The sequence below is a fragment of the Falsiroseomonas ponticola genome, from assembly GCF_016805305.1.
GTDB lineage: Bacteria > Pseudomonadota > Alphaproteobacteria > Acetobacterales > Acetobacteraceae > Falsiroseomonas > Falsiroseomonas ponticola.
Window position 1 is genome coordinate 54,886 of the sequence record NZ_JAERQN010000009.1, and the last position, 55,662, is coordinate 110,547.

53 protein-coding genes, 3 tRNA genes and 1 riboswitch (2 of these 57 cut by a window edge) are annotated in these 55,662 nt (G+C 71.8%); of the genes, 35 read left to right on the forward strand and 21 right to left on the reverse strand.

Features of this window, described 5'->3' with window-relative positions:
- A protein-coding gene (locus JJI54_RS22780; RefSeq protein WP_203075449.1) for a calcium-binding protein crosses the window boundary here: on the forward strand, positions 1-929 show its final stretch. It extends 1,144 nt beyond the left edge of the window; 929 of the gene's 2,073 nt are visible here — the last part of the coding sequence; the start codon falls outside the window, past its left edge; it ends in the stop codon at positions 927-929.
- 410 nt (positions 930-1,339) lie between these two features.
- Here JJI54_RS22780 and JJI54_RS22785 read toward each other — a convergent pair whose 3' ends face one another.
- A complete protein-coding gene (locus JJI54_RS22785; protein WP_203075452.1) occupies positions 1,340-2,968 on the reverse strand; it encodes a methyl-accepting chemotaxis protein in 1,629 nt (542 codons plus the stop codon).
- Positions 2,969-3,196: 228 nt separating this feature from the next.
- Here JJI54_RS22785 and JJI54_RS22790 point away from each other — a divergent pair, with 228 nt between their 5' ends.
- Positions 3,197-4,663 carry a methyl-accepting chemotaxis protein gene (locus tag JJI54_RS22790; protein WP_203075455.1) on the forward strand — a complete coding sequence of 489 codons (1,467 nt, stop codon included), beginning with the start codon at positions 3,197-3,199 and terminating at the stop codon, positions 4,661-4,663.
- Here JJI54_RS22790 and JJI54_RS22795 read toward each other — a convergent pair.
- Entirely contained in the window at positions 4,656-5,465 is an 810-nt protein-coding gene (locus tag JJI54_RS22795) for a helix-turn-helix domain-containing protein (RefSeq protein ID WP_203075458.1), read from the reverse strand. The two genes, JJI54_RS22790 and JJI54_RS22795, sit on opposite strands and share 8 nt — an antisense overlap.
- A gap of 111 nt (positions 5,466-5,576) precedes the next feature.
- On the opposite strand from JJI54_RS22795, the gene JJI54_RS22800 reads away from it, so the two are divergent.
- The 5 genes from JJI54_RS22800 to JJI54_RS22820 all read left to right on the forward strand — a co-directional run bounded on the left by JJI54_RS22800 (position 5,577) and on the right by JJI54_RS22820 (position 8,773).
- Positions 5,577-5,984, forward strand: coding sequence for a hypothetical protein (locus tag JJI54_RS22800; protein WP_203075461.1), 408 nt, complete (start codon positions 5,577-5,579; stop codon positions 5,982-5,984).
- On the forward strand, positions 5,981-6,823 hold the full coding sequence (locus JJI54_RS22805) for an alpha/beta fold hydrolase (protein ID WP_203075464.1): 843 nt from the start codon (positions 5,981-5,983) through the stop codon (positions 6,821-6,823). Before JJI54_RS22800 ends, JJI54_RS22805 begins: the two co-directional genes overlap by 4 nt.
- Positions 6,824-6,888: 65 nt before the next feature.
- Entirely contained in the window at positions 6,889-7,641 is a 753-nt protein-coding gene (locus JJI54_RS22810) for a hypothetical protein (RefSeq protein WP_203075466.1), read from the forward strand.
- Complete coding sequence (locus JJI54_RS22815; protein WP_203075468.1) at positions 7,638-8,204, forward strand: hypothetical protein; 567 nt, start codon at positions 7,638-7,640, stop codon at positions 8,202-8,204. The genes JJI54_RS22810 and JJI54_RS22815 overlap by 4 nt, the downstream gene beginning before the upstream one ends.
- Positions 8,201-8,773, forward strand: coding sequence for a hypothetical protein (locus tag JJI54_RS22820; protein ID WP_203075470.1), 573 nt, complete (start codon positions 8,201-8,203; stop codon positions 8,771-8,773). The genes JJI54_RS22815 and JJI54_RS22820 overlap by 4 nt, the downstream gene beginning before the upstream one ends.
- Before the next feature lie 9 nt (positions 8,774-8,782).
- Here JJI54_RS22820 and JJI54_RS22825 read toward each other — a convergent pair whose 3' ends face one another.
- The 6 genes from JJI54_RS22825 to JJI54_RS22850 are packed head-to-tail and all read right to left on the reverse strand — an operon-like array spanning position 8,783 to position 14,281.
- Complete coding sequence (locus JJI54_RS22825) at positions 8,783-10,429, reverse strand: NTP transferase domain-containing protein (protein ID WP_203075472.1); 1,647 nt, start codon at positions 10,427-10,429, stop codon at positions 8,783-8,785.
- Positions 10,426-11,124 (reverse strand): XdhC family protein, encoded by a 699-nt coding sequence (locus tag JJI54_RS22830; RefSeq protein WP_203075474.1) that lies wholly within the window; start codon positions 11,122-11,124, stop codon positions 10,426-10,428. Before JJI54_RS22830 ends, JJI54_RS22825 begins: the two co-directional genes overlap by 4 nt.
- Positions 11,121-11,450 (reverse strand): XdhC family protein, encoded by a 330-nt coding sequence (locus tag JJI54_RS22835; protein ID WP_203075476.1) that lies wholly within the window; start codon positions 11,448-11,450, stop codon positions 11,121-11,123. The genes JJI54_RS22830 and JJI54_RS22835 overlap by 4 nt, the downstream gene beginning before the upstream one ends.
- The gene (locus JJI54_RS22840) at positions 11,447-12,670 is read right to left on the reverse strand and encodes a vWA domain-containing protein (RefSeq protein WP_226382023.1); all 1,224 of its coding nucleotides are present in this window, start codon (positions 12,668-12,670) and stop codon (positions 11,447-11,449) included. The genes JJI54_RS22835 and JJI54_RS22840 overlap by 4 nt, the downstream gene beginning before the upstream one ends.
- A gap of 19 nt (positions 12,671-12,689) precedes the next feature.
- Positions 12,690-13,586, reverse strand: coding sequence for an AAA family ATPase (locus JJI54_RS22845; RefSeq protein ID WP_456305611.1), 897 nt, complete (start codon positions 13,584-13,586; stop codon positions 12,690-12,692).
- Between the two features lie 2 nt (positions 13,587-13,588).
- On the reverse strand, positions 13,589-14,281 hold the full coding sequence (locus JJI54_RS22850) for an SRPBCC family protein (protein WP_226382024.1): 693 nt from the start codon (positions 14,279-14,281) through the stop codon (positions 13,589-13,591).
- A gap of 161 nt (positions 14,282-14,442) precedes the next feature.
- On the opposite strand from JJI54_RS22850, the gene JJI54_RS22855 reads away from it, so the two are divergent.
- From JJI54_RS22855 to JJI54_RS22870, 4 genes are all read left to right on the forward strand, one after another.
- Complete coding sequence (locus JJI54_RS22855) at positions 14,443-15,852, forward strand: sodium:proton antiporter (protein ID WP_226382025.1); 1,410 nt, start codon at positions 14,443-14,445, stop codon at positions 15,850-15,852.
- 93 nt (positions 15,853-15,945) lie between these two features.
- Positions 15,946-16,920 (forward strand): Bug family tripartite tricarboxylate transporter substrate binding protein, encoded by a 975-nt coding sequence (locus JJI54_RS22860; RefSeq protein WP_203075480.1) that lies wholly within the window; start codon positions 15,946-15,948, stop codon positions 16,918-16,920.
- A 12-nt stretch (positions 16,921-16,932) separates the two neighbouring features.
- A complete protein-coding gene (locus JJI54_RS22865) occupies positions 16,933-17,526 on the forward strand; it encodes a pyridoxamine 5'-phosphate oxidase family protein (RefSeq protein ID WP_203075482.1) in 594 nt (197 codons plus the stop codon).
- Positions 17,527-17,539: 13 nt separating this feature from the next.
- Positions 17,540-17,992, forward strand: a complete 453-nt coding sequence (locus JJI54_RS22870) for a nucleoside deaminase (protein ID WP_203075484.1) — start codon at positions 17,540-17,542, stop codon at positions 17,990-17,992.
- Between the two features lie 6 nt (positions 17,993-17,998).
- Here the strand turns inward: JJI54_RS22870 and JJI54_RS22875 are convergent, their stop codons facing one another.
- Positions 17,999-18,361 carry a MarR family winged helix-turn-helix transcriptional regulator gene (locus tag JJI54_RS22875; RefSeq protein WP_203075487.1) on the reverse strand — a complete coding sequence of 121 codons (363 nt, stop codon included), beginning with the start codon at positions 18,359-18,361 and terminating at the stop codon, positions 17,999-18,001.
- Between the two features lie 136 nt (positions 18,362-18,497).
- Here JJI54_RS22875 and JJI54_RS22880 point away from each other — a divergent pair, with 136 nt between their 5' ends.
- Together JJI54_RS22880 and prpB are read left to right on the forward strand one after the other, a co-directional pair.
- A complete protein-coding gene (locus JJI54_RS22880) occupies positions 18,498-18,932 on the forward strand; it encodes a cupin domain-containing protein (RefSeq protein WP_203075490.1) in 435 nt (144 codons plus the stop codon).
- A gap of 362 nt (positions 18,933-19,294) precedes the next feature.
- Positions 19,295-20,218 carry a methylisocitrate lyase gene (gene prpB, locus JJI54_RS22885; protein ID WP_203075493.1) on the forward strand — a complete coding sequence of 308 codons (924 nt, stop codon included), beginning with the start codon at positions 19,295-19,297 and terminating at the stop codon, positions 20,216-20,218.
- 70 nt (positions 20,219-20,288) lie between these two features.
- Here prpB and JJI54_RS22890 read toward each other — a convergent pair whose 3' ends face one another.
- From JJI54_RS22890 to JJI54_RS22915, 6 genes are all read right to left on the reverse strand, one after another.
- Entirely contained in the window at positions 20,289-21,263 is a 975-nt protein-coding gene (locus JJI54_RS22890) for a Bug family tripartite tricarboxylate transporter substrate binding protein (RefSeq protein ID WP_203075496.1), read from the reverse strand.
- Between the two features lie 265 nt (positions 21,264-21,528).
- A complete protein-coding gene (locus JJI54_RS22895) occupies positions 21,529-22,443 on the reverse strand; it encodes an alpha/beta fold hydrolase (protein ID WP_203075499.1) in 915 nt (304 codons plus the stop codon).
- Positions 22,444-22,452: 9 nt separating this feature from the next.
- Positions 22,453-22,929, reverse strand: a complete 477-nt coding sequence (locus tag JJI54_RS22900) for a YaiI/YqxD family protein (RefSeq protein ID WP_203075502.1) — start codon at positions 22,927-22,929, stop codon at positions 22,453-22,455.
- Positions 22,926-23,891 carry an ABC transporter substrate-binding protein gene (locus JJI54_RS22905; protein ID WP_203075505.1) on the reverse strand — a complete coding sequence of 322 codons (966 nt, stop codon included), beginning with the start codon at positions 23,889-23,891 and terminating at the stop codon, positions 22,926-22,928. Before JJI54_RS22905 ends, JJI54_RS22900 begins: the two co-directional genes overlap by 4 nt.
- Positions 23,888-24,652: an ABC transporter permease gene (locus JJI54_RS22910; protein ID WP_203075886.1), complete on the reverse strand. Its 765-nt coding sequence runs from the start codon at positions 24,650-24,652 to the stop codon at positions 23,888-23,890. The genes JJI54_RS22905 and JJI54_RS22910 overlap by 4 nt, the downstream gene beginning before the upstream one ends.
- Positions 24,652-25,380: an ABC transporter ATP-binding protein gene (locus JJI54_RS22915; protein ID WP_404817629.1), complete on the reverse strand. Its 729-nt coding sequence runs from the start codon at positions 25,378-25,380 to the stop codon at positions 24,652-24,654. Before JJI54_RS22915 ends, JJI54_RS22910 begins: the two co-directional genes overlap by 1 nt.
- A riboswitch (TPP riboswitch) is annotated at positions 25,376-25,479 on the reverse strand. Its footprint overlaps the gene before it by 5 nt.
- Before the next feature lie 74 nt (positions 25,480-25,553).
- Between JJI54_RS22915 and JJI54_RS22920 the strand changes: the two genes are divergently transcribed.
- The 3 genes from JJI54_RS22920 to JJI54_RS22930 are packed head-to-tail and all read left to right on the forward strand — an operon-like array spanning position 25,554 to position 28,122.
- Entirely contained in the window at positions 25,554-26,465 is a 912-nt protein-coding gene (locus JJI54_RS22920) for an alpha/beta hydrolase (protein WP_203075508.1), read from the forward strand.
- 20 nt (positions 26,466-26,485) lie between these two features.
- The gene (locus tag JJI54_RS22925; protein WP_203075511.1) at positions 26,486-27,637 is read left to right on the forward strand and encodes an acetoin utilization protein AcuC; all 1,152 of its coding nucleotides are present in this window, start codon (positions 26,486-26,488) and stop codon (positions 27,635-27,637) included.
- Positions 27,634-28,122: a DUF192 domain-containing protein gene (locus tag JJI54_RS22930; protein WP_203075513.1), complete on the forward strand. Its 489-nt coding sequence runs from the start codon at positions 27,634-27,636 to the stop codon at positions 28,120-28,122. Before JJI54_RS22925 ends, JJI54_RS22930 begins: the two co-directional genes overlap by 4 nt.
- 1 nt (position 28,123) lies before the next feature.
- Here JJI54_RS22930 and JJI54_RS22935 read toward each other — a convergent pair whose 3' ends face one another.
- Entirely contained in the window at positions 28,124-28,732 is a 609-nt protein-coding gene (locus tag JJI54_RS22935; RefSeq protein ID WP_203075516.1) for a hypothetical protein, read from the reverse strand.
- A gap of 192 nt (positions 28,733-28,924) precedes the next feature.
- Between JJI54_RS22935 and JJI54_RS22940 the strand changes: the two genes are divergently transcribed.
- From JJI54_RS22940 to JJI54_RS22955, 4 genes are read left to right on the forward strand one after another with little or no spacing between them, the layout of a single operon-like run.
- Positions 28,925-29,824: a TauD/TfdA dioxygenase family protein gene (locus JJI54_RS22940; protein WP_203075519.1), complete on the forward strand. Its 900-nt coding sequence runs from the start codon at positions 28,925-28,927 to the stop codon at positions 29,822-29,824.
- Positions 29,824-30,609: a fumarylacetoacetate hydrolase family protein gene (locus JJI54_RS22945; protein ID WP_203075522.1), complete on the forward strand. Its 786-nt coding sequence runs from the start codon at positions 29,824-29,826 to the stop codon at positions 30,607-30,609. Before JJI54_RS22940 ends, JJI54_RS22945 begins: the two co-directional genes overlap by 1 nt.
- Positions 30,610-30,611: 2 nt before the next feature.
- The gene (locus JJI54_RS22950; RefSeq protein ID WP_203075525.1) at positions 30,612-31,694 is read left to right on the forward strand and encodes an Ldh family oxidoreductase; all 1,083 of its coding nucleotides are present in this window, start codon (positions 30,612-30,614) and stop codon (positions 31,692-31,694) included.
- A 29-nt stretch (positions 31,695-31,723) separates the two neighbouring features.
- Entirely contained in the window at positions 31,724-33,286 is a 1,563-nt protein-coding gene (locus JJI54_RS22955; protein WP_203075528.1) for an ABC transporter substrate-binding protein, read from the forward strand.
- Here the strand turns inward: JJI54_RS22955 and JJI54_RS22960 are convergent.
- Complete coding sequence (locus JJI54_RS22960) at positions 33,283-34,128, reverse strand: serine hydrolase (RefSeq protein ID WP_203075531.1); 846 nt, start codon at positions 34,126-34,128, stop codon at positions 33,283-33,285. The two genes, JJI54_RS22955 and JJI54_RS22960, sit on opposite strands and share 4 nt — an antisense overlap.
- A gap of 171 nt (positions 34,129-34,299) precedes the next feature.
- On the opposite strand from JJI54_RS22960, the gene JJI54_RS22965 reads away from it, so the two are divergent.
- From JJI54_RS22965 to JJI54_RS22975, 3 genes are all read left to right on the forward strand, one after another.
- Positions 34,300-34,373 (forward strand) — tRNA-Pro (locus JJI54_RS22965).
- Between the two features lie 87 nt (positions 34,374-34,460).
- The gene (locus tag JJI54_RS22970) at positions 34,461-34,787 is read left to right on the forward strand and encodes an ETC complex I subunit (protein WP_203075534.1); all 327 of its coding nucleotides are present in this window, start codon (positions 34,461-34,463) and stop codon (positions 34,785-34,787) included.
- 21 nt (positions 34,788-34,808) lie between these two features.
- Positions 34,809-34,882, forward strand: a tRNA-Arg gene (locus tag JJI54_RS22975).
- Between the two features lie 3 nt (positions 34,883-34,885).
- Here the strand turns inward: JJI54_RS22975 and JJI54_RS22980 are convergent.
- On the reverse strand, positions 34,886-35,752 hold the full coding sequence (locus tag JJI54_RS22980; protein WP_203075537.1) for a LysR family transcriptional regulator: 867 nt from the start codon (positions 35,750-35,752) through the stop codon (positions 34,886-34,888).
- Between the two features lie 102 nt (positions 35,753-35,854).
- Here JJI54_RS22980 and JJI54_RS22985 point away from each other — a divergent pair, with 102 nt between their 5' ends.
- Both JJI54_RS22985 and JJI54_RS22990 read left to right on the forward strand, forming a co-directional pair.
- Positions 35,855-37,417, forward strand: coding sequence for an NADH-quinone oxidoreductase subunit L (locus JJI54_RS22985; RefSeq protein WP_203075540.1), 1,563 nt, complete (start codon positions 35,855-35,857; stop codon positions 37,415-37,417).
- A 14-nt stretch (positions 37,418-37,431) separates the two neighbouring features.
- On the forward strand, positions 37,432-40,011 hold the full coding sequence (locus JJI54_RS22990) for a YbcC family protein (protein WP_203075542.1): 2,580 nt from the start codon (positions 37,432-37,434) through the stop codon (positions 40,009-40,011).
- A gap of 6 nt (positions 40,012-40,017) precedes the next feature.
- On the opposite strand, the gene JJI54_RS22995 is transcribed toward JJI54_RS22990, so the two are convergent.
- Positions 40,018-41,550, reverse strand: coding sequence for an ABC transporter substrate-binding protein (locus JJI54_RS22995; protein ID WP_203075545.1), 1,533 nt, complete (start codon positions 41,548-41,550; stop codon positions 40,018-40,020).
- A 289-nt stretch (positions 41,551-41,839) separates the two neighbouring features.
- Between JJI54_RS22995 and gyrA the strand changes: the two genes are divergently transcribed.
- From gyrA to JJI54_RS23020, 5 genes are all read left to right on the forward strand, one after another.
- Positions 41,840-44,635, forward strand: coding sequence for a DNA gyrase subunit A (gyrA, locus tag JJI54_RS23000; RefSeq protein WP_226382026.1), 2,796 nt, complete (start codon positions 41,840-41,842; stop codon positions 44,633-44,635).
- Complete coding sequence (gene coaD / locus JJI54_RS23005; RefSeq protein ID WP_203075551.1) at positions 44,628-45,149, forward strand: pantetheine-phosphate adenylyltransferase; 522 nt, start codon at positions 44,628-44,630, stop codon at positions 45,147-45,149. The genes gyrA and coaD overlap by 8 nt, the downstream gene beginning before the upstream one ends.
- Before the next feature lie 143 nt (positions 45,150-45,292).
- Entirely contained in the window at positions 45,293-45,757 is a 465-nt protein-coding gene (locus JJI54_RS23010; protein ID WP_456305613.1) for a peptidylprolyl isomerase, read from the forward strand.
- A 32-nt stretch (positions 45,758-45,789) separates the two neighbouring features.
- Entirely contained in the window at positions 45,790-46,329 is a 540-nt protein-coding gene (locus JJI54_RS23015; protein ID WP_203075556.1) for a peptidylprolyl isomerase, read from the forward strand.
- A 41-nt stretch (positions 46,330-46,370) separates the two neighbouring features.
- Positions 46,371-46,446, forward strand: a tRNA-Lys gene (locus tag JJI54_RS23020).
- A 30-nt stretch (positions 46,447-46,476) separates the two neighbouring features.
- On the opposite strand, the gene JJI54_RS23025 is transcribed toward JJI54_RS23020, so the two are convergent.
- Together JJI54_RS23025 and JJI54_RS23030 are read right to left on the reverse strand one after the other, a co-directional pair.
- Positions 46,477-47,127 (reverse strand): class I SAM-dependent methyltransferase, encoded by a 651-nt coding sequence (locus JJI54_RS23025; RefSeq protein WP_203075560.1) that lies wholly within the window; start codon positions 47,125-47,127, stop codon positions 46,477-46,479.
- 210 nt (positions 47,128-47,337) lie between these two features.
- Positions 47,338-48,789 carry an ABC transporter substrate-binding protein gene (locus tag JJI54_RS23030; RefSeq protein ID WP_226382027.1) on the reverse strand — a complete coding sequence of 484 codons (1,452 nt, stop codon included), beginning with the start codon at positions 48,787-48,789 and terminating at the stop codon, positions 47,338-47,340.
- A 436-nt stretch (positions 48,790-49,225) separates the two neighbouring features.
- On the opposite strand from JJI54_RS23030, the gene JJI54_RS23035 reads away from it, so the two are divergent.
- The 5 genes from JJI54_RS23035 to JJI54_RS23055 all read left to right on the forward strand — a co-directional run.
- Positions 49,226-50,893, forward strand: coding sequence for a tetratricopeptide repeat protein (locus JJI54_RS23035; RefSeq protein ID WP_203075566.1), 1,668 nt, complete (start codon positions 49,226-49,228; stop codon positions 50,891-50,893).
- Positions 50,890-52,674 carry a non-ribosomal peptide synthetase gene (locus JJI54_RS23040; protein WP_203075569.1) on the forward strand — a complete coding sequence of 595 codons (1,785 nt, stop codon included), beginning with the start codon at positions 50,890-50,892 and terminating at the stop codon, positions 52,672-52,674. Before JJI54_RS23035 ends, JJI54_RS23040 begins: the two co-directional genes overlap by 4 nt.
- Positions 52,675-52,843: 169 nt before the next feature.
- Positions 52,844-54,172 (forward strand): hypothetical protein, encoded by a 1,329-nt coding sequence (locus JJI54_RS23045; RefSeq protein WP_203075571.1) that lies wholly within the window; start codon positions 52,844-52,846, stop codon positions 54,170-54,172.
- Positions 54,169-54,939: an ABC transporter ATP-binding protein gene (locus tag JJI54_RS23050; protein ID WP_203075574.1), complete on the forward strand. Its 771-nt coding sequence runs from the start codon at positions 54,169-54,171 to the stop codon at positions 54,937-54,939. The genes JJI54_RS23045 and JJI54_RS23050 overlap by 4 nt, the downstream gene beginning before the upstream one ends.
- Positions 54,936-55,662 carry the 5' portion of an ABC transporter permease gene (locus tag JJI54_RS23055; protein WP_203075576.1) on the forward strand. 8 nt of this gene lie beyond the right edge of the window, so only the first 727 of its 735 coding nucleotides appear in the window; the start codon lies at positions 54,936-54,938; the stop codon falls past the right edge of the window. Before JJI54_RS23050 ends, JJI54_RS23055 begins: the two co-directional genes overlap by 4 nt.

The window sequence follows — 55,662 nt, forward strand, 5'->3', positions numbered from 1 at the left end:
GCGGCACCGGCACGGACCGGCTGATCGTCTATGGGGACGCGCTCCCATCACTCGCCTCCGCCAGGATCTCCGGCTTCGAAGCGCTGCAGAGCAACGGCAGCCTGACCAGGATCCAGCTGACCGCCGCGCAACTGGACAGTTTCAGCCTCATCGAAAGCGCGGATATCCAGACCACGACCGGCGGCACCATCGACCTGCGCGGCGCGAGCTTCGTCTCCAACGTCGAGATCTATCTGGCCAATGCGAGCACGTCGCTCGATCTCACCGGCAGCACCGGGGCTGTCTTGATCTACGGCGGTGCCGGCAATGACCTCCTGACCATCGGCAGCGTCGGCACGCGTATTCGCGGCGGCGATGGCGCGGATACCATACAGGGGGGACTTGGGCGGGATACCTTGTATGGCCAGGGCGACAACGATCTGCTGACCGGCGCCGGGGGACGCGACTCCCTCTTCGGCGGCGCGGGCGCCGATACGGTCGATGGCGGCGACGACGACGATCTGCTGTACGGCGACTCCGGTGAAGGCACCGGGAACGATTCGCTGTCCGGCGGCGCGGGCGACGACGGGCTCCTCGGCGAAGGCGGGGCCGATACGCTGGATGGCGGCGCGGGCAGCGATGAACTGTCCGGCGGCGCCGGCGCCGATATCTTCGTCCTGGCGGCAGGTGAGGAAGGCGAGGACATCATCGCCGACTTCACCCGCGAGGATGGCGACCGCATCGCGCTTTCCCTGGATCTGCGCGTGGGCACCTTCGCCTACCTCGGAAGCGCGACCTTCACCGGCGGCGGCAATTCGGAAGCGCGCTACGCCGGCGATGGCCTGATGCAGGTGGACCTGGACGGCGACGCCGCCGCCGATCTCGCCTTCTCCGTCACCGGCCTCACCGCCGCCAACCAGATGAGCGCGGCCGACTTCGTCTGGATCTGAGCCCGCCGCAGCGCGCCAGCGGCCCGGGCAGGATGCCGCGTCCAAGGGCCGGCGGGATCGCGATTGCCCGCCGCCCGCGCCAGGGCGCGATGCCGCCGGCGCGCGATGCCGCCGGCGCGCCGATCGATCCTGGCCACGAAGGCGCGGCAGCCGATGGCGATGACCGCAACCGCGCGGGGGCTGGCGCGAAGGCGAAGCCGGGGCGCAGGTCCCTGCGCCGGATGAGCGATCCTCAGCCTGCCGGCCGCAGCGCGCCAACGGCGGCCAGGACTGTCCTGCCGCCTAGCGCCACGCCAATGCTCGTCCCTGCATCCCGCTTCCTGCCCGCGCGGCCGGATGATCCGGGAATCCAACGGAACGGATCGCCGCGATGAACCGGCGCAGGGTGGAGGGGAGGCGCGCCGCTGCCCTCACGCCGCCTCCCGCACCCCCAGCCGCGCCAGCCCGCCTTCCAGCGCCGCCTGCGCCGCCGGCGCCATCGCCAGGAAGCGCAGCCGCAGCGCCTCGCCGGTCGCGGCGTCCTCCGCCTGCAGCACCTCCGCCCGCAGCGCCAGGCCCGGCGCCACGCCATCGGCCAGCAGCGTCACCGTGCTGCCCGCCGGCACCGGCGGCGCGCCGGGCTGGAAGCGGCAGCCGCCCAGCGAGATATCCGCCAGCACCGCCGCCGCGGGCCCTTCCGGCGCGCCGCTGTCGATCCGCACGGGCAGCGGCTTCGCCAGGCGCGGATGGGCGCGGCGCTGCGCCTCCGGCGCCGATTCCCGCACCGCCCGCACCAGGTTGCGGCGCAATTCGCCAACCCCCGTGCGGGCATCGCTGGCCGCGGCATTCACCTGCATCGCACGCTCCACCGCGCCCGATGTCTCCGTCGCCACGATGTCGATGCGCTGCGTCACGGCATCGGTCGCGCTCGTCGTCTCCGACACGGATTGCACGATGCGGCGCGTCGCCTCGCTCTGCCGTTCCATCGCCACGGCGATGGCGGCGGCCGCGGCATCCACCTCCGCCACCGCATCCGCCATGTCGCCCACCACCGTCACGGCGCGCGTCGTGGCCTGCGTCACCTCCTCCACCTGGCGGGCGATCTCGGTGGTGGCCTTGGCGGTCTCCGCTGCCAGGCTCTTCACCTCGTTCGCCACCACGGCGAAGCCCTTGCCGGCCTCGCCCGCGCGCGCGGCCTCGATCGTCGCGTTCAGCGCCAGCAGGTTGGTCTGCCCCGCGATGCCCGCGATCAGCCGCGCCACGCCGCCGATGCGCTCCACCTCCTGCGCCAGGGCGTCGATGCTCTCCCGCCCCTGGGTGCCGCTGCGGCTGGCGCGGCCGGTGGCGTTCGTCGCCTCCCCGATCCGGGCGCTGATCTCGCCGATCGCGGCGCTCAGATCCTCGGTCGCCGCCGCCACCGCCTCCACGTTCCGCAGCGCCGCCGCCGCGGCATCGGCCACATCCGCGCAATTGACGGAAACGGTCGCGGCGGAGCCCGCCATCGCCTCGGCCTCGTCCGCCATGCGGTCCATGCTGCGCGCCACCAGGTCCACCGCCGCGCCGGTCGCCGTCTCCACCCGGTCCGCCATGTCCCGGATCGCCTCGCCCCGCGCCGCATCCGCGGCCAGGCGGGCGGCGGCCTCGCTCTCCCGCCCCGCGGCCTCGTCCCGCAGCCGCGCCTGCAGGGCCAGCAGCGCCCGCGCGGCATCGCCCCATTCGTCGCGCCGCGCGCCGTCCGGGATGGCTTCCTCGAGCCGCCCGGCGGAGAGCCCGCAGAGGCTCCGCGCCAGGCCCCGCACCCGCCGCGCGACGATCCACCCGGCCAGCCAGGCCAGCGCCAGCCCCGCCAGCGGCAGCGCCACCAGCAGCACCGCCAGCATCGCCCGCGCCTCCGCCGCGCCCGGCCCCTCCAGCTGCCCCTGGACGTAGCCAAGGGCGAGCAGAACGGGCAGCAGCCCGGCCCCGCCCAGCAGCAGGAAGCGGGCGGCGATGCCGGCCCTCAGCCCATCGGGGCCGGAAAGGCCGCCATGGGGCAGGCCAGGATCCTTGTGGTTCATCATCGGCAACCTTCGGCGCGCGGGGAGGCACCCGATGCGGGGCGCGCGCACCGCCAGCGTGCCGCCAAAGGATTGAGCCTCCGTTAGGGGCTGTCCGGCCCTGCCGGCGGGCGGTGACCCGCCGGGCCGGTGCCGCCGCGCCGCTGGATGAATCCGATCCGCGGGTTAAGCCCGCCGTAATCAATCGGCCCGTAGAGGCAACGGGCGGCCCCGCGCCGCAGGAGAAACGCCATGTTCATCCGTCCCGCCCGCGCCGATGGCTCGACCGCGCGGCTCGCCGCGCTCGATTGCCTGCGCGCCAAGATCATGATCGCCGACGCCGACCTGAACATCACCTACATGAACCAGGCGGTCACGGCGATGATGGCCGAGGCGGAGGAGGAGCTGAAACGCGAACTCCCGCGCTTCAGCATGGCGACGCTGATCGGCAGCAACATCGACGTCTTCCACAAGACGCCCGACCACCAGCGCCGCATGCTGGCCAACCTCGACAAGCCGCACGCCGCCACCATCGCCATCGGCAGCCGCGCCTTCGACCTGCTGGTGACGCCGCTGATGGAAGCCGGCCGCCGCACCGGCTTCGTGGTGGAGTGGGAGGACGCCCATCACCGCCTGCTGAACCTGGACTACGCCGCGCAGATCGCCGCCATCGGCCGCGCCCAGGCCGTCATCGAATTCACCGTGGACGGCACCATCCTGAAGGCGAACGACAATTTCCTCGCCCTCATGGGCTACCGGGAGGAGGAGCTCCGGGGCCAGCACCACCGGATCTTCGTGGAGGAGGCGACCGCGCGCTCCGCCGACTATGCCAGCTTCTGGGCCGGCCTCGCCTCCGGCAAGCCTATCACGGCCCAGGGCCGCCGCATCGCCAAGGGCGGCCGCGTCGTCTGGATCGAGGGCTCCTACAACCCCATCCTCGACCATCGCGGCCAGGTCACGAAGGTGGTGAAGTTCGCCTCCGACGTCACCGCGCAGAAGGAACTGCTGGCCCGGCTGAAGGTCTATATCGACAGCATCGACACCGCCGTCGGCCGCTCCAACCGTGAAGCCGATGCCGCCCGCGCCGCCGCCGGCACCGCGACGGGGGATGTGCAATCCGTGGCCGGCAACGCGGAAGCGCTCGCCGCCTCCATCAACGCCATCGCCGGCAACATGGAAACCTCCCGCGCCGCCACGGATGCCGCCTTCGCCCAGGCGGAGGCCGTGGGCACGGACACCCAGGCGCTTGCCAGCGCCGCGCAATCCATGGGCGGCATCGTCGCGCTGATCCGCGACATCGCCAGCCAGATCAACCTCCTCTCCCTCAACGCGACGATCGAGGCCGCGCGCGCCGGGGAGGCCGGCAAGGGCTTCTCCGTCGTGGCCAGCGAGGTGAAGAACCTCGCCGTCCAGGCCGCCCGCGCGACGGAGCAGATCACGAAGGAGATCGATGGCCTCCAGGCCCGCTCCGCCAGTGTCGCCAAGGCCATGGCCGCGATCCAGGGCCAGGTGACGACGGTGCGGGAGGAAGTCTCCCGCGCCGCCGGCGCCGTCACCGAACAGGCCAGCGTGACGCAGGAGATGTCGGCCAGCGCCCAATCCGCCGCCAGCGCCGTCTCCTCCGTGCTGTCGAGCGTGGAGGAGATCGCGACCGCGGTGCGCGACGTCTCCGGCGCCGTGGGCCAGACGATGGAGGCCGCGCAGGCGCTGGTCAGGTAGCCAGCGCCCGCAGCGCCGCCGCCGTGGCCTCATCCGCCGGGTAGAAGGCCTCGATCGCCAGCTCCGCCAGCGTCACCTCCACCGGCGTGCCGAAGACGGTGGTGGTGGAGATCAGCGCCAGCCGCCCCGCCGGCGTGTCCAGCACCAGCGGCACGGCGATGCCCCCCGGCACCAGGCCGGGCGAGCCCGCCACGCGGTCCGCCGCGCCCGGCAGCGCGGCAAGCTCCGCCAGCAGCGCCGCCAGCACCGGGTCCGCCCCCGCCGCCACCTGGCGCCGCAGCCGTTCCAGGATATGCGCCCGCCATTCCCCGGCATTGGCGATCATCGGCAGCAGCCCGCGCGGATGCAGGCTGAGCCGCAGCACATTCACGGGCGGCGTCAGCAGCGCCCGGTTCGCGACGCCGGCCAGCAGCGGCGCCACCGCCGCATTGGCCGCCAGCATCACCCAGTGCCGGTCCACCGCCAAGGCGGGGAAGGGGGCATGGGCGCGCAGGATCGCCTCCACCACCTGCCGCGCCGCGCCCAGGGCGGGGTCGTCCAGCCCGCGTTCCGGGAAGGCCGGCGCATAGCCCGCCGCCAGCAGCAGCGCGTTGCGGTCCCGCAGCGGCACCTCCAGCTCCTCCGCGATGCGCAGCACCATCTCCCGGCTCGGCGTCGCGCGCCCGCCCTCGACATAGCTGAGGTGCCGCTGGCTGATCCCGGCATCCAGCGACAGCGCCATCTGGCTCAGCCGCCGCCTTTCCCGCCAGGCGCGGAGCAGGGGGCCAACCTGGGGGGCGGGGATGCGGGGCGAGGTCTGCATGCCCGCACCCTACCGCGCGCCCCGGCATCATCACGATAACCTCCCGCGTCATCGCCCCGCCGCCCGCCCCGGGTGTTGGCTGCCCCCGTCCCGAACCAGAGGAGGACGAGGATGTTCACCACCAGGCTGCTCCCCACCCGCTTCCTGCGCCTGTCCCTGCTGGCCGATGCCGCGGCCAGCGGCGCCACCGGCCTGCTGCTGGCCGCCGGCGCGGATGGGCTCGCCGGCCCCTTCGGCCTGCCCGCTGCCCTGCTGCGCGGCGTGGGGCTGTTCTTCCTGCCCTGGGCCGCGCTGGTCGCCTGGCTCGGCCTCTCCGCCGCGCCGCCGCGCAACGCGGTGCGGGCGGTGGTGGCGCTGAACCTGGCCTGGGTGGCGGAAAGCGCGCTGGGCGTGGCGCTGCTCGGCGCCACCGCCCTCGGGAACGGCTTCATCGCCTTCCAGGCGCTGGCCGTGCTGGGCCTCGCCATCGCCCAGGCCGCCGCGCTGCGCCAGGCCCCGCTGCGGGCGGCGCTGGCATGACCGGGCTGCGCCCGACGGGTCACGTCGTCACCCGTGACGGCGTGGCCCTGTTCAGCCGGGGGGCGGGCGCCGGCCCGCCCGTGCTGCTGCTGGCGAGCTGGTCGCTCTCCTCCCTCTCCTGGGGCGCCATCATGGCGCGGCTGGCCGGGGAGGGATTTCGCGCCCTGGCCTATGACCGCCGCGGCCATGGCCGCTCGGCCGACCCGGGCGGCGCCCAAGGGGAAGGCATGGATTACGACACGCTGGCCGACGACCTGGCCGATGTCCTGGCGACGGAGGACCAGCACGGTGTCACCCTCGTCGCCCTGTCCGGCGCGGCCGGGGAGGCGGTGCGCTGCCTGACGCGCCACGGCGCGGGCCGCATCGCGCGCCTGGTCCTCATCGGCCCCACCACGCCGCTGCTGCTCCAGCGCCCCGACAACCCGGCGGGCATCCCGGCGGAGGCGCTGGCGGCGCTGCGCGGCGCGCTGCTCGATGATCTCCCGCGCTGGCTGGCGGAGAATGCCCGCCCCTTCGGCGGGCCGCTTCCCTCCGACGCGCTGCTCGACGCCATCCGCGCCGATGCGCTCACCGCCTCGCTCCCCGCGCTGCTGGCTTTTCACCAGGCACTGGCCGAGACGGATTTCCGCGCCGAACTCGCCGCACTCGACCTGCCGCTGCTGGTCATCCAGGGCGATGCGGACGCCACCTGCCCCCTCGACCTCACCGGCCGTCCGACCGCTGATCTCGTGAAGGGCGCGCGGCTGGTCGTGGTGCCGGGCGGCACCCATGGCCTGATCGCGAGCCACCCGGCGCTGCTGGCGACGGCGATCGCGGGCTTCGCGCGGGGGGAGGGGTAGCGGAGATCGTTTCGATCGGTCCTGCTTCACCCTATGATCGGCACGCCCCTTTCCGGATTCGAGGGATGCCGACGCTGCCCATCGACGAAGCCGCCTTGCGCGAAGCCATGCGCGATCGCCGCTACTGGCAGCCCGGCCATCCCGAACGGGAACGCTACGGTGCCTGGGTGACGGGCGCCGCGCCGGACCAGGGCGCCGACACCGTCGGCCATGTTCGCGCCTACGAACGTCGCGGGCCGGATGGCGATGTCATCCAGGTCCAGGCCCACACCCGCGGCGCATCGCCAAGGCCCTGGGAGAACCAGCCCAATCCGGAATGGCGCGCGCAGATCGCGGAACGCGAGGTTCGGGGTATCGCCGAGAATTTCGGCTACGGCGCACGCAATCCGGGCTCCTCCGCCATGGGGCGGTACCAGATGTTGAGTGCAGCACTCCAGGAGAGCGGTTGGAAGGACAGCGCTGGCGGTTGGACCGACCGCGCCCGTCGTGCTGGGGTCACAAGCGATGACGACTTCCTCGCCAACCCTCAAGCTCGGGAGGCGGCGTTTGGTGACTATATGGCCAGCAATGAAGTTCGTTTGCAGAACAGAGGCCTCTTCAGACTGTCCGGGCGAACGATTCGGGGCGCGAGCGGCAAGGACGTGCCCGTGACCGACGCCGGCCTTGCAGCTGCCGCACATCGCGCCGGCGTCACCGCGGTGGCACGATACTTCGAGCGGCGCGCCCGCAATGCACCGGCGGAGGGCGCCGATCTCGCCATTGAGACGAGGTTGCGAGAGTTCAGCACCGTCCCATACCGGCGGGCCGGTCAGCGATGACTCGTGTCGAATGCATCCTGGCCACTGGCCTCGCCCTGTCACTGGCCATCCCGCCCGCCGCCGCCCAGCGGATGCCCTATAGCCGCATGGACCCCGTGGCCGCCGCCGCTGTTGCGGCGCTACGCGACACCGATCACTGGCTGGCGGAGGCGATGTCGGAGACCTTTGCCCCCCGACCGGGAACGCGGGATGGGGATCCGCTTCCGCCACTCGGCTTCGACCCCAGCCGCCATCTCGAATACCTCGTGGTCAGCGTGTCCGAGGCCGGTCCGCCACTGGTTTTCCTGCTGTTCAACTGGCTGTCGGTCCGCGGCAGCGGGCCGGCGCCCGGCGTCGTCATGCAGCAATACGGCGCCAGCCCGCCCTACCGATGGCGCGTTGCCTGCGACTTCGCGGACAGTGATGGAACACCCTACGGCGCGGTCACGCTGCTGGACCGGCGCAGCCATGGCTGGCGCCAATTCCAGATCGCCTCCGTGACCTATGCGTGGCGCCCCAGCGCGACTCTCCGCGGCGCGATGGATTGCGTGCCGGTGAACCCGGGCGCGAAGCCGGCGCGATGAAGCGCGCGCTTGTCACGACCCTGGTTTTCGCCCTGGCGACGCTCAGCGCCTCCGCCCAGCGCCTCCCCTGGTCCAGCATCGATCCGAAGGCCGCAACGGCGCTCCGCGCTTTTCGCCAGACCGATCATTGGGTGGCCGAGGCATTGGCGGAGAACTACGACGACGAACGGCTGGGCCGGGATACGGAAGAACGCCCATCGATCAATTTCGACGCGAGTCTGCATCTCAGCTACAAGGTCACGAGCCTTCGCCATGGCGCTCCGCCCGCCGTCTTCCTGCTGTTCGAATGGTCGCCGGTACGCGGCAATGGCGAGGCCCCCGGATTCGTCATGCAGGAAATCGTGGCGGCGACCAGGCGAAGCTGGCACATCGCCTGCGAGTTCCGGGACTACGGCCTCTCCCTGACGCTCCTCGACCGCCGCAGCCATGGCTGGCGGCATTTCCGCGTGGCCTCGGGCGAATACGGCTGGCGCCCCGCCACTTTCACGCCGGGCGTGCCGTTGCCGGAAGGCGCCCCAGAAGGGGCCATGGAATGCGTTCCCCTGGTCCCGGCGCAATTCCCGCCGTGACGCGCGCCGCTACTTCTTCCCCGCGAACTCCGGCAGCCCCTTCAGGCTCTCGGTTGTGTCGAAGTCGCGCAGCACCGCGTCATTCGCCATCTCCACATCGACCAGCCGGTCCGCATGCTTGCCCGCCAGGTGCCGCGCGCCGACATCGCCGCTGATGGCCAGCATCTGCGGCAGGAATTCCCGGCTCCACAGCATCGGGTTGCCCTGCTTGCCGCGATAGGTCGGCTGCACGATGGCGCGGCCTTCCTCCGGATCGAAGGCGCTCAGCAGCCGGTCGAGCATCGCCGCCGTCACCAGCGGCATGTCGCCCAGGCAGACCAGCACCCCCTCCGCATCCGGCGGCACCGCCGCCAGCCCGGCCTTGAGGCTGGCTGACAGCCCCTCCGCATAGCCCTCCGCATGCGCGAAGAGCACCGGGCGCCCCGCCAGCGCCTCCTCGATCCGCTCCCGCTCATGCCCCGTCACGACGATGACGGGGGAGGCATGCGAGGCCAGCGCATTGTCCACCACGCGCAGGATCATCGGCAGGCCCTTGGTGTCCGGCACCAGCAGCTTGTTCAGCGGCGCCATGCGGCGCGAACGCCCGGCCGCCAGCACCAGCGCGCAGACCTTCCGCGCGCGGCGCGGTGCCGTCGCGGGCGGCGGCACGCGGGGCGCTTCCGCGCGGGGCAGGGGGCGCACCTCGATCTCCTTCAGCAGGCCACCAACGCCCATGCCCATCACGTCACGCGCCGTCACGCGGCGCCCGGCGAAGATCCGGTGCAGAACCCAGTCGAAGCCGTTCAGCTTCGGGCTGCGCGCGCAGCCCGGCAGGACCAGCGCCGGCACCTCCCCGATCCGGCCGAGGCAGATCAGGTTCCCCGGATCGACCGGCATGCCGAAATGCTCGATCACGCCGCCCGCGCGCACGATCGCCGCCGGGCCGACATCCCGCCGGTCCACCACGGCGGAGGCGCCGGCCACCAGCAGCAGGTCGGCCCCCGCCTTGCGCAGCCGCGTCAGCGCATCGGCCACGGGCCCTTCCTCATGCCGCACCCGCTCCACCGGCAGCATGGTGCCCATCAGCGCCTTGATGCGCGCATCGGTCGCCTCGACCGCGCCCTCCATCACGCTTTCCTTGATGCCGGGCAGCTCCGTCAGCACCAGGCCGACCGAGAGCGGCTGGAAGGGATGGATCGCGATGCCCCCGCGCCCGCGCGTCATCGCCTCCACCACCTGCAGCACGCGGCCGGGGCTGGCGAAGGGGATCACCTTGATGGTCGCCAGCATCTCCTTCGCCGCCACCACCGCGTGGTTGGGCAGCGTCGCGACGGTGACGCTCTCATCCACCGCGTTGATGCGGTCGATGAGGCCCGCATCCACCGTGAACAGCCCGGCACTTTCCGCGAACAGGTTCACGCGCCCCGTGGCGGCGCGGGATTTCGCCACCAGCGGCGCCATCAGCGCATCGGCGATCCGGTCCGCCGCCTCGTCCTCCGGCACGTCGCCGGCTTCCATGCGGGCGGCGATCACGTCGCGCTTGCCCGCCTCACGCAGCGCGGCGATCGCGCCCTCATCCAGCACCGTGCCCTTCTTCAGCACGCGTCCCGGCAGGCGGACGGTATGCGCCAGCACCGCCCCCTTGGCTTCGTCCAGCGGCGTCGGCCCGAAGATCATCCCTCAGCCCTTTTCTTCGGCCCGCCGCGGCGGGCGGAGACGATCTGCGCCAGGATGGAGACCGCGATCTCCGGCGCCGTCACCGCGCCGATATCGAGCCCGACCGGCGCGGCGATGCGGCCGATCTCGGCCTCCGTCAGCCCGGCTTCCGCCAGCCGCGCCACGCGCTTCGCATGCGTCTTCCGGCTGCCGAGCGAGCCCACATAGAAGGCCGGGCTGCGCAGCGCCACTTCCAGCGCCGGGTCATCGAGCTTCGGGTCATGCGTCAGCGTGACCACCGCCGTCCGCGCATCCGGCGCCAGCGCGCGCAGCGCGTCATCCGGCCAGTCGCCGGAGATGGTGACGCGGTCGCCCATCCGTTCCTCGGTGGCGAAGGCGCGGCGCGGGTCCACCACCGTCACCGCGAAACCCAGCGGCAGCGCCATGGGCACCAGCGCCTGCGCGATATGCACGGCGCCCACGATCACCAGGCGCAGCGGCGGGTTCTCCGGCGCGATGAACCAGGTCTCGTTGCCGATCGTCACGTTGCGCGCCGCATCCGCGTCGATCGCGGCCCGGGCCTCCGCGGCCAGCGCTTCCGGCACCGCATCCCCCGGCAGCAGCAGCTGAGCGCCATCGGGCAGGCGGGTCAGCAGCGCCAGCGGCACCTTCGCCGCCCGCGCCGCCATCAGCCGGTCGAGGAGGTCGCTCTTCACCCGAGCTTCTCCACGAAGACCTTCAGCTTGCCCCCGCAGGCGAGCCCCACTTCCCAGGCGCGCTCGTCGCTGATGCCGAAATCCAGCAGCTGCGGCACGCCCGTCTCCATCGTCTTTTGCGCGACCTCCGCCACGGCGCCCTCGATGCAGCCGCCGGAGACGCTGCCCGCGATCCGCCCGGACGCCGTCACCGCGAGCCGCGACCCGGCCGGGCGGGGGGAGGAGCCCCAGGTCTCCACGACGGTCGCGATGGCAACACGCTCGCCCTCCGCCTTCCAGCCGGCGGCGGTGGCCAGGATATCCTCGGAATCGGTGGCGGCGCTCATGCGGCATTCCCCCTTCGGCCGGCGCGCGGGTCGCTGAGCACGGAGACCAGGTCGCGCAGGCTGGCGAGATTATGGACCGGGCGGAACTCATCGACATGCGGCAGCATGGCCCGGATGCCCTGGGATTTGGGCTGGAAGCCGGCGTAACGCAACAGCGGGTTCAGCCAGATCAGCCGGCGGCAGGATTTGCGGAGGCGATCGGTCGCCTCCGCCAGGCCCTTCGCCCCCTCCCGGTCCAGCCCATCGGTGATCAGCAGCACCACGGCGCCCTGGCCGAGCACCCGCCGCGCCCAGGCCTTGTTGAACAGCTCCAGCGATTCGCCGATCCGCGTGCCGCCCGACCAGTCCGGCACCGCATGGGCCACCATCTCGAAGGCCACCTCGGCATCCCGGTGCTTCAACTGGCGCGTCACGTTGGTCAGCCGCGTGCCGAACAGGAAGGTGTGCACGCGGTCCCGGTCATTCGCCACCGCGTGCAGGAAATGCACCAGGATCTGCGCATAGCGCGCCATGCTGCCGGAAATGTCGCAGAGCGCCACCAGCGGCGGCGCCCGCACCACGCGGCGCCGGCGCGATATGTCCATGATCTCGCCGCCCGTGCGCAGCCCTTCCCGGATGGTGGCGCGGAGGTCGGTGGTGGGGCCCGCATGGTCCGGCCGGAAGCGCCGCGTCGGCCGCGCATCCAGCGGCAGCACCAGCTTGCGGATCTCCTTCTTCGCGGCGTTTAGCTCGGCGGCCGACATCGCCTCGAAATCCATGGATTGCAGGCGTTCGCGCTCGCTGACCGTGAAGGTCATGTCGACGCGGTCCTCGGGCGGCTGTTCGGGGGGCTTGGGCGGGTTGGGCCGGTCGCCCTGCATCGCCTCCGCCATGCGGCGCGATGCCGGGGATGGCTTGGGCTGCTCCTTCATCCCATCCATCAGCGCCATGGCGGCGGCGTGCGCGCCGGCCTCCGGGTCGCGCCAGAACAGGCTGAAGGCGTGGTCGAACAGGAAGAAATGCTCGTGCTTGTGGACCATGGTGGCCCGCAGCGCGGCATGGACCTGCGCCTTGTCCCCGATCTCGATCGCCTCCAGCGCCGCCGCGCCGGCCAGCAGCTCCGCCGGGCCGAGCGGCAGCCCGGCGCGGCGCAGCAGCCGCCCGAAGGCGACCAGGTTGTTGCCGATGGCCGCACCACCCTCATGCGGGCGGAGCAGCATGGCGGTCCTGGGGGGGATCATCCGGCCCGGCCCGCCACCCTCAGCCCACCGCCTGCTTCGCCTCGGTCACCAGCCGCGCCGCCTCGGCCCCGCGGATCTTGGCGATGTCGTCCTGGTACTTCAGCAGCGCGCCCAGCGTCTCATCCACCAGCGCCGGCTCCAGCTCCTTCGCATCCAGCGCGGAAAGCGCCGCCGCCCAGTCGATGGTCTCCGCCACCCCCGGCGGCTTGAAGGTATCGGCGCCCCGCACCGCCTGCACGAAGGCCACCACCTGCGCGGACAGCCTCTCCCCCACCTGCGGCGCCCGGATCTTCAGGATCGCGCGTTCCCGCGCCGCATCCGGGTAGTCCACCCAGTGGTAGAGGCAGCGCCGCCGGATCGCGTCATGCACCTCCCGCGTCCGGTTGGACGTGATCACCACCACCGGCGGCGTCGCGGCCTTCACCGTGCCGAGTTCCGGGATCGTCACCTGGAAATCCGCCAGGATCTCCAGCAGGAAGGCCTCGAAGGGCTCGTCCGCGCGATCGAGCTCATCGATCAGCAGCACCGCCGGCTCGCCTTCCAGCGCCTGCAGCAGCGGCCGCGCCTGGAGGAAGCGGCGGTCATAGATCCCCCGCTCCAGGCTGCCCCGGTCCCCCGCCTCGCCGGAGGCTTCCGCCAGCCGGATCGCCATCAGCTGCCGCGCATGGTTCCACTCATAGGCGGCGGAGGCGAGGTCCATGCCGTCATAGCATTGCAGCCGCACCAGGCGGCGGGGCAGCTGCGCGGCCAGGACCTTGGCGATCTCCGTCTTGCCCGTGCCCGGCTCGCCTTCCAGCATGATGGGCCGGCCCATCCGCAGCGCCAGGTGGATGGTGGTGGCCAGCTGGCGGTCGGCGACATAGCCGCCCTCGGCCAGCAGGCGCTGGGTTGCGGCGACGTCGGCGGGGATGGTCACGCTCAGCCCACCAGGAAGATCAGCGCCAGGATGACGACCATCGCGGCGCCGCCGAACCAGACCTGCGCCGGGAAGCCCATGAAATCCTGCGTCAGCAGGCGCAGCGGCAGCGGCATCTCCCCGGTCGTGGGGTTCGGCTTGTGCACCGGCCCGCCGGGGGACTGCCCCTCGGCGCCATGCTGCGTGATCGGCGCCGCCTCCGCGCTGCCCGCCAGGTATTCCGTATCCGTCCCCGCCACCGCCACGGGCGCCGCCGGCGCCAGCTGGGCCGCGAAACGGTCGAAGAACTGGTCGGCCATGGACTTGGCGGTGCTGTCGATCAGCCGCGCGCCGAGCTGCGCCATCTTGCCGCCCACCTGCGCCTTCACGTTGTAGCGCAGCAGCGTCTCGCTCGGCCCCACCTCATCCAGCGCCACATCGGCGCCGCCCTTGGCGAAGCCCATGGCGCCGCCCGTGCCCTCGCCCGAGATGGTGTAGGAGGCCGGCGGGTTGATGTTGGACAGCGTGACCTTGCCGCCGAACTTGGCGGACATCGGGCCGAGCTTCATGGAGACCTTGGCCTGGAACTGGTCGTCCCCGATCCGCTCCACGCTCTCGCAGCCCGGAATCGCCTCCTTCAGCACGGCCGGGTCGTTCAGCGCGGCCCAGACCGCCTCGCGCGGGGCGCCGATGCGCCGTTCGCCAGTCATTTCCATGGGGATCACTCCGTCGGTTGCGGGCGAAGTTAGGCCCGGCGGGCCCGGGCGGGAAGGGCAGGGGCCGCCGGCAGGGCGCCGCAGGGCCCCGGGGGACAGCATCGTGACGGCGGCGATGGTTGCCTGTATGCGCCTTCCCCGGGGTTCGGGGAGACGGAATGATGGGGAAGCCGCAACTGCGCCGCGTCGTCACGGGGGCCGCCATGGCCACCCTGCTGCCGCTTCCGGCCCTGGCGGCCGGGGTGCCGGGGGCGCAATTGTCGCTGGGCTGGGCGATCCCCTTCGTGGGCATCCTGCTCTCCATCGCGCTGATGCCGCTTTTCGCCGCCAGCCTCTGGCATCACCACTACGGCAAGATCGCCGCCGCCTGGGCGGCGCTGTTCCTGCTGCCCTTCGCCGCCGTCTTCGGCCCCGGCGCCGCCTGGTACGAATTCACCCATGTCGCGGTGCTGGAATACATCCCCTTCATCGCCCTGCTCACCGCGCTCTACACCGCGGGCGGCGGCGTCATGCTGAAGGGCACGCTGGTCGGCACCCCCGGCACCAATGTCGCGCTGCTGGCCATCGGCACGGCACTCGCCAGCCTGATGGGCACCACCGGCGCCGCCATGGTGATGATCCGCCCCGTGCTGCGCGCCAATGCCTTCCGCCGCAACAAGACCCACACCTTCGTCTTCTTCATCTTCCTGGTCGCCAATATCGGCGGCAGCCTGACGCCGGTGGGCGACCCGCCGCTCTATCTCGGCTTCCTCCGCGGCGTGTCCTTCTTCTGGCCGACGACGCATCTCTTCGCCGAATTCCTGCTCTGCAGCATCGTGCTGCTGGCGCTCTACTGGGTGCTCGACACCCTCGCCTGGAAGCGGGAGAAGCCCGTGGCCCCCGACACCGGCGCGCGGGAGCCGCTTTCCATCGAGGGCTGGCTGAACGTCGCGCTGCTCGGCGCCATCGTCGCCGTCGTCATCGCCATGGGCTATGTCAAGCTCGGCACCGTCCCCGTCCTCGGCCACCCGATCGAGGTCGAGAAGCTCATCGGCATCGCCCTCTTCGCCGCCATCACCCTCGTCTCCGTCAAGGGCACCACGGCCCGGTTGAGGGAGGCGAACGGCTTCGCCTGGGGCGCGATCCTGGAAGTGGCGAAACTCTTCGCCGCCATCTTCATCACCATGGCCCCCGTCCTGGCCATCCTCCGCGCCGGCAGCGCGGGCGCGGCGGCGGGGCTGGTGGCGCTGACCTCGGATGCCAATGGCGCGCCCATCCCCTGGGTCTATTTCTGGCTCTCCGGCGCGCTCTCCTCCTTCCTCGACAACGCGCCCACCTACATCGTCTTCTTCGAACTGGCCGGCGGCGATCCTGGCTTCCTGATGACGCAGGGCGCGCTGACGCTGGCCGCGATTTCCTGCGGCGCGGTCTTCATGGGCGCCAACAGCTACATCGGCAACGCGCCCAACTTCATGGTGAAGGCCATCGTGGAGGAGAATGGGGAGCGCATGCCCTCCTTCTTCGGCTACTGCGCCTGGGCCGCCTGCATCCTGGTTCCCCTGTTTGTGCTGGTGACCTTCATCTTCTTCTGACGGGGCCTGTTCTGACGGCATGGGCGCGGCGTTGACAGCCGCCCCCATCCCGGCAGGATGAACCGGACGTCACGAACGACAACGGAACCGCCCATGCCCTCGCGACGCCTTGCGCTTTCGGCCCTTGGCGGCATCGCGACGGCGCTGGCGGCGCCCGCGCGCGCGCAGCCCGCCCGCCCCATCCGCCTGGTCATCCCCTTCGCCGCCGGCGGGCCGACCGACATCGTCGCCCGCCTGGTCGCGGACCGCATGGCCGCCAGGCTCGGCCAGCCCGTGGTGGTGGATCCCCGCCCCGGCGCCGGCGGCGCCATCGCGGCGGAAGCCGTGGCCCGCGCCGCGCCGGATGGCCTGACCCTGCTGATCGGCACCGCCACGACCCATGCGGTGAACCCCGCCCTGCAGGAAGGCCGGCTGCCCTTCCACCCCATCCGGGATTTCGCGCCCATCGCGCAGATCGCCCGCGTGCCCATCGTGCTGGTCACGAACCCTGGCCTGCCCGCCCGAGACCTCCGCGGCTTCATCGAGTTGCTGCGCGCCCGGCCCGGCCAGATGAACTACGGCTCCTCCGGCACCGGCTCCATGGGGCACCTGGCAGCCGTGCTGCTCATGCAGCAGCTCGGCGCCCAGGCCACCCACATCCCCTATCGCGGCTCCGCGCCCATGGTGGCGGACCTGCTCGCCGGCCGCGTCGAATTCGCGACCGACGCGCTCGCCTCCGTCGTGCCCTTCGTGCAGGACAGCCGCATCCGCGCCATCGCCATCGCCACCCCCGATCGCGCCGCCGCGCTGCCCCAGGTGCCGACCTTCGCCGAGGCCGGCATGCCGGGCTTCGAGGCCTATACCTGGAACGTCGTCTTCGCCCCCGCCGGCACCCCCGCGCCCCTCATCGCCCGCCTCAACGCCACGCTGAACGCGGTGGTGGGGGAAGCCGAGGTCGCGCAGCGCCTGTCGGAGATGGGCCAGCCCGCCGTCACCGGCACCACGCCGGAAGGCACGAGCGCCTTCGTGCAGGCGGAGTTGGCGAAATGGGAACCCGTCGTGCGCGCCTCCGGCGCCACGGCCAGCTGAGGACGCGCCACCATGGACGATCTCCGCACGATCTACCCGCCTCCCGCGGGCCTCGCGGTGGACAAGCAGCTGGACCACCTCGACGACTTCGCCCGCCTCTTCATCGCGCGCTCCCCCTTCCTCGTCATGGCGACGGCGGATGGGGAAGGGAATTGCGATGCCTCCCCGCGCGGCGACGCGCCCGGCTTCGTCGTGGTGCTGGACGACAGGCGCCTGCTGCTGCCCGACCGCCCCGGCAACAACCGCGTGGACAGCCTTTCCAACCTCGCGGCCAATCCCCGTCTCGGCCTGCTCTTCTTCGTCCCCGGCGTGCTCGAGACGCTGCGCGTGAACGGCCGCGCGGAGATGGTGACGGATACCGCGACGCTCGGCGGCCTCTCCGCCCAGGACCGCCTGCCGAAAAGCGCCCTGATGGTGACGGTGGAGGAGGTCTTCTTCCATTGCGGCAAGGCGCTGAAGCGCAGCGCCCTCTGGGACCCCGCCCGCCACGCCGCCCCGGGCGAGATCCCGAGCCTCGGCCGCATCCTTGCCGGCCAGACCGGCAAGATCGCGGCGAAGGAAGCCGAGACGCGCATCGCCCATGCCTATGAGGCCCATCTCTACTGAGGGAGCCACGCCCATGGACGACGCCGCCTTCATGGCGCTCGCGCTCGCGGAGGCGCAGCAGGGCTTCGAGGAGGGCGGCGTCCCCGTCGGCGCCGTGCTCGTCGGCGTGGAGGGCCGCCTGCTCGGCGGCGGCCACAACCGCCGCGTCCAGGAAGGCGACCCCATCGCGCATGGAGAGATGGATTGCCTCCGCCGCGTCGGCCGCAGGCGCAGCTATGCCGGCACCACCCTCTACACCACGCTGACGCCCTGCATGATGTGCACCGGCACCATCATCCAGTTCGGCATTTCCCGGGTTGTCATCGGGGAGAACCGCAGCTTCGAGGGGAACGAGGATCTTCTCAGGTCGCGCGGCGTGGCTGTGACGGTCCTCGACGACCCCGCCTGCATCGCGCTCATGCAGCGCTTCCAGCGGGAGAAGCCGGCGGTCTGGGCCGAGGATATCGGGGTGGACCCGCCCGGCTGAGCCGCCTCACCGCCGCGCCGCCGTCACCTCCCGCAGCACCGCCATGAAGGTGGCGAAGCGCTCCTCGCCCACCTCCGCCGCCAGCTCCGCCTCCAGCGCCCGCATGGACGCCCAGATCGCCTCCGCGATCCGCCAGCCCCTGGGCTGCAGATAGACCAGCCGCCGCGTGCCCCCGCCCGGCGCCGGCCGCCGCTCCAGATAGCCCAGCGCCTCCAGCTGCTGGATCGCATGGTTCCCCGCCTGGCGGGACATGCCGAGCCGCCGCGCCAGCTCCGCCGGCCGCATCCCATCCGGCAGCGGATAGGCGAAGACCGCCAGATGCGTCTCATGCACATCCGTGCCGCCGGCATCCCGGATCGACTGGACCACCCTTTCGCGCGCCAATCGATAAAGCTGGTGGGCCAGTGCGCCGATATAGGGCGGCCCGGACGCCTCGCTTGACCCCAATGGTAAAGTGCCTTTACGTCTGTTCCGCGTAAAACGACTTTACATCGGAGGCGACGGCATGGAAACGACGAAGCCCGCGCGCGTGGTCCGCATCGGCGGCCTCACCCTGACCTTCCTGGTCGATGAGACGGATGGCGCGGGGGAGATGATCGTCTTCGAATTCGCCGTCGAACCCCGCGCCCGCGTCCCCGCGCCCCACTACCACCAGGCGGTGGACGAGGCCGTCTATGGCCTCTCCGGCACGCTGACCACGACCATCGACGGCACCAGCCGCGAACTGCGCCAGGGCGACGTCGCCTTCATCCCCCGCGGCGCCATCCACCACCACGAGAACCGGCACGAGGAGCCCGCCCGCGCGCTGGTGGTGCTGACGCCGGGCTCCATCGGCCGCCGCTACTTCGAGGAGATGGCGGAAGCCATCGCCGGGCCGGGCAAGCCGGATCCGGCGCGGATCGCGGGGATCATGGAAAGGCATGGGCTCATTCCGGCCTGAGCAGGGGGAGCGCTGCTCCCCTGTAACACCAACGGCATCAATGAGTGACCTGCGGCCGGCGAAGGCGGCCGAGGCCGCGAATGCGGCCCGCCGCTTGTGCGGCGAGCCAAGCGCGCGGAGCGCGCGCGTCACGCCGAAGGCGTGCCTCTGGCACGACGCGCCTGAGGGCAAAAAAACGATACCAACGAGTCGCTGCAAGCGGCCGTTGGTATAATCCCCTCGCCAGGGTCCAGGGGGACCCTGGACCGCCGGGCTTTGGCGCCATCCTCAACGCTGCCATCGCGGGAGGGCCGGGCTGCGTGGCTGGCCGGGGCGCGGCTTCCGGGCCAAACTGGCCCGAACCCGAGACCACGGAGCCGTCCATGCCCTATGTCATCGCCGACGACCTGCCCGACGCCCCGGCAGGGGTGCGCTTCCGCGCCCTGCTGGACCGGCCGCAGATCCTCCAGATGCCCGGCGCCCATCTCGGCATCGCCGCCCTGCTGGCCAAGAAGCAGGGGTTCGAGGCGCTCTACATGTCCGGCGCCGCCATGTCCGCCACCATGGGCCTGCCCGACCTCGGCATGATCACGGTGGATGAGGTCGCCGCCTATATCCGCCAGGTCACCCGCGCCGCGGGGCTGCCCACGCTGGTCGATGGCGACACGGGGTATGGGGAGGCGCTGAACGTCATGCACATGGTCCGCGTCTTCGAGGAAGCCGGCGCCGGCGCCGTCCACCTGGAAGACCAGCTGCTGCCCAAGAAGTGCGGCCACCTCAACGACAAGAAGCTGGCCGATGCCCGCGACATGGCCGCCAAGGTCGCCGCCGCCCGCAAGGCCCGCCGCCACCTCTACATCATCGCCCGCACCGATGCCGCGGCGAGCGAAGGCATGGACGGCGCCGTGGCCCGCGCCAAGCTCTACCTGGAGGCCGGTGCGGATGCGGTGTTTCCCGAGGCGCTGACAACTCGAGAAATGTTCGCGGAATTCGCGAAGCGCATGCCGGGCGTGAAGCTGCTGGCCAACATGACCGAATTCGGCCGCACGCCCTTCCTGACGGCCAAGGAGTTCGAGGATCTCGGCTACGCCATGGTGATCTGGCCCGTCAGCCACCTCCGGGTCGCCGCCCGCGCCATGGAGACGCTCTACCAGGCCATCCGCAGCGACGGCGGCACCCAGAACCAGCTGGACCGCATGCAGACCCGCGCCCAGCTCTACGAGACCATCGGCTACCACGACTACGAGGCGCTGGACTCCACCCTGGTGAAGACCATCATCCCGACCGGCATGCCCCAGGATAAGTGACCCGAAGCCCTCTCCCCCCAACGGGGGGAGAGGGTTGGGTGAGGGGGGGCCTCGCCGATGGCAGAACGCCTCAACTATCCAGCGTGATCCCCAACTCCCGGATCAGCGGCGCCCAGACCGCCGTCTCGCTCCCGATCAGCCCGGCGAAGTCGGCCCCGGTCCCCGGGAACGGCTCCAGGCTGATCGATCGCAGCCGCGCCGCCACCTCCTCCGTCCGCAGCGCCCGGTCCAGCTCCCGCTGCAGCCGCCCCGCGATCGCATCCGGCGTCGCCGCCGGCACCACCACCCCCTGCCAGGAATAGATGTCGGACCCCGTCAGCCCCTGCTCCGCCAGCGTCGGCACCCCCGGCAGAAGCCCCAGCCGCTGCGGCGCCGGAATCCCGATGGCGCGCACGGCGTTGGAGGCGATGTGCGGCGCGCCCGAGGCATAGTCGATGAACATCGCCTGCACGACGCCGGAGACGAGGTCCTGCACCGCCGGCGCGCCACCGCGATAGGCCACATGCGCCACCTGCGTGCCCGTGGCCCGCATGAAGCGCTCCGTCGCCAGGTGGCTCGGCGTGCCCACCCCCGGGCTGCCGACATTCAGCGCGCCCGGCCGCGCCCGCGCCCAGGCCACCAGCTCCGGCCCCGTCCGCACCGGCAGGTCGGGATGCACCACCAGCACGAAGGGGAAGCGCGCGATCGGCGCCACCGGCTTGAAGTCCCGGATGGGGTCATAGGGCAGGCGCCGCGCCATGGCCGGCGTGATCACCAGCGCCGTCAGGTCGGCCGAGAGCAGGGTGTAGCCATCCGGGGCGGCGCGGGCCGTCGCCTCGCTGGCCGGGATGGTCGCGCCGCCCGGCCGGTTGTCCACCGTCACCGCCTGGCCGAGCGGCCCGCTGATCGCCGCCGCCAGCGTCCGCGCCAGGAAGTCGGACCCCCCGCCGGGCGCATAGGGCACGATCCAGCGGATCGGCCGCGTCGGCCAGGGAGCCTGGGCCAGGGCAGGGGAGGCAAGGCCGGTCGCGGCCAGCGCCGCCAGGCTGCGTCGTGTGAAGGGCATGTTCGTTCCTCGGTACCGCGTGCGCATTGCGCACCGGATTCGGCCGATGCACAAGCGTGGGGCGGCCTGCGGGAAAAGCTCGCTTCGGCGAACGGTTCCTGTTATGTTCCTTACGGCCACCCCGTCCCCATGCCCGCAGCACCCCTTCCGCGCCCCCTGGGAAGGTCGCGTCGCGGCAGGGGGCGGGGGCGGCGCCCGGGAGGACGGTGCCGAAAACGGTGCTAAAGGCGGCTAATCGGCATAATCGGCTTAAAGGGGTTAGTGGCTAAAAAGCCACGGTCGCGCATTCCTTCGCCAGGAAGTCACGCACCAGCGCCGCGAAGCCCGCGGGGTTGTCCTGGGTCAGCCGGTGGTTGGCGCCGGCCAGCACCTCCAGCCGCGCCTGCGGGATCGCCGCCTGGGCGCGCCGCATCGCGGCCTCCCCGATCACGGTGCAATGCTCGCCGCCGAACAGCAGGGTGGGCTGCGCCACCGCGATGTCGCCCCAGAAACCCGCGGTCAGCGCCCGCTGCGTCTCCGTGATGCCCGCGACATCGTAGCGCCAGCGCAGCCGCCCATCCGGGCAGGCCATCAGCGCGGTGTCGAGCCAGTGTTCCGCGACCGTCTCGCTCCAGGCCTCCCGGAACGGCGTCTCCGCCAGGGCCTCCGCGCGGGTGGCGAAGCCGCGGTCATGGCGCTCCACCTGGTCGAGGAACAGGGCGAAGACATCGTCCCGCAGCCCGATCGCGGGATCGCCGGCCGCCACCGCCACCACGCCCTCGCTCAGCCGGGTCGCCAGCATCAGGGCCAGCGTCCCGCCCGTCGCCTGGCCCACCACCGCGAAGCGCTTCCAGCCCAGCGCCCGCGTCAGCGCCACCAGGTCCTCCCGGTGCTCCTCCAGCCGGAACAGGGACCCTTCCGGCGCGTCGCTCTCGCCGAGGCCGCGGTAGTCCGGCGCCAGCACCGGGTTGGGCAGGTCGAGCCTGGCCAGCACGAAGTCGAAGATCCGCCGCGTGGTGCGGTTGGCCGTCAGGAACAGCACCGGCAGCCCGCTGCCGGGCCGCCAGGTGAAGGCCATGGTCACGCCCGTCGGCAGCCGCATCCGCCGCATGGCGTAGGAGGGATCGAGCGGCGGGCGCAGGCCCACACCCTCGAAGGCTTCGCCCGGCAGGAAGGCGGCATGCGCGGCGGTCTTGAACATGGCGGGAGCCTACCCGCCGCCGCGCGCCACCCGCAACGCCGCATGCGCCATGGCGTCCAGCGCATTGAGGAAGCGGGACTTGTCGGCATTGCCCATGGGCGGCGGCCCGCCGCCCATGCCGAGTTCCCGCAGATGCTGCGCCACCGCCCGGCCCGCGAGCGCGGAGCCGATATTGTTCTCAGTCCAGGGATGGCCCTTGAAGTTCAGGCAGAAGGCCTTCTTCTCCAGGCACCGCTTGGCCAGGGGGATGTCGGCCGTCAGGCAGACATCCGTCGGCCGCGCCTCCTCCGCGATCCAGTCATCCGCCTTGTCCGCCCCATCGGTGACGATGACGATCCGCACCATCGCCTGCTGCGGCGGGCGGATCGGGCGGGACCCGTTGGAGACGAAGATCACCTCCAGCCCCAGCCGCGCCGCCACGCGCAGGATCTCCTCCCGCACCGGGCAGGCATCGGCATCGACGAGAAATCGCGTGTTGGTGCTCACCGCGTAGAGGTAGCCGCCGGCAGTTCCACCGCATAGGTCTCCAGCGCCGGTACCGCCCGGATCATCCGCCGGTCCAGCAGGAAGCGGGCGAAGCGGTCGTAGCGGTTGCGGTCCAGCGCGCCGGGGCTGAGGGAGAAGCGGTTGGCCGTGCTGGCGAAGGCGCGGCGGTTGAGTTCGTTGTCCAGCTCCCGCCGCTGGCCGGCGATGAACATGCGCCAGGATTCCTCGGGATTGTTCACCAGGAAGTGGGTCGCGGCCTCCGTCGCATCGATGAAGCGGCGCAGCACCGGGTCGCGCGCGCGGTCGCGATGGGTGATGTAGATCAGCTCGTCATAGGCCGGCATGCCGTACTGCTCCGGGAAGAAGGCGCGGCCGGGGCGGTTCTCGATGTCGAGCTGATGCAGCTCGAAGTTCCTGAACCCGCCGAGGATCGCGTCCACCTGCCCCGACATCAGCGCGGAGGAGAGGCCGAAATTGACGTTCACCAGGCGGATATCGGACAGGCGAAGGCCCACGCTCTCCAGCATCGCGCCCATCACCACCTCCTCGAACCCCGCGACGGAGAAGCCGACGCGCCGGCCGCGGAGATCCGCCAGGGTCCGCACCGGGCCGTCCCGCAGCACGGTGAGGGTGGAGAGCGGCGTCGCCACCAGCGTGCCGACGCGCATCAGCGGCAGCCCCTGGTCCACCGCCAGGTGCAGGTTCTTCTGGTAGAAGACGCCGACATCCGCGCGGCGCGCGCCCACCAGCCGCGGCGGGTCGTTCGGGTCGGCGGGGGCGACGATCCGCACCTCCAGGTTGGCGCGCGCGAAATCGCCGCGTTCCTGCGCGATGATGATCGGCAGGTGGTCCGGGTTGATGAACCAGTCGAGCAGCACCGTCAGGTTGTCCCGCGCCGGCTGGGCGGCGAGCGGGGGCGAGAGGGCGAGCAGCGCGGCCAGCGCGAGTAGGAGCCGCTTCATGGCGAGACCTTCCTGTTGTTCTCGGAGAGGAGTGAATCCGGCTGCCAGGGGATCGCCCGCCTCAGCAGCGCGTCGGTGGTGAACCAGAGCGCCAGCGACATCACCGCCAGCACGAAGAGGGCCGCGAACATGACATCCGCCTGGGACCGCCCATTGGCCTGCAGCATCAGGTAGCCGAGCCCGGCCGAGGACCCGACCCATTCCCCGACCACGGCCCCGATCGGCGCCACCCCCGCCGCGACGCGAAGGCCGGAGGCCAGCGCCGGCAGCGCCGCCGGCACCCGCACCCGCCACAGCACCGCCGCGCGCGACGCCCCCATGGTGGCGGCGAGGTCGAGCAGCCCCGGCTCCGTCCGCCTGAGCCCGTCATGGAAGGCCGTGGCGACGGGGAAGAAGATGATCAGCACCGCCATCGCCACCTTGCTGGCCATGCCATAGCCCAGCCAGAGCACCAGCAGCGGCGCGATGGCGAAGACCGGCACGGCCTGGCTGACCAGCAGCACCGGCAGCAGCCAGCGCCGCCCCGCCGGCCAGGCCGCGAGCGTCAGCGCCATCAGGCAGCCCAGCAGCGCCCCGATGCCGAGGCCGAGCAGGATCTCCGCCCCCGTCGTGGCCGCATGGCCGATGATGATGTCCCAGCGATCCACCAGCGCCGCCGCGACCCGCTGGGGCGAGGGCAGCAGGAAGGGGGGGATGTCGGTGGCCCAGACGAAGCCCTGCCACAGCAGCAGCAGCCCGAGCCCGGCGATGGCGGCGCGGATCACGTCACGGCCTCCGCCAGGCGATCCAGCAGCGCCGCCTGCGCCGCCAGCAGCGCCGGATCGCCCGCCGCGCGGGGCGGCGCGCCGGCCGGCACCGGCACCTCGCTGGCCGTGGCCGGGCGGCCGCCCAGCACCAGGATGCGGTCCGCCAGGCGCAGCGCCTCCAGCGGGTCATGCGTCACCAGCAGCACGGTGCGCCCGGCCAGCAGCCGCGCGCTCAGGGACTGCATCCGGTGGCGCGTCGGCGCATCGACGGCGCTGAAGGGCTCGTCCATCAGCACGATGGGCCGGTCCTCCATGAGCGTCCGCGCCAGCGCCACCCGCTGCCGCATGCCGCCGGAGAGTTGCGCCGGCGACTTGCGCGCATCGCCCTCCGCCAGCCCGACCTCGGCCAGCAGCGCCCGCGCGCGCGCCAGGTCCGGCGCCTGCCCGCGGAGATGCGCGCCCATGGTCACGTTGCCCAGCACGTCCCGCCAGGGCACCAGCAGATCCTGCTGCGCCATGTAGGCGACCTGGCCCGAGAGCGGCGTCACGCCACCCCCCGCCGGCACCGCCAGCAGCCCCGCCGCCAGGCGCAGCAGCGTCGATTTGCCGGAGCCCGAGGGCCCGAGCAGCGCCGTGACACGCCCGCCCTCCAGCACCAGGTCGGTCGGCCCGAGCACGGGCTGGCCGCCCAGGGACAGCCCCTCGGGCAGGTGGATGCGGAATCCGGGCGCGCGATCAGCCACAGGCAGACACCGTTCCCTTCGCCGGCATGACCCGGATCAGGTTCGTGGGGTCGCGGTCGCCCGCCTCTCAGCCCCCGATGGGCTCCCCCCGATGACGGGGGCGGTTATGCGGTGGGTGGTGGCGGAGGGCAAGGGGAGGGGGCTAGGCTGCCGTAAAGCCCAAGGAACGTCCCATGGCTCGCCTGCTCCTCCTGCTGCTCCTGCTCGCCGCCGGCCCCGCCATGGCGCAGCCCCCGCCCGAGATCGCGGCCGGCCTGGCCCGCATCGGCCGCGTCATCGCGCCACCGCCGACCGGCGCGCTCTACGCGCCGCTGCATGGGCGGGAGCCGTGGGAGGGCGTGACGGTCACGCGCGATGCCCGCTACGGCACGGATCCGCGCCATCGCCTGGATGTCTTCACCCCCGCCACGCGGCCCACGCAGCCCCTGCCGGTGCTGGTCTTCATCCATGGCGGCGGCTTCGTCGCCGGCGACAAGCAGGGGCCGGATGGCAGCCCCTTCTACGCCAATGTCGGCGTCTGGGCGGCGCGCAACGGGATGATCGGCGTCAACATCACCTACCGCCTGGCCCCCGCGCACCCCTATCCGGCGGCGCAGGAGGATGTGGCCGCGGCCCTCTCCTGGGTCTCCGCCAACATCGCGGCCCATGGCGGGGACCCGGCGCGCGTGATCCTCTCCGGCCATTCCGCCGGCGCCATCCATGCCGCGCTCTACGCCGCCGAGCCGCGCTTCCACCCCGCGGGCGTGGCGCCGCCCGTCGCCTATGCCTTCGTCTCCGGCCTTTTCGACTTCACCGGCGCCGACATGGCCGCCAATGACAACGCCTATCTGGGCGCGGAGGCCGCCGCGCGGTCGCCGCTGCCGGGCCTCACGCGCGTGACGCAGCCGATCTTCCTCGCGCATGGCACGCTCGATCCCGAGCGCTTCGTCCAGCATTCCGTCCGCGCGCGGGAGGTTCTCTGCGCCGCCGGGCGCTGCCCGACCGCGGTGACGCTGGAAGGCCACAGCCACATCTCGGAGGTCTATGCGATCGGCACGGCGGATACCTCGCTGACCGCGCCGCTGCTGGCCTTCATCCGGCGCTGATCGCGCCCATCTCGGGGCCGATGACCAGACCGCTTCTCATCGGCTCCGAGATCTATCGCGGCTCCACCTATGGCCCGAAGCACCCGCTGGCCATCCCGCGCGTCTCCACCACGCTCGACCTGGTGCGCGCCATGGGCTGGGTGGCGGCGGAGCAGTACCTCGACAGCCCCCGCGCGACGCCGGAGGCCCTGACCCGCTTCCACCACCGCGACTACATCGCCGCCCTGATGCAGGCGGAGGCGACGCAGCAGGTCGATCCCGCCCATCGCGAACGCTTCCGCATCGGCGCCGATGGCAACCCGGTGTACCGGGAGGTCTTCTCCCGCCCCGCCACCGGTGCCGGCGGCGTGACGCTGGCGGCGCGACTGACCGAACAGGGCGGCGTGGTGCATGTGCCGGGCGGCGGCACCCATCACGGGCGGCCGGACCGGGCCAGCGGCTTCTGCTACCTGAACGACGCCGTGCTCGGCCTGCTGGAATGGCTCGACCTCGGACTCACGCGCATCCTCTACCTCGACATCGATGCCCATCACGGCGATGGGGTGGAGGATGCCTTCGCGGATGATCCGCGGGTGCTGACCGTCTCGGTGCATGAGGCCGGGCGCTGGCCGCATACGGGCCGCGTGGAGGACCAGGCCGGCGGCCATGCCCGCAACCTGCCGGTGCCGCCCGGCTTCAACGACAGCGAGATGGGCTTCCTCCAGTCCCACGTGATCCTGCCTTTGATCCGGCACTGGAAGCCGCAGGCGATCATGCTGCAATGCGGGGCGGATGCGATCGAGGAAGACCCGCTCTCGAAACTCAGCCTCTCCAACAACGCGCATCGCGCCATGGTGGCCTCGCTGCGCGGCCTGACGCCGCGGCTCATCGTGCTGGGCGGCGGCGGCTACAACCCCTGGTCCGTGGCGCGCTGCTGGGCGGGCGTCTGGGCCACGCTCAACGACCGCCCCATCCCGCCCCGCATCCCGGAGGCGGCAGAGGCGGTTCTGCGCGGCCTCACCTTCTCCCGCGCCGCCGGCCGCAACCCGCCGGAGCACTGGTTCACCACCATCGCCGACCCGCCCCGCCCGGGCCCGGTGCGGGAGGAGGTGCGTGCCCTGGCGCCCGCCACGCTGCGCCACCTGCCGGAGCCTTCCGGCGCGCGCGACGCCGCTGCTATGCTGCCGCCATGACCCGACGCCAGACGCTGCTCTCCACCCTCGGCCTGATCGCCGCGCCCGCCACGGCCGCGAAGGCCCAGCCCGGCGTGGACCGCCCGCAGCCCAGGCTGCCGACGGAGCGCCTGGTGATCATCGGCCGCGAAGGCCGGCGGCACGAATTCGACGTGGAGATGGCGGTCAGCCCCGAGCACCAGATGATCGGCCTGATGTTCCGCCCCTCGGTCGGCGCGAATGAGGGCATGATCTTCGACTGGGGCAGCCCGCGCGAAAGCTCCATGTGGATGCGCAACACCATCACCTCGCTCGACATGGTGTTCATCGCCGCCGATGGCCGCATCCACCGGATCGCGGAACGCACCGTGCCGCTGAGCCTGACGCCGATCGACAGCCGCGGCCCCGTCCGCGCGACGCTGGAGCTGCAGGCGGGGATCACGGAGCGCCTCGACATCCGCGTGGGCGACCGCGTGCTGCACCGGATGTTCGGCACCGCGCCGTAGCTCAGGCCAGCCGCGCCGCCACCACCCGCCAGGCCTGCGCGCGGTCCCGCCCGGCGCTGCGCGCGGCACCCTCCTCGATCCAGTCGATCCTCTCCCGCGGCGCGGCCTGCATGACGCCCAGGCCCAGGATCGCGCCGGCCTCCAGCACCAGCACCACATCCCCCGCCCGCGCGGGCTGACCGGGGTCGCACAGCAGCAGGTGGCGCGGCTGCAGCAGCCCGCGCGGTTCCGCCAGCATCACTGCCACCATGCCGGGCTCCGCCGGCGCGATCGCCTCCGCCGCCAGGCGGCGCGCCGGCACGCTGCCGGGTGCGAGGCGGTCCTCGCCCTCCCGGTACAGCGGCAGGCGGAGGCCGGGCGGGGCGGGGAGGGGGGAGGCCTCCGGCCGCAGCGCCGCCTCCGGCACGCCGAGCAGCGCGGCGAGCGCCTGGCGCACCTCCTCCGGCAGGCGCCGGGGCGTGCCGCGGGCGATGAATTGCTGGAGGTAGCTGGGGTTCCGGCCGAGGCGCAGGGACAGCGCCTTCAGCCCCAGCCGCCGGTCCCGCGCGGCTTCCAGGATGCGGGCGCGGACGGGATCGGGGGCGGTGTTCCGGGTTGCCGTGGTGTTCATGCTCTGTCGCCGCGCCCTTGCCGGTGGCATGATAAAGGAAAATAGACCATCATGAAGCGGAAAAATCCTTCCGCTTGCCCTGATCGCGATCGCGCCACCGCCCCCGGCGCGGGATTGCGAGCTACTGCCGCGTAGTGCCAGGATGCGGGAATAATTGAATAGGCGGCCCGACCGCCCCAGGGGAAACGAGCCATGGTCACGATCACGCCCGATGATTCCACGCTTGGCGCCCGCATCACCGGCCTCGATCTCTCGAAGCCGATCGGCGATGCGGATTTCGCCACCGTGCTCCGCGCGCTCGGCCGCTACGGCGTGCTCTGCTTCCCGAACCAGTTCCTGGAATCCGCGGCGCTGCGCGACTTCTCCGCGCGCTTCGGCAGCATCCAGACCTCCATCACCGGCAAGTTCCAGGACAAGGAGGTGCCGGAGGTGGGCTTCCTGTCGAACATCGTGGAGAACGGCGTGGCGCTCGGCATCAACGATGCCGGCCAGGACTGGCACACCGACATGTCCTATCGCGACACGATGGGCTTCGTGAATGTGCTGAACGCCTTCAAGGTGCCGAAGCGGGACGGCAGGCCGCTCGGCAACACCATGTTCGCCAACATGCATGCGGCCTATGACGCGCTGGATCCCGCGCTGAAGACGAAGCTCGCCAACTGCACGGCCACGCATGACTTCAACAAGTTCTGGGACAAGATGGTCAGCCGCCCCGGCAGCATCCGCCCGCCGCTGACGGCGGAGCAGCGCGCCAAGCGCCCGCCCTCCGTGCACCCGATCTTCCTGACGCACCCCATTACCGGCCGCCAGGTCCTCTACTGCAATCCCGGCTATGCCGTGCGGATCAATGAGCTGGAGGAGGCCGAGAGCGACCGCATCCTCGACATCCTCTTCGCGCACGAGCTGGAGGATCGGTTCCTGCACACGCATGTCTGGACGGAAGGCGATGTGCTGATCTGGGACAATATCGGCACGCTGCACAACGCCATCCCGGACTATCTGCCGCATGAGCATCGCCTGATGAAGCGCTGCCAGGTGATGGCGGACCGGGTGTTCCAGACCGATTTCATCCAGCGCGCGCTCGCCGCCTGATGCGCTGGATCAAGTTCACGGCCGAGGGCCGCACGGCCTACGGCATCCTCGAAGGCGACCGCATCGCGGAAGTCGCGGGCGATCCCTTCGCGGGCTACGAGACGACCTCTCGCCGCCATGACCTGGCCGCGGTGAAGATCGAGGTGCCGTTGATCCCGCGCACCTTCTACGCCGCCGGCCTCAACTACGTGGAGCATGTGATCGAGGGCGCGAAGAAGCGCGGCGAGACGCCGAACATCCCGACCAAGGCGGATATCGGCTATCGCGCGGTCAACGCCCTCATCGCCCATGGCGAGAACGTGGTGATCCCCGCCGATGCCGGGGAGAAGATCCACTACGAGGGCGAGATCGTCGCCGTCATCGGCAAGAAGGCGAAGAACCTGTCGGAGGCCGAGGCGCTGTCCTGCGTCATGGGCTGGACCATCGGCAACGATGTCTCCGAACGCACCTGGCAGAAGAACGACCGTACCTTCTGGCGCGGCAAGAACACCGACACCTTCAAGCCCATGGGCCCCTGGATCGACACGGATTTCGACATGGAATCCGCGACGACGAATGTGCGGCTGAATGGCGAGATCCGCACCAGCTTCGCCACCGGCCACATGCTGTTCAGCGCGGCCCACTTCATCAGCGTGATGACGAAGTACCTGACGCTCTGGCCCGGCGACGTCATCTGGCTCGGCACCGATGGCGTCAGCCCGGACCTCAAGCATGGTGACGTGGTCGATATCGAGATCACCGGCCTCGGCAATCTGAGAAACACCTTCGTGCGGGAGGGGATGTGACCATGCTCGTCCCCGCGGAGCGCGTGCGTGCGCAGATCGCTGCCATCCTGGATCGCTGGGGCATGTCGCCCGACCTGGCCGCCACCACCGTGGAGGCGATGACGGAGACCGACCTTCTCGGCGTGGACAGCCACGGCATCTCCATGCTCATGACCTATGAGAAGCGCGTGCAGGAGGGCAAGGTGAAGCTCACCGTGCCGCCCCGCATCGAGAAGCGCACCGCCTGCACCGCGCTGGTCGATGGCGGCGATGGCCTGGGCCATCCCGTCTCCGCCTTCGCGATGAACCTGGCGGTGGACATGGCGAAGGAGGTCGGCGTCGGCGTCGTCGGCGTGCGCAACTCCCACCATTTCGGCGCGGCCGGCGTCTATGCCCGCATCGCGGCGCGGCGCGGCGCCATCGGCATGGTGACAAGCGCCACGCGCGGCGTCGCCATGGTGCCGACGCGGGGCGCGATGCCCGTGCTCGGCACCAACCCGCTGGCCTTCGCAGCCCCCGCGAAGCGCAACCGCGACTTCGTGCTGGACATGGCGACGACGACGACGGCGGCGGGCAAGGTCAAGGTCCACGACCTCAACAACAAGGAACTGCCCTCCGGCTGGGTGCTGGAGGCCGATGGCACGCCGGTGCGGGATGCGAAGCGCGGCATGCAGGTGGTGTTCGACGAACCGGCGGGCGGCCTCTCGCCGCTCGGCGGCAGCGCGGAGATGGCGAGCCACAAGGGCTATGGCCTCGCGATGATGGTGCACATCCTGGGCGGCACCCTGGTCGGCGCCTCCTTCTCGCCGATCCGCAACCGCACCCAGAAGCCGGAGGATCCCGACAGGCTCGGCCATTTCTTCATGGCGATCGACCCGGCAGCCTTCCGCGAACCCGGTGCCTTCGAGGATGACCTGGACGAGGTCATCGACGTGCTGCACGCCACGCCGGCCGCCGACCCCGCCCGCCCCGTGCTGGTCGCCGGCGACCCGGAGGAGGCGGAGCGCCAGCGGCGCCTGGAACACGGCATCCCGGTGCCGGAGGCGCTGGACCGGCACATCCGCGCCATCTGCGAACGCTGCGGGGCGCCATACCTCTTGAGCTGACAACGAAGAACACCAACGGGGAGGCAGCAATGAAGAAGACGGGGACCATCGCCGCGGCGCTGCTGCTGGCGATGGCGGGCGCGCAGGCGCAGACCTTGCGCATGGGTGTCGGCGCGCAGATCACCTCCGCCGATCCGCATTTCCACAACATCTCCCCCAACAACGCCTTCGCCTCCATGGTCTTCGACAACCTGCTGGAGACGGATGCGCAGGCGCGGCTGGTGCCGATGCTGGCGGAAAGCTGGCGCAGCGTGGCGCCCGATGTGTGGGAATTCCGGCTGCGCCGCGGCGTGCGCTTCCACAACGGCAACGATTTCACGGCGGAGGATGTCGCCTTCACGCTGGAACGCATCCCGCAGGTCCTGAACAGCCCGGGATCCTTCCGCACCTATACCCAGGCGATCCGCGGCGTGGAGATCGTGGACAGCCACACCATCCGCTTCCGCACCAACGGCCCCGCGCCCCTCGTGCCGACCGACCTGGCGCAGGTGCCGATGCTGGACCGGGAGACGCATGCCGGCGTCACGACGGAAGCCTTCAAAAGCGGCCGCGCCACCATCGGCACCGGGCCCTTCCGCCTGCAGAGCTTCCGCAGCGGCGACCGCGCGGAACTGGTCCGCAACGACGAATACTGGGGCAAGCGCCCCGCCTTCGGCGTGGTGGACTACCGCATGATCACCAACGATGCCGGCCGCACCGCCTCTCTCCTCGCGGGCGATGTGGACATCATCGACCAGGTGCCGACGCCGGACGTGGAGCGGTTGCGCCGCAACGATCGCCTCGTGCTCAGCGAGATCGATGCGATGCGCTACATCTACTTCGCGCTGGACCACATGCGCACCGGGCCATCCCCCTTCATCACGGACCATGAGGGCAGGCCGCTCGACCGCAATCCGCTGAAGGACCTCCGCGTCCGCCGCGCGCTCTCGCTCGCCATCGACCGCGCGGCCATCGTCTCCCGCGTCATGGAAGGGGCTGCCACGGCGACGGTGCAGGTGATGCCGCCCGGCGCCATCGGCTTCGTGCCGGACCTGCCCGTGCCGCGCGCGGATGCCGATACGGCGCGGTCCCTGCTGGCGGAGGCCGGCTACCCCAACGGCTTCCGCCTGACCGTGCATGGCCCCAACGACCGCTACCCCAATGACGCGCGGATCGTGCAGGCGGTCAGCCAGATGTGGACGCGCATCGGCGTGCGCACCCAGGTCGATGTCGCGCCCTATGCCAGCTTCATCGCCCGCGCCAGCCGCCAGGAATTTTCCGCCTTTCTCGTCTCCTGGGGCTCCTCCACGGGGGAACCCATGGCGGGGCTGCGCAGCGTCGCGGCCACCTATGACCAGGCGCGCGGCACCGGCGCCGTGAACCGCGGCCGCTACTCCAACCCGGAGTTCGATGCGCAGCTCGCCCGCGCCGCGAACGAGCTGGACGATGCGCGGCGGGAGGCGATGCTGCAGGAGGCGACGCGCATGCTCATCGCCGATGTCGGCATCATCAGCACCCATCTGCAGAAGAACATCTGGGCCATGCGCCGCGGCATCGCGCATGAGGCGCGGGTGGATGAACGCACCCGCGCCCAGGACGTCTCGCTGCGCTAGGCCCGCAGCTCGTCCCACGCCGCGCGGGCGATGCGGCCGATGGTGGAGAAGCTGGCCGCGAAGCCGGGCAGGCCGTCCGGCATCGTGTCCGGCACCCAATCCGTCGCGGCCGCCAGGATGAAGAGCGGCCTGTCGCCATCATAGACGATGCCCGCATCCATGCGCCCGCGCCGGCCGCGCCCCGTCTTGTGGGCGACCTTGGTGCCGAAGGGCAGCAGGTTCGGGATCAGGTTGCGCAGCAGCTGCCAGCTCAGGATCTGCAGGCCGAGCTGGCAGAGCGCCGTCGAGCAGTGCAGCCTGGCCGCCGCTGCCTCCTCCGTCGTGCCCTTCAGGATGGCGTGCAGCAGGTTCACCTGATCCGCCTGGGTGGTGCTGGCCGTCGCCTCCACGGGATGGTCCCAGCCGATGCCGAGGGGCGGGATCAGCCCGCGATGCCGCGTGCCCACCATGCCGATCGCCTGGCAGTATTCGTCCATGGCGCCGGGGCCGAGGCGTTCCAGCACCGCCTGGGTGCAGACATTGTCGCTGGTGATGATCATGTTCACCAGCACGTCGCGGAAGGGAATGACGCAGTCCGGCGTCATGTAGCGGTAGGTGCCGGACGCCACATCCTTCTGCAGCCGCGCCTCCAGCGTCACGGGCTGGTCGAGGCGCAGCTTGCCGGCGTGCACCGCCGCCAGCGCCGCCATCATGATGGAGATCTTGCGCACGCTGGCCGATGGCGTCTCCACCGATCCCTCGCGGTCGATCTCCTGCCCCGTCGTGAGGTCGCGCAGGAAGTAGCGCGTCCTGAAGGGCTGCTCGTCGCAGATGGCGTCCATCCGGGCCTTGAGCTGTTGCACCCGCTTCCTCCTTCGCCTTGGAAGGGCACTCTAGGACCGGTGCGGGGGGCTGACCATCGGGGGGTGGAAGGAAAGGAAGGGAAGGAAAATACCGCAGGTTGCCACCACCCCCCCTTCCATGGGATTCCCCGGGGCAGGGCAGGCGGCCAAGCGCCGACCGGCCCGGCCCGTCGGGGTGTGGCGCAGCCTGGTAGCGCGCCTGTTTTGGGTACAGGAGGCCGTGGGTTCGAATCCCGCCGCCCCGATGCCGGCCGGCCCCGTCGCTTTCCCGCGGGCGGCCCGCGGTGTATGATCCCCGGGCAAGCACCAGCCCCGAGGAAGAGCGTCGCCGCATGTCGCGCGAAAGCCAGACCGCCCGCATCTACCGCCAGCCGAAATCCGCCATGCAGTCCGGCCGCGCCCGCACCGCCGATTGGGTGCTGGCCTTCGCGCCGCTGGGCCCGAAGCGCATCGACCCGCTGATGGGCTGGTCGGGGTCGGGCGACACCCGCGCGCAGGTCAGCCTCCGCTTCCCGAGCCAGGAGGCCGCCGTGGCCTATGCCGAGGCGCGCGGCATTCCCTATGACCTCGAAGCCGCGCCGCCCGTGAAGGCCGACATCAAGCCCAAGGCCTATGCCGACAATTTCCGCTTCGGCCGCACCGAGAACTGGAGCCACTGAGCCACCCGGCCACGGCCTTCTGCACCCGTAGCTCAGCTGGATAGAGCATCGGATTTCTACTCCGTTGGTCGGGGGTTCGAATCCCTCCGGGTGCGTGCCTACCCCCCCACCACCAGCCGCAGCAGCGGGTTGGGGAAGCGGCGGCGGCGCGTGATGGCGTAGAAGGCCTCATGCACCGCGGGCAGGCGGCAATGTTCCACCAGCACGCCCGCCTCCAGCTCATCCACCACCACCACCGGCGGCACCAGCGTCACCGCGCCTGATTCGCGGGCCAGCAGGCGCAGCATCGCCATGTCGTCCACCTCCGCCAGCAGGCGGGGCGTGATCCCGGCCTCGTCCATCAGCCGGTCGAAGCCGGCGCGCAGCGTGCTGCCGCGGCCGGGCAGCACCAGGGCTTCCGTCGCCATGTCCGCCGGGAAGCGCAGCGGCGTGGCGCGCCTGCGGCCCACCAGGCTCACGGGCTGGTCGGCCACCAGCGTGTTCTGCCACTCGCTCTCCGCCCCGATGGTCGCGGGCTGGTTCGCCAGCACCAGGTCCAGCGCATGCGCCTCCAGCCGCGCCAGCAGCTCCTCGAACCCGCCGGAGGTGATCTCCAGCCCCACATCCGCCCGCCCCAGCAGCGGCCGCAGGAGGCCGAGCTGGAAGTTGCGCGACAGCGTCGCCACGGCGCCGACGCGCAGCACCTGCCGCTGCCCGGGCGCCAGGCCCTTCAGCGTGCTCAGCAGCTCCTCGCCCGACCGGAACACCGTCTCCGCATGCGCCAGCGCGATGCGCCCGGCCTCCGTCAGCAGCAGCCCGCGCCCGCGGCGGTCGAACAGCTTCTGGCCCAGCTGCGCCTCCAGCGCCCCGATCTGCACGGAGAGCGCGGAGGGCGAGACGTTCAGCAGCTGCGCCGCCCGCGTCAGGCTCCCCTCCCGCGCCACGGCGTGGAAGTAGCGGAGGTGGTGGTAGTTGAGGCCGGCCATGCCGTCCTTTCTGTCTGATAGAACGATCCATTTCAATCTTTGAATTTTTCAGAAGTGATTACCGAAGCTACACCCGCGTCTCCCCCAAGGAGGCTCCCACCCTTGTCCGCCTGGCTGATCCTGCTCGCGCCCCTGGCCCTGGCCGTCGTGGCCTGTCTCCCGCGTCCGGACGAGGCGCCACGACGCATGGCGACGCTCTCCATCGCCGCCGCGCTTCTCGCCTTCGGGGTGGCCGCCGTCACCGCGCTCTCGGTCGCGATCGGCGGGCGCATCACGACGCCGACGCTGGGTGCGGCGGGAATCGGGCTCGGCCTGCATGTCGATGGGCTGTCCGCGGCGGTGTTCCTGCTCGTCGCCTTCATCGGCACCGTCGTGCTGCGGTACTCCAGGAACTACCTGGCGGGGGATCCGGGGCAGGGGCGGTTCCTGCGGTGGATGTCCGTCACCCTGGCCTCGGTGCTGCTGCTGACCATCGCGGGCAACCTGGCGCTGTTCTTCCTGGCCTGGGTCGCGACCTCCATCGGCCTGAACCGGCTGCTGCTGTTCTACCCGCACCGGCTAGGGGCGGAGCTGGCGGCGAAGAAGAAGTTCATCGCCAGCCGCATCGGCGACCTCTGCCTGCTGATGGCCGCCTGCCTGCTGCTCGGCGCCTTCGGCACGCTGGAATTCGCGCCCCTCTTCGCCGCGGCCAAGGGCCACGGCGCGTCGGACATGCCGACCATCCTGGCGGGCCTGCTGATGGTGGCGGCCGCGCTGCTGAAGTCGGCGCAGCTGCCCGTGCATGGCTGGCTGGTGGAGGTGATGGAGACGCCGACGCCGGTTTCCGCCCTGCTGCATGCCGGCATCATCAATGCCGGCGGCTTCCTGGTGCTGCGCATGGCGGACCTCGTCGTGCTCTCGGCGCCGGCGATGGAGATGCTGGTCCTGGTCGGCGGCGCGACCGCGCTGTTCGGATCCCTGGTGATGCTGACGCAGACCTCGGTGAAGGCGCAGCTCGCCTACAGCACCGTCGCGCAGATGGGCTTCATGATGCTGCAATGCGGGCTCGGCGCCTTCGCCGCGGCGGCGCTGCACCTGCTGGCCCATTCGCTCTACAAGGCGCATGCCTTCCTCGGCTCCGGCAGCGTGGTGGACCAGGCGCGCGCGGCCTGGGTGCCGCAGGGCGCGCCGCATCCGGCGCGCGTCGGCCTGGCGCTGGCCGCGGCGCTGGCGGGCTTCGCGGTGGTCGCGGGGCTGGCGGGCTGGGATCCGGTCTCGCATCCCGCCGCCTTCGTGCTCGGCGCCGTGCTGGTGATGGGCCTCGTCCATCTCGGCGCCCAGGCCTTCGAGGGTGTCTCCGCCCCCGCGCTCGCGGGCCGGGTCGCCGGCATGGCGGCGCTGGTGGCGGTGGCCTGGTTCGTCCTGCAGGGCGCGGCGCAGCACGTCTTCGGCGCCAGCCTGCCGCCGGCGCCGGCGCTGCGCGGGCCCTTCGATGCGGTGCTGCTCGTCCTCGTCGTTGCCAGCTTCGCGGCCGTGATGCTCTTCCAATCGGCCATGGCGGCCCCGGGCCGGGGCCAGGCGGGGCAGCGCTTCTGGCTGGCCGCCCATGTCCACCTCTCCAGCGGCCTCTACCTCAACACCCTCGCCAACCGGCTCGTGCTGCGGCTGTGGCCGGCACGGCCGTGACGGGAACCGACGCCATGACCATCCAGAACCCCATCCAGCTCGCCCCCGTCGCCGCCAGCCCGGCCGCCGATCGCCTGGCGCTGGAAGCCGCGATCCATGAGGCCTGCGCGCGGATCGCGCCGCTCTGGCCGCTGCGCGGCTTCGTCGCGGTGAACCCCTTCCTCGGCTTCACCGGCCAGGGCTTCGCCGCCACCTGCGCCACCATGCGCCGCGTCGCGCGGGTGGACATGCTGATGCCGCGGGATTTCTACCGGGATGCGCTCGCCCGGGGGGAGATCGACGATGCGGCGCTGCTGGCCGCGCTGCGCGCCGCCCCCGCCATTCCCGGCGCGCCCACGGATGTGGCCGCGCTGCGCGCCGCCGCCTCGCAGGAACGCAGCTGGGACCAGACCCTGCCCGGCGCCCGCCACCCCGCCGCCGTCGCCACGGTGGCGGAGGTGCTGGACAGCCTCTCCGGCGGGGACCGGGAGGCATCGCGCACCCGCTTCATGATCGACGAGATATCCCGCTGGTGCGGCGCCTATTTCGATGAGGGCCAGGCCAGCTGGCGGCTGCCGATCCGGCACCTCTCGCCCTATGCCGCCTGGCGGGCCACCGCGCGGCATGACCGGAACCCGGAGGCGATGGGCATCGCCGGTTTCCGCGCCGCCATCCTGGCGCTGCCCTGCGACCCGGTGGAGGCGATCGGCGCCGTGCTGGCGGGGCTGCGCATCCCGGAGCGCGCGCGGGCGGACTACCTGCACCGGGCGCTGTTCGACATCCGTGGCTGGGCCGCCTATGCGCGGCATCTCGGCTGGGTCGCGGCCCAGCAGGGGCGGGAGGATGGGTCGCTCGTCGGCCTGCTCGCGATCCGCATCGCCTGGGGCTACGGGCTGTTCCAGGCGCGGTCGCAGGATGGGCGGTTCCGGCGCGCCTGGACCCATGCCATCGCCACCGCCGCCTCCGCGCCGCAGGACGGGCAGCTCGGCCTGGATGCCGAGCTGGCGACGGACCTGCTGCTGCATGAAGCCTATGAGGAAGCGGCCCGGCGGCGGCTGGTCGCGCGGCTCAGCGGCCATGCGGCCTCCCGCCCCCTGCGCCTGCCGGGCCGGCCGGCCATCCAGGCCGCCTTCTGCATCGATGTGCGGTCGGAGGTCTTCCGCCGGGCGCTGGAAACCGCGATGCCGGGCGCGGAGACGATCGGCTTCGCCGGCTTCTTCGGCTTCCCCATCGAATACGTCCCCTTCGGCCGCACGCGGGGCGCCGCGCATTGCCCGGTGCTGCTGAAGCCCGCCTTCACGGTGTGCGAGGCGGTGCAGGGCGCGACGCCGGCGGAGGAAGGCGGCCTGCACGCGCTGCGGCGCCTGCGGCAGCGGGCGGAGCGCGCCTGGAAGGGCTTCAAGCGCTCCGCCGTCTCCTCCTTCACCCATGTGGAGACGGCGGGGCTGCTGTTCGGCGCCAAGATCGCCTCCGACAGCCTGGGCCTGACGCGCACCGTGGCGCATCCCCGCGATGCGGCGCTGGATGCCGCGACGGCGGCGCGGCTCGGCCCGCGGATCGAGGCGCGGGAGGAAGCGGGCCGGCTGACCGGCTTCGACGATGCGCAGCGCCTGGCGATGGCGGAGGCCGTGCTGAAGGGCATGTCGCTTGCCTCCGTCGGGGCCGGCACCACCTTCGCGCGGCTTGTCCTGCTGGCCGGCCACGGCAGCACCACGGTCAACAACCCGCATGCCGCGGGCCTGGATTGCGGCGCCTGCGGCGGCCAGACCGGGGAGGCGAATGCGCGGATCGCCGCCGCCATCCTGAACGACCCGGCGGTGCGGACCGGCCTGGCGGGGAAGGGCATCCAGATCCCCGCCGACACCTGGTTCCTGCCCGCGCTGCACGATACCACGACGGATGCCGTGACCATCTTCGGGGAGGAGGCGGTGCCCCCCGGCCACGCCACCGACCTGGCGCGGCTGAAGGATGCGCTGGCCCGCGCCGGGGCGCTGGCGCGGATGGAACGCGCCGTGCTGCTGGGCCTGGATGCCAGCATGGACGTGGACGCCAGGATCACCGCCCGCAGCCGGGACTGGTCCGAGGTCCGGCCCGAATGGGGCCTGGCCGGCAATGCCGCCTTCATCGCCGCGCCGCGCGAGGTGACGCGCGGCCTGGCGCTGGGCGGCCGCGCCTTCCTGCATGACTACGAAGCCGCGCAGGACGACAGCGGCGCGGTGCTGGAATTGATCATGACGGCGCCGCTGGTCGTCGCCTCCTGGATCAACCTCCAGTATTTCGGCTCCACCGTGAACAACGACGCCTTCGGCAGCGGCAACAAGGTGCTGCACAACGTCATCGGGCAGCTCGGCGTGCTGGAAGGCAATGCGGGCGACCTGCGCGCCGGCCTGCCCTGGCAATCCGTGCATGACGGCGATCGCTTCGTGCATGAGCCGCTGCGGCTTTCCGTCTTCATCGCGGCGCCGGAGGCGGCGATGGAGGCGGTGATGGCGAAGCACCAGGGGGTGCGCGACCTCGTCGAGAATGGCTGGCTGCACCTGCATTCCCTGGCCGAGGAAGGCCGTGTCATCCGGCGGCGCGTGCCGGGCGGCGGCTGGGTGGAGGGGGCGGCCTAGCCCCCCTCACTCCAGCCGCAGATCCTGCACGCGGATCAGCCCATCCGGCACGGCGCGCATGCCGCGCAGCCGTGCCACATGCACCGCGATGTTCTTGCGGTGCCACAGGTACAGGCGCTGGCGGTCGCGCTCCACCGCGATGCGCCAGACGCGTTCATAGAGCGCGCGGCGTTCCTCCAGGCCGGAGACGCGCCGCGCCTCCTCCAGCGCCGCATCCACCTCCGCATCCGCATACCGGCCCTCATTCACCGGGCCGGTGGAATGGAGGAAGTTCCAGAGGTTGCCATCGGGGTCCGTGCGGCCCGACCAGCCCTGGAGATAGGCCTCGAATTCCCCGCGCAGCGCGACCTGCTGGCTGGTGGCGAATTCCACCGCGCGGATGCGCAGGTCGAAGCCGGCCTCCCGCACCATCGCCTGCACCACCTCGCCGACCTGGCGGAGTTCCGGGTTGTTCGGGACCATCAGCTCGATCGGGATCGGCGTCGCCACGCCGGATTGCCGCACCAGCGCCCGGGCGGCGGCGATGTCGCGCGCCGGCGGGCGGATGGCGGCGATGTGGAAGGGGGAGGAGGGCGGCACCGCCTGCGCCGTCAGCGTCTGCGCGCCGCCATACACCACCTGGTCCAGCGCCGCGCGGTCGATCGCGAGATCAAAGGCCCGCCGCAGCCTGGCGTCCCGCCCCAGCGGATGTGCCGCGCGCGGCCCGTTCGCGACATTGAAGTGGATGCTCTGGTAGCCGAGTTCGTCGGAGACGCTGAGCGCGAAGCGCCGGTCGCCGCGCAGCGCGGGCATGTCGCCGGGATCGATGGTCTGGATCACCTCGATCACGCCGGAGCGGAGGTTGGCCAGGCGCACATTGCTGTCCGGGATCGGCAGGTAGGTGATGCGGTTGATGTGGATTCGAGCGGCATCCCAGTACTGGGGAAAACGCTCCACCACGATCCGGTCCTGCGCCACGCGCTCCACGAAGCGGAAGGGCCCGGCGCAGACGGGGTTGCGGCCGAAGTCGCGCCCCGCGGCTTCCGCCGCGCGGGGGCTCATCACCATGCCCGCGCGGTCGGTCAGCTGGCTCATGAAGGGGGAGGAGGGTTCGGAAAGGCGCAGCCGCACCGTCAGCGGGTCGATCACCTCCACCGCGTTCAGCGCCGCGATCTCGCCCCGGCGGAAGCTGCCCTGAAGGCGCAGGTGGCGCAGCAGGGAATGGCGCACGGCCTCGGCATCCAGGGGCTCGCCATCATGGAAGACGATGCCGGGGCGCAGGCTTATCGTCAGGGTCTGCGCATCATCCCAGCGATGCGCCGCGGCCAGCTGGTGGACCAGGCCCAGGCGTTCGTCGATGTCGAACAGCTTGTCGCAGAGCGCGGCGAAGACGATGCGGCCGACGAAGCTGCGCGCGAGAGTCGGGTCCAGGATGTCCGGATCCTCGCGCAGCGCGATTCGCAGGTTCTGCGGGCCCGGCTGCGCCTGGGCGGGCACCGCGGCCAGGGCCGCGCCCAGCAGGGCCAGGGCGAGCAGCCGGCGAAGGCGGCATGGGGGCATGGCGTCGGACCTCCTGGTCACGGCGTCTTCCTTCCCTCGGGCCGAGTGTCCGGCAGCCTGGGCCGCCCCGCAAGCCCGGCCGCGCCCGCCACCCGCCGGGCGGGGCGATTGGCGCAAAAATGCCGGTCATGCTAGGGGTTACGGGTATCCGGGCGAGTCCCGGGAAGGGCCGTTCCGGGCCTTCCCAGGGGGGCCACCTTCCCGGATGCCCGGGAAGCGCCTAATCCCCTCCACGGACCACCGAACGCTGCCCGGGGCATCCCCCCGGGACCGCCACAAGGATGCCACGTTGAGCGACCTGCCGACACCGCCGGACGCGCCGAAGCCCGGGAGCGACATCGCCCCCGTCGGCCTCGAGGAGGAGATGCGCCGCTCCTACCTCGACTATGCGATGTCCGTCATCGTCTCCCGCGCCCTGCCCGATGCACGGGACGGCCTGAAGCCGGTGCATCGCCGCATCCTCTACGCGATGCACGAGGCCGGCTACACCCATGACAAGCCGCACCGGAAGTCCGCCCGCGTCGTCGGCGACGTCATGGGCAAGTATCATCCGCATGGCGACGCCTCGATCTACGATGCGCTGGTGCGCATGGCGCAGCCCTTCTCCATGCGGGTGCCGCTGATCGACGGGCAGGGCAATTTCGGCAGCATGGACGGCGATCCGCCCGCGGCCATGCGCTACACGGAAGTCCGCCTGGCCCGCGCCTCCGCAGCCCTGCTGGAGGGGATCGACGAGGATACGGTCGATTTCCAGGCCAATTACGACGAGTCCGCGCAGGAACCGCGCGTGCTGCCCGCCGCCTTCCCGAACCTGCTGGTGAACGGCGCCGGCGGCATCGCCGTCGGCATGGCGACCAACATCCCGACCCACAATGCGGGGGAGGTGATCGACGCGACGCTGGCCGTGATCCGGGAGCCCGCGACGACGCTCGAGGAGGTCATGAAGATCATGCCGGGGCCGGATTTCCCGACCGGCGGCTTGATCCTCGGCCGCGCCGGCATCCGTTCGGCCTTCGAGACCGGGCGCGGCTCCATCGCGCTGCGCGCCCGCGCGACGATCGAGGAGATGCGCGGCGGCCGCTCCATGATCGTGGTCACCGAGATCCCCTACCAGGTGAACAAGGCGACGCTGATCGAGAAGATCGCGGAGCTGGTGCGCGCCAAGGCGATCGAGGGCATCAGCGACCTGCGCGACGAGAGCGACCGCGACGGCCTGCGCGTGGTGGTGGAGCTGAAGAAGGACGCGACGCCGGAGGTGGTGCTGAACCAGCTCTACCGCTTCACCCAGCTCCAGACCTCCTTCGGCGTGAACTTCGTGGCGCTGGACGAGGGGCGGCCGCGCCAGATGGGGCTGCTGGACGCCATCCGCGCCTTCATCCGATTCCGGGACGAGGTGATCCAGCGGCGGTCGCGCTTCCGCCTGGCCAAGGCGCGCGACCGCGGCCACCAGCTGATCGGCCTGGCCATCGCGGTCGCCAATATCGACGAGGTCATCGCCGTGATCCGCGCCAGCGCGGATGCCAATGCCGCCCGCGCCGCGCTGATGGCGCGGGACTGGCCGGCGGGCGATGTCGGCGTGCTGCTCGACCTGGTGGATGACTACCGCAACGTCATCTCCCCCGAGGGCACCGTCCGCCTCACGGAGGAACAGGCCAACGGCATTCTCGCGCTGCGCCTGCAGCGCCTCACGGGGCTGGAGCGGGAGAAGATCAACGCCGAGCTGGGCGAGGTGGGCGCCACCATCCGCGGGCTGCTGGAGATCCTGGCCTCCGCCATCCGCCGGCAGGAGGTGATGGTCGAGGAACTGCTCGCCGTCCGCGCCCAGATCGCGACGCCGCGCATGACGGAGATCGTGGACGGCTTCGCCGACCAGGACGACGAAAGCCTGATCGAGCCGGGCACGATGGTCGTGACCCTGACGCGGGATGGCTACGTCAAGCGCACCGCGCTCGACGTCTTCCGCAGCCAGAACCGGGGCGGCCGCGGCCGCAGCGGCGCCGCGACGCGGGAGGACGACATCGTCGTCCGCAGCTTCGTCGCCCACACGCACCAATGGGTGCTGTTCTTCACCAGCCGCGGCATGGCGTTCCGGGAGAAGATCTGGCAGCTGCCGGAAGGCGGCGCCACCGGCAAGGGCCGCAGCCTGCGCCAGGTGCTGCAGCTGCAGGATGGCGAACAGGTCACCGCCGTGCTGCCGCTGCCGCAGGACGAAGGGCTGTGGGAGAACCTGCACCTCGTCTTCGCCACCAAGCAGGGCAATGTCCGGCGCAACAAGCTGAGCGACTTCAAGAACGTCCGCGCCATGGGCCTGATCGCCATGAAGCTGGACGAGGGCGACAGCCTGATCGGCGTCGCCACCTGCCGCGAAGGCGATGACGTGATGCTGGCCACCCGCAACGGCCGCTGCATCCGCTTCCAGGCGGAGGCCGAGCAGCTGCGCGTCTTCGCGGGCCGCGACAGTTCCGGCGTGCGCGGCATCCGCCTGCTGGGTGACGATGCCGTCATCAGCCTGGCCGTGCTGACGCATGTGGAGGCGGACCAGGACGACCGCACCGCCTATCTCCGCTACAGCGCCCAGAAGCGCCGCGCGGCCGGTGAGGAAGTCTCCGCCGATGCCGAGGCCCCCGCGCCGGCCGAGGAGGGCGAGGAAACCCCCGCCGCCGCCCATGACGTCTCCGACGCCCGGTTGCAGGAGATGGAGGGGCTCGAGCAGATCCTGCTGGTCGTCACCGACCGCGGCTTCGGCAAGCGCAGCTCCGCCTACGAATACCGCGTGACGGGAAGGGGCGGGCAGGGGATCACCAACATCACCCTCTCCGCGCGGACGGGGAGGGAGGTCGTGGCGACCTTCGCCGTGCGGCAGGGCGATGGCGTCATGCTGGTGACCAATGGCGGCCGCCTGATCCGCCTGCCGGCGGACCAGGTGCGCGTCACCGGCCGCTCCGCCATGGGCGTCACGCTGCTGCGCCTGAACGAGAATGAGCGCGTCACCTCCTGCTTCCCCGTCATGGAGACGCCGGGTTCGGAGACGGGCGACGACAACGCCGCCGAGACGCCCACGGGGGAAGGAACCGCCGATGCCTGAGCTTCGCGTCGGGATCTACCCCGGCACCTTCGACCCCGTGACGAACGGGCATCTGGACGTCATGGACCGCGCCGCACGGCTGGTGGACCGGCTGGTGGTGGGCGTCGCCATCAATGCCGGCAAGGGCCCGCTCTTCCCGCTGGATGAACGGGTGGAGCTGGTGAAGGCGGAGACCGACAAGATCGCCGCCCGCGTCGGGTCGGAAGTGGTGGTGGTGCCCTTCACCGGCCTGCTGGTGGAATTCGCGCGGCAATCCGGCGCGAAGATGATCATCCGGGGGCTGCGCGCCGTCTCCGACTTCGACTATGAATTCCAGATGGCGGGAATGAACCACCGCCTGGCGCCAGACGTTGAAACCGTGTTCCTCATGGCCAGTGAGACGAACCAGTTCATCTCCTCCCGCTTCGTGAAGGAAGTGGCGACGCTCGGGGGCGACGTGTCCTCCTTCGTCCCGCCGCTGACCCTCGACCGCACGCTGGCCCGCGTGCGCAGCCGCAAGGAAGCCGCCGAATGACCTTCCATCCCGCGCGCCGGCAGGCGCTGCTTGCCGCCGCCGGCCTGCTGGCCGCCCCCGCGCTGGTCCTGCCGCGCGATGCCGCCGCCCAGGGTACGAACCAGGGCACGCCGCCCGCGACGGACCCCGAGAACACGCTGTTCATGGAGCTGAAGGATGGCCGCGTGACCATCCAGCTGCAGCCGGAACTGGCGCCGCGCCATGTGGAGCGCATCAAGACGCTGACGCGCAGCAACTTCTACGACAACACGCCCTTCCACCGCGTGATCGAAGGCTTCATGGCCCAGGGCGGCGACCCCACGGGCACCGGCACCGGCGGCAGCCCGCTGCCGAACCTGCCCGCGGAATTCAGCCCGCCCAGCCGCGCCCGCTTCCTGCGCGGCACCTGCGGCATGGCCCGCACCAGCGACCCGAACACGGCCAACAGCCAGTTCTTCATCATGTTCGCGCCCGGCTCCTTCCTCGATGGCCAGTACACCATCTGGGGCCGCGTCGTGTCGGGCATGGAGGCCGTGGACCGCATCAAGCGCGGCGTCGGCCAGTCCGGCCAGGTGCCCAACCCGCCCGATCGCATCCGCACCATGCGCGTCGCCGCCGACGTGCGCTGACGCGCCCCTTTCCCCCATCGGAGACCCGGCCCATGAGCGCCCCCGAGAATACGCTGACCCTTGAGCTCAAGGACGGCAACGTCGTGATCGAGCTGCTGCCCGATCTCGCGCCCCTGCATGTCGAGCGCATCAAGGCGCTGGCTTCCGAAGGCTTCTACGACAACACGCCCTTCCACCGCGTGATCGAGGGCTTCATGGCCCAGGGCGGCGACCCCACGGGCACCGGCACCGGCGGCAGCAGCCACCCGGACCTGCCGGCCGAATTCAGCCCGCCCGGCAAGGCCCGCTTCCAGCGCGGCACCTGCGGCATGGCGCGCACCAACAACCCGAACAGCGCGAACAGCCAGTTCTTCATCATGTTCGCGCCGGCGCCGAGCCTGGATGGCCAGTACACCATCTGGGGCAAGGTGGTCGAAGGGATCGAGGTGGTGGACAAGATCAAGCGCGGCCAGGGCCCGAACGGCATGGTGCGGGAACCCGATCGCATCAAGTCCGCCCGCATCGGCGCCGCCGCGGCGGCGGATGCCGGGCCGGCCGCCGGGGTTGACTCCACCCCCTCCGCCGACGCCTAACACGCCAGCGCGCGGCACCATCCCGGCACCGCGCGCTGCATGAGCCCGTAGCTCAGCCGGTAGAGCACGTGACTTTTAATCATGGGGTCGTGGGTTCGAGTCCCACCGGGCTCACCATGCATCACCCCTGGCGCATCCCGCCGCCCCTCAGCGCCGCAGGATCTCCGCCGCCAGCGCCGCGGCGCGGCCATCGAATATGCGCGCCTCGATCGCGGCTTCGCGGATGCGCTCGATCCCCCAGTCCGGCGCCGGGAAGGTCTGGCGCAGCTCACCCTCCGAGACCCGCCGCGGCCCGCCTGGGCGGCTCTCCGCGGCCGCGAAGGCCAGCAGCAGCAGGCGCCCGCCGGGGCGCAGCAGCGCCGCCAGCCGGGCCGCGTAGCGCTGCCGCTCGGCGTCCGAGAAGCCGTGGAAGGTCCCGCTGTCGAGGATGGTGTCGAAGGGGCCGAGGGTGAGCCCGGCATCCAGGATATCGGCCTGCAGGAACCGCACCGGTGACTGCGCCTGGCGGGGATCCCGCCGCGCGGCCAGCACCACCTGCTCGACATAGTCGATGCCCGTGACGGCATGCCCCCGGCCGGCCAGGAAGAACGCGTTGTCGCCCGGACCGCAGCCGATGTCGCACACCGCGCCGGCAAAGGCGCCGCTCGCCTCCCATTCCGCGACGACAGGCTGGTGCCGGCCGATGCACCAGGGTGCGCCGGCCTCATAGATGGCGGCATAGACGGCGCGGGAGACGCCTTGGCGGCTCAGCCGCGCCGCATCCGCGATCCGGATCAGCGTGTTCTGGATCTCAGGCATCGCACCTGCCATCGCGCAGCGGGGCGCGGCGCCGCGCGGCCTGGTCCCGCCAGCCGCCGGGCGCCGCGATTGCATCGTTCACCAGCATGACCCTCCCCCAGGGCATGCGTCGCGCCCGCCCGGTTGCCTGGCGGGCACCGCGCCGTCCCGCAAGGGGGCAGGCGGCGCGGTCGCGCCCCATTGCCACGTGCTGCGCCATCGCCGCCCTCCTCAGCCCTTGCGGATGTTCCAGAACAGCGGAAACCCGGCGCCCAGCGGGGCGGAGAGGCTGCGCCGATGCGCCGTCGCCTGGCGGAACTGCCCGAGCGGCACATAGGGCACCAGCTCGAGCGCCTCCTGCTCCAGCGCCGCGGCGATGCGCCGCTGTTCCTCGCCGGCGGTGGTGGCGGCCCATGCGCGCTTCAGCGCCTCGATCCGCTCGCTGGCCGGCCAGCCCGGCCAGGCGGCCCGGCCCTCGCCGCCCAGGGCGATATGCGATAGCGGGTTCTCCGCCTGCGCACTCTCCAGCCAGACGAGGAAGAGGCTCCATCCGCCGCGCGAGACAGGCTCGGCCGAGATTCGCCGGGCCACCATGGCGGGCGCGTCCATGACCTGGAGGTCCACGGCGATGCCGATCCGGCGCAGCAGATCCGCCGCGATGATCGCCATCTGGTGCAGCACCGGCGTGGTGTGCGCCAGGATGACGGCCGGCGTGCCGTCATAGCCGCTGCTCATCACCAGCCGCCGCGCTGCCTCGAGGTTCCCGCCCATCGCGGCCAGGCCCGGCCCGGCGCCGAATGGCGTCCCGCAGGGGAAGAAGCGATGGCAGGGCTGGATCAGCGATGGGTCGCCGACCCCGCCCAGCAGGAAGCTCTCCTGGTCCACCGCGGCCAGGACGGCGCGGCGCAGCGCCGGGTTGTCGAAGGGCGGCTGCGCGTGATTGAGCCGCATGACGACGGGGAAGCCGACCGGATCCAGCGTCGCGACCACGACATCGGCGTTCCGCCGCAGCACGGGCAGCAGCGCCGCCGGCACGGCCTCGCACCAATCCACCTCGCCGCGCTGCAGCGCCGACGCCGCCGTGCCGGCATCCGCGATCACCTGCCATTCGACGCGGTCCAGCAGGGCGCGCTTGCCGCCGCTCGTGCCGCTCGGCGGTTCCGGCCGGGGCTGGTAGCCCTCGAAGCGCGCATAGGCGATGCGGCTGCCCGGCACCCATTCGCCGGGCAGGAAGCGGAACGGGCCGGAACCGGTCGGGTCGGTGATCCGCGTGTGCGGGTCGGTCAGCGCGATCCGTTCGGGCATGATGAAGGGCGGCGGAGAGGCGAGCTGCCCAAGCAGCGGGACCAGCATCGGCAGCGGCGTGGCGAGGCGGAAGCGGATCGTCACGTCATCCGGCGCTGACAACTCCTCCGTCACCGACAGGATGAAGCGCCCGCCGGCGTTGCGCGCCGCCCAGCGCCGCAGGCTGGCGACGCAGTCGCGGGCCAGCACGCGCGTGCCATCATGGAAGGTCAGGCCCGGGCGCAGCCGGATCGTGGTGGTGCAGCCATCGGAGGAGGTCTCGAACCCATCCGCCATCTGCGGCCTGACCTGCCGCGCGGCATCGGTGCCGAACAGCGTGTCGTAGACCAGGTAGCCATGCGTGCGGACGGCGATGGAGGTCGTCCAGATCGGATCCAATCCGTTGATGTCCAGCACAGGGACGAAGCGAAGGGTACTGCGGGCCTGCGCCACCGCCGGGGATGCCGGTCGCGCGGACAGCGCGGCACCGGCCGCCGCCATCATCGTCCTTCGTCGCATGCTTCCGCCGGAACCTCTCAACGCCAGGGCAGGGGCGGCCGATCCTCGCGCCGCTGCCGTCACGCGCGCCTCGCCCGCAGGCCGTCGCGCGTCGTGCGGCGCGTCCTAGCCTCACCATCCCTGCTTTGTCCATCGGCAAGGAATGCGATTCACCCCACGCGCGATCGGCGCTCGCCTTCCGCGCGATTTCCGTCGCGGCGCCACATCGCGTCATCGCGTTTCCATCGGCCAGTGCTTGCGGATCGCCGTCCTGCCGGTATGGACTTCGCTTCCGGCGGCGTGCCAGAACGCGCGCCCAGCACGCGGGGACGGGCGCATGAAAAGCCTGACAGAATCAGCAACAACGTCGCTGGAGCGGATGGCGCCAGGCGGCGCGGCGACCGCATCCCTCGATGACGCCAGTGCCCTCTTCGCCCGCGCCAGGAAGGCCGCGACAAGCCAGGGTTGGCAGGATGCCGCGGCGCTCTACCAGCGCGCGGTCGAGATGGCCGGCGACGCCGCGCCAGCCAGCTGGCTCGCGGCCTGGGCGATGAGCCTGCGCCGCGCCGCGAACTGGGCGGAGGCGGAGCGCGTGCATGGCCTGCTGCGCGAGGGCTGGCCGCAGGACGCGGCGGGATGGTCCGGCACGGCCGCCGCCGCGACGGCACAGGCGCGGTGGGAGGAAGCGGCGATCGCCTGGCAGGCCTGCTGCACGCGGTTCCCGCACGGCACCAGGCCCGAATGGCTGGCGAATCTCGCCCAGGCCCTGCGCCAGCTGCGACGATACGATGAGGCTGCCGAGGCGCATCGCCGGCTGCGCGACAGCCACCCGGAGCTGCCGCTGGGCTGGGTGGCGGAGGCGCGCATGCTCTCCGCCAATCGCCAGATCGAACAGGCGATCGCCGCCTGGCGCGAATGCCTGCGACGCTTCCCCGCCGCCGCGGAACCGGAATGGTTCCGCCAGCTCAACCACCTGCTGAAGCGCATGCAGCGGGAGGAGGAAGCGCAGGCGGTGCTGGACGAGGCAGCGGAACGCTGGCCCGAGGCGCTGCTCGCGCCGGGCAGCACCGCGCCCGAGGACGAGCGCGGCCGCGCCGCGGAATTCTGCGTCGTCCGCGCCGAGATCGCGGTGCGCCGCGGCGATGGCGAAGCGGCGCTGGCGCTGCTCGCGCGCACCGAAGGCCAGCCCGTCCGCCGCCATGTGGCCGGGGAGATCGCGGCGCTGCGCGATGCGGTGCGTGCGCTTCGCCCCGCCGGCGCGCCCGCGATGCCGGTGGCGCCGCCGGCCGGGGAGCTGTCCGCCCGCTTCGACGATCCCGATGCCTCCGTCATCACCTGGCGGAATGCGGAGGCGTCCGAAACCGCCATCCTGGTCTTCGCCAACGGCGGCGCGGATTTCTGGCTTTCGATGGACACGCTGCATCGCAAGCTGCGCGGCGCGGGCTGCCATCTCATCTACATGCGCGATCGCAACCTCGGCTTCTTCCTGGAACGTGCCGGCAGCTGGAACGGCTTCCGGGAGATCGCGGAGGGGCTCCGCCAGCAGCTCGCGGCCCTCGGCGTCACGCGCCTCTGCTGCCTCGGCACCTCGATGGGCGGCTACGGCGCGCTGCGCTACGGGATCGAGCTTGGCGCCACCGCCGTGCTGGCCTTCGGCGCCGTGACCGACCCGGAGGCCCAGACGACGGATCCCGGCCTCCTGCCGCGCCTGCGGCGCACGCAGCCGGGCCTGGCGATCGACCCGGTGCCGCTCTACCGCGAAGCGGAACGCCGCCCGCGCGTCACCCTCTGCTACGGATCGGACAACCTGGCCGACCGGGCGGCCGCGCACCGGCTCAAGGGCATCCCCGGCGTCCGCTTCCTGGCGGCGCAGGGGGTCAAGGTGCATGCCGTGATCCGGTGGTTCTTCGCCAATGGCGGCTTCGAGACGCTGGTGGAGGCGATGCTGCGCGACGATCCCGCCCCCGTCTCCATCGAGGGCGCCGTCTGGGACCCGGTGGCATGATCCCGTTCGAAGCGGAGGCTGCCGAGGGCAGCCTGGTGGCGCGCTTCCGGCTCGTCGCGCGCGGCGCGGCGGCGGCGCCGGCCTTGGTCGAGGGCGAGGCCGCCATGAGCTACGCGGAACTCGACATCGCCAGCGATGATGTCGCGCGCCGCCTCGCCGGGCTGCGGCGGGACCTGCCGCTGGCGCTTGCCTTCGGCCATGGCGCCGCCGCGGTGGTGGCGCTGCTCGGCGCCCTCAAGGCCGGCATCCCCGTCATGCCCGTCGATCCGCAGGCGCTGCCCGATGGCGGCGAATGGGCGCTTGCCGGCGCGCAGATGATCGTGGCCGAGCCGCGCCACGCGGCCTGGTGCCGCGACCATGCCCCCGGCGTGCCGGTGGTGGTGGAGCTTCCCGTGCCCGCGCCGGCCGTGCCGCCGGAAGCCGCGGGATCCGACCTGGCCGTGATCTACCTGACCTCCGCATCGAGCGGCCCGGCCAAGGCGGTGATGATCGACCACCGCGCGCTCTGCCGCCTCGGCTGGCGGGCGACGCGGCTGAACGCCCTGCGGCCCGGCGACCGCGTGGCGCATCTGCTCTCCATCGCGCATCTCGCCGCCATGAACCACCTCCTCGGCGCCCTGCTGGCCGGCGCGACGCTGGAGGTCTTCGACCTTCGCGCCGGCGGTGGCGTTGCCGAACTCGGCAGCTGGATGGCGTCGCGCCGCATCGACTACCTGCCGGCGCTGACCAGCCTGCAGCGCCGGCTCATGGATGTCTTCGCCGCCCGCCCGGCGGCCTGGAACCCGCGGCTGCTCATGTTCAGCGGCGAGCCCCTGGTGCCGGCGGATCTCGACCGGCTGCGGGACGTCCTCGGCTGGACGCCGCGCGTGCTGCATGTCCTCGCCAGCACCGATGCCGCCGGCTACGTCGCGACGCTGGAGGTGGAGCCCGGGCGCCACGACCACGCCGCCGTCATCCCCGCGGGGCGCGCCGCCGAAGCACGACGGCTGCTCATCCTGGACGACACCGGGGAGGAACTGCCCCCGGGCGAGGTCGGCGAGATCGTCGTCGTCGCCGATGACCTGCCGCTCGGCTACTGGCGCCAGCCGGCGCTGACCGCCGCGACCTACCGGCAGGATCCCGCGGATCCGCGCTGCCGCTGGTTCTTCACCGGCGATCTCGGCCGCCTGCGTGACGACGGGCTTCTCGAGGTCCTCGGCCGCAAGGACGACATGGTCAAGATCCGCGGCTACCGCGTGCAGACCTCCCGCGTCGAAGCCGCGCTCCGGCAGCTGCCCGGCGTGGCGGAGGCGGTGGTGGTGGCGCGGGACGATCTCGGCCCCGCGCCGCGCCTGGTCGGCTACGTCCGGCTGGCCTCCGGCGGCGCGGCGACGCCGCTCGAGCTGCGAGGCGCGCTGCTGGCGGCGCTGCCGGAATTCATGGTGCCGTGGCGCATCGTCATCCTCGCCGCGCTGCCCCTGACCGCCGGCGGCAAGGTCGCGCGGCGAAGCCTGCCGCCCCCGCCGCGCGGTCGCCCGCCGGGACTGCCGCCATGGGCCGCGCCCGTGACCGGGGCGGAGGCCCTTCTCGCGACGCTCTGGTCCGGCCTGCTGGCGATCGACCTCATCGGGCGCGACGACGACTTCTTCGAACTGGGCGGCGATTCCCTCGACCTCGTGACCATCGCGACGCAATTCGCCGCACAGCGCGGGGCGGCGCTCGGGGAGGCGGATCTGTTCGGCGCGCCGACGCTGGCCGCGATGGCGGCGCGGCTGGAAGGGGCTCTCTCCCCATTGCCGTGACGCCGCGCGCGCGGCGCTGGCCGATCATTGCGCGATGCCGACAGGCACAGGGGAAAAGTCGTCCGAACTCGACGAAAGGCGACTGGCACGCGCGGGCTCCGGTTCCCACTCTGCGCCCGGCAGAATCGTGGTTCCGGAGTGCATGGTGGACGGTCAGCGCGACTCCCGCGTGAGTGTGCTTGCTCAGCGGGCGAGGGGTGCTGCGCATGCCAGGAACTGGCCGGATGCTGTCCAGCTCTGGCGCGAATGCCTGGCGCTGGCGGCACCCGAGGACGCCATCGAATGGCATGAGGGCCTCGCGGAGGCGCTGAGCGCGCTGTCCGAGGAGGCGGAGGCGGAGGCCGTGTACCAGGCGATGCGGGAACGCTGGCCCGCCCGCGCCGCCGGCTGGATCGGCCTCGCCCAGATCGCGGTGATGCGGGGCGACTGGAACAGCGCCATCGACCGCCTGCAGCAATGCATCACCCGCTTTCCCGACCAGGCGCAGAACTGGTGGTACGGCCGGCTTGCCTATGCCCAGCGCCAGCTTGGCCGCCTGGATGACGCGGAAGCGACGCGGGAAGCCTGGACCCGGCGCCGCGTGCCGCCGGCAGGCCAGGGCTGGGGCGGACAGCGGCCGCGCATGGCGGAGGGGGAGCAGGCTGGCGCGCCGCCGGAACTCGCCGCGATCCGGCAGCTGATCGAGGAAGGGCGGTTCGAGGCCGCGATCGCGGCCGCCGAGGCGCTGCCGCCGCCGGTCCGCCGGCTGATGGAATCCAACGCGCTGCTGCACATCGCGCGCAGCGTCATCAAGTCCGGCATCCTCGCCGATTTCGACAGCGACGCCCCGGACTTCGCCGGCTATTCCAGCATCCTGGTCGCGCGCGGCCCGGTGGATGCGGACCGCGCCATCATCTGCTTCCCCGGTGGGGCGCAGCGGTTCTGGCTCTCGATGCAGGCCATGCACCGCATCCTGCGCGGCTTCGGCTGCCACCTCGTCTATGTGCGCGACTTCAGCGCCAGCTACTACCTGGCCGGCGATCCCGCCCGCGGGCTCGACTATGACGGGCTGGTCAACGAGGTGCGGGAGGCGGCGAGATCCCTCGGCGCATCGCGGCTCTTCTGCATCGGTAATTCCGCCGGCGCCTATGGCGCCATGCGCTTCGCGCTGGACCTCGGCGCGGAAGCCGCGCTGGGCTTCGCCACGCCGACCAACCCGGCGGATCTGCCCGTCATGCGGGCCGCCATGGCGCGCCATCACCAGAAGCTCGCCACCGCGGGCCGCAGCGCCGATCTTCGCCAGCTCTTCGCCGCATCGCCCAGCCCGCCGCGCGCGATCCTCTGCTACGGCGCCGACCATGATGGCGACCGCGAGCAGGCGGAGCTGATGGCCGGGCTGCCCACGGTCCGCCTGCTGCCGTCGCCCGGGATCGCGACCCACAACGTGATCGCCCGGCATCTGCGCGACGGCAGCTTCCAGGCGATGGTCGCCGCGATGCTGCGGGGACAGGCCGGGTGAGGATCGCGTGCCGCGGCGTCTCTCTCAGCTACCCCGCCGGGCGCGGATCGAACGAGGCGCTGCGCGGCATCGACCTCGAGATCGGCTCGGGCGAATTCGTGGGCGTGCTCGGCCGCAGCGGCTGCGGCAAGTCGAGCCTGCTGTCGCTGATCGCGGGGCTCCGGCAACCCAGCGCGGGCAGCATCGCCTTTCCCGGCTTCACGGGGGCCGGGCGGCCATCCTGCCTGATGGCCTTCCAGTCGGATGGGCTGATGCCGTGGCTCAGCGTGCTGGACAATGTCGCCTTCGGTCTCGAAGCCGCCGGCATGGCGCGGGCGGAGCGCGAGCGGCGCGCGCAGCTGATGCTGCGACGCATGCAGCTCGATGGCTTCGCGGCGCAGTTCCCCGGCCAGCTCTCCGGCGGCATGCGCCAGCGCGTCGGGCTCGCCCGGCTCTTCGTGCGAGAGGCCGATGCCCTGCTGATGGACGAGCCCTTCGCCGCCGTCGATGCGCAGACGCGGCTGCTGCTGCAGCAGGAACTGCTCGACATCTGGACCACGCAGCAGCGCACCGTTGTCTATGTCACGCACGATATCGAGGAAGCGATCCTGCTCTGCGATCGCCTGGTGGTGCTCTCCGCCCGGCCGGCGCGCGTCCTGGCCGAGGTGAAGGTGCCGCTGCCGCGCCCCCGCCGCCTGGCCTGCCGACAGCCGGAGGAAGTCGCCGCGCTGCGCTGGCATGTCTGGAACCTGCTGGCCGCGCAGGATGGACCGGCGGTGGCCGCGTGAAGGCGCTGCTCGCGCTCCTGGCGCTCGGCGTGGCGTGGGAAGCCGCGGCGCGGGCCGGCGGCGTCTCGCCCCTGCTGCTGCCCGCGCCGTCCCTCATCCTCGGCTGGTGCCTGGGCAGCCTGGCGTCCGGGGAGATGATCGGCCATCTCGCGGCCTCGGCCGGAAGGCTGCTCTCCGGCGTGCTGCTGGGCGGGCTCGCGGGCGTCGCGCTCGGGCTCGCGATGGGGCTCTCCGGCCGCCTCGGCACGATGCTCGATCCCGTCCTGGCCGGGCTGCACCCGCTGCCGAAGCTGGCACTGCTGCCGCTGTTCCTGGTGATCTTCGGCTTCGGCGAGACGGCGCGCATCCTGCCCATCGCGCTCGCGGCCTTCTTCCCCATGGCCATCGCGGGGGCCAGCGCGGTGCGTGGCATCGACCCGCTGCTGCGCGATGTCGCGCGCAACTACGGCGCGCGCGGCGCCATGCTGCTGCGCCGCGTGATCCTGCCCGGCGCCCGGCCGATGCTCGCCACCGGCTTCCGCCTGGCGGTCAATGCCGCGGTGATCGTCACGATCTCCGTGGAGATGCTGACGGCGACGGAGGGGATCGGCGCCGCCGTCTGGCAGGCCTGGCAGACCATGCGGCTGGAACAGCTCTACGGCACGCTCGTCATCGTCGCCGCGCTCGGCATGGCCAGCCAGCGCCTGTCCGGGCGCCAGGGCGCGGCCTTCCCGCGGACAAGGA

Bases quoted from the DNA above. Each gene is read 5' to 3' on its own strand.
- JJI54_RS22825 (WP_203075472.1), bottom strand. From the start codon at position 10,429: ATGATCTTCGGGCCGACGCCGCTGGACGAAGCCAAGGGGGCGGTGCTG.
- JJI54_RS22815 (WP_203075468.1), top strand. From the start codon at position 7,638: ATGACTCGTGTCGAATGCATCCTGGCCACTGGCCTCGCCCTGTCACTG.
- JJI54_RS22835 (WP_203075476.1), bottom strand. From the start codon at position 11,450: ATGAGCGCCGCCACCGATTCCGAGGATATCCTGGCCACCGCCGCCGGC.
- JJI54_RS22995 (WP_203075545.1), bottom strand. From the start codon at position 41,550: ATGCCCCCATGCCGCCTTCGCCGGCTGCTCGCCCTGGCCCTGCTGGGC.
- JJI54_RS22785 (WP_203075452.1), bottom strand. From the start codon at position 2,968: ATGATGAACCACAAGGATCCTGGCCTGCCCCATGGCGGCCTTTCCGGC.
- JJI54_RS22925 (WP_203075511.1), top strand. From the start codon at position 26,486: ATGACCAGACCGCTTCTCATCGGCTCCGAGATCTATCGCGGCTCCACC.
- JJI54_RS22865 (WP_203075482.1), top strand. From the start codon at position 16,933: ATGGACGATCTCCGCACGATCTACCCGCCTCCCGCGGGCCTCGCGGTG.
- JJI54_RS22980 (WP_203075537.1), bottom strand. From the start codon at position 35,752: ATGGCCGGCCTCAACTACCACCACCTCCGCTACTTCCACGCCGTGGCG.
- JJI54_RS22940 (WP_203075519.1), top strand. From the start codon at position 28,925: ATGGTCACGATCACGCCCGATGATTCCACGCTTGGCGCCCGCATCACC.
- JJI54_RS22790 (WP_203075455.1), top strand. From the start codon at position 3,197: ATGTTCATCCGTCCCGCCCGCGCCGATGGCTCGACCGCGCGGCTCGCC.
- JJI54_RS22840 (WP_226382023.1), bottom strand. From the start codon at position 12,670: ATGATCCCCCCCAGGACCGCCATGCTGCTCCGCCCGCATGAGGGTGGT.
- JJI54_RS23040 (WP_203075569.1), top strand. From the start codon at position 50,890: ATGATCCCGTTCGAAGCGGAGGCTGCCGAGGGCAGCCTGGTGGCGCGC.
- JJI54_RS23025 (WP_203075560.1), bottom strand. From the start codon at position 47,127: ATGCCTGAGATCCAGAACACGCTGATCCGGATCGCGGATGCGGCGCGG.
- JJI54_RS22955 (WP_203075528.1), top strand. From the start codon at position 31,724: ATGAAGAAGACGGGGACCATCGCCGCGGCGCTGCTGCTGGCGATGGCG.
- JJI54_RS22820 (WP_203075470.1), top strand. From the start codon at position 8,201: ATGAAGCGCGCGCTTGTCACGACCCTGGTTTTCGCCCTGGCGACGCTC.
- JJI54_RS22945 (WP_203075522.1), top strand. From the start codon at position 29,824: ATGCGCTGGATCAAGTTCACGGCCGAGGGCCGCACGGCCTACGGCATC.
- JJI54_RS22870 (WP_203075484.1), top strand. From the start codon at position 17,540: ATGGACGACGCCGCCTTCATGGCGCTCGCGCTCGCGGAGGCGCAGCAG.
- JJI54_RS22970 (WP_203075534.1), top strand. From the start codon at position 34,461: ATGTCGCGCGAAAGCCAGACCGCCCGCATCTACCGCCAGCCGAAATCC.
- coaD (WP_203075551.1), top strand. From the start codon at position 44,628: ATGCCTGAGCTTCGCGTCGGGATCTACCCCGGCACCTTCGACCCCGTG.
- JJI54_RS23035 (WP_203075566.1), top strand. From the start codon at position 49,226: ATGAAAAGCCTGACAGAATCAGCAACAACGTCGCTGGAGCGGATGGCG.
- JJI54_RS22795 (WP_203075458.1), bottom strand. From the start codon at position 5,465: ATGCAGACCTCGCCCCGCATCCCCGCCCCCCAGGTTGGCCCCCTGCTC.
- JJI54_RS22920 (WP_203075508.1), top strand. From the start codon at position 25,554: ATGGCTCGCCTGCTCCTCCTGCTGCTCCTGCTCGCCGCCGGCCCCGCC.
- JJI54_RS22855 (WP_226382025.1), top strand. From the start codon at position 14,443: ATGGGGAAGCCGCAACTGCGCCGCGTCGTCACGGGGGCCGCCATGGCC.
- JJI54_RS22935 (WP_203075516.1), bottom strand. From the start codon at position 28,732: ATGAACACCACGGCAACCCGGAACACCGCCCCCGATCCCGTCCGCGCC.
- JJI54_RS22895 (WP_203075499.1), bottom strand. From the start codon at position 22,443: ATGTTCAAGACCGCCGCGCATGCCGCCTTCCTGCCGGGCGAAGCCTTC.
- JJI54_RS22990 (WP_203075542.1), top strand. From the start codon at position 37,432: ATGACCATCCAGAACCCCATCCAGCTCGCCCCCGTCGCCGCCAGCCCG.
- JJI54_RS22880 (WP_203075490.1), top strand. From the start codon at position 18,498: ATGGAAACGACGAAGCCCGCGCGCGTGGTCCGCATCGGCGGCCTCACC.
- JJI54_RS22800 (WP_203075461.1), top strand. From the start codon at position 5,577: ATGTTCACCACCAGGCTGCTCCCCACCCGCTTCCTGCGCCTGTCCCTG.
- JJI54_RS23015 (WP_203075556.1), top strand. From the start codon at position 45,790: ATGAGCGCCCCCGAGAATACGCTGACCCTTGAGCTCAAGGACGGCAAC.
- JJI54_RS22890 (WP_203075496.1), bottom strand. From the start codon at position 21,263: ATGCCCTTCACACGACGCAGCCTGGCGGCGCTGGCCGCGACCGGCCTT.
- prpB (WP_203075493.1), top strand. From the start codon at position 19,295: ATGCCCTATGTCATCGCCGACGACCTGCCCGACGCCCCGGCAGGGGTG.
- JJI54_RS22905 (WP_203075505.1), bottom strand. From the start codon at position 23,891: ATGAAGCGGCTCCTACTCGCGCTGGCCGCGCTGCTCGCCCTCTCGCCC.
- JJI54_RS22850 (WP_226382024.1), bottom strand. From the start codon at position 14,281: ATGGAAATGACTGGCGAACGGCGCATCGGCGCCCCGCGCGAGGCGGTC.
- JJI54_RS22805 (WP_203075464.1), top strand. From the start codon at position 5,981: ATGACCGGGCTGCGCCCGACGGGTCACGTCGTCACCCGTGACGGCGTG.
- JJI54_RS22860 (WP_203075480.1), top strand. From the start codon at position 15,946: ATGCCCTCGCGACGCCTTGCGCTTTCGGCCCTTGGCGGCATCGCGACG.
- JJI54_RS22950 (WP_203075525.1), top strand. From the start codon at position 30,612: ATGCTCGTCCCCGCGGAGCGCGTGCGTGCGCAGATCGCTGCCATCCTG.
- JJI54_RS23010 (WP_456305613.1), top strand. From the start codon at position 45,293: ATGGAGCTGAAGGATGGCCGCGTGACCATCCAGCTGCAGCCGGAACTG.
- JJI54_RS22810 (WP_203075466.1), top strand. From the start codon at position 6,889: ATGCCGACGCTGCCCATCGACGAAGCCGCCTTGCGCGAAGCCATGCGC.
- JJI54_RS22930 (WP_203075513.1), top strand. From the start codon at position 27,634: ATGACCCGACGCCAGACGCTGCTCTCCACCCTCGGCCTGATCGCCGCG.